Origin of the sequence: Shimia sp. R10_1 (assembly GCF_017744095.1) — a bacterium.
Lineage (GTDB): Bacteria > Pseudomonadota > Alphaproteobacteria > Rhodobacterales > Rhodobacteraceae > Shimia.
Map to the genome: position 1 here is coordinate 113,460 of NZ_JAGHQX010000008.1, position 54,616 is coordinate 168,075.

A 54,616-nucleotide genomic window follows, 5' to 3' on the forward strand; every position below is an offset into this window, starting at 1 on the left:
GTGTACAGATTATGCGTGTCCATGACGTAGAAGAGACAAGTCAGGCCCTTAAGTTGTGGCAGGCCGTGACGACAGGAGACGCAAATGGCGCGTAAGTTTTTTGGAACCGACGGTGTGCGCGGTACAGCCAACACCTATCCGATGACCGCTGAAATGGCATTGCGCATTGGAGCAGCGGTTGGGCGCTATTTCCGCAACGATGGTGGAACAGAGCACCGGGTGGTGATCGGAAAAGACACACGTCTCTCTGGCTATATGTTTGAACACGCCCTGACCGCGGGTCTCACGTCGACGGGTATGAATGTGTTGTTGCTTGGTCCGGTGCCAACGCCTGCTGTGGGATTGTTGACCACGTCAATGCGGGCTGATCTAGGTGTGATGATTTCAGCCAGTCACAATCCTGCAGTGGACAATGGCATCAAGTTTTTTGGCCCTGATGGCTTTAAGTTGTCTGATCAGGCGGAAGCAGAAATCGAACACCTGATTGAAACCGGTGTTGAGCCTGCGCAGGCGCAAAACATTGGCCGAGCCAAGCGGATCGACGATGGTCGTTTCCGCTATATCGAGCGGGTTAAGAGCTCTTTGCCGAGCGCTTTGCCACTGCGAGGCGTGAAGGTTGTGATCGATTGTGCCAATGGCGCTGCATATCGTGCCGCCCCTGAAGCGCTCTGGGAGCTGGGCGCAGAGGTGATCTCGATTGGCGTGTCGCCCAATGGGCACAACATCAACCAGAACTGTGGTTCTACCAGCACCCGAACAGCACAGGAAACGGTCGTGGCGCATGGTGCGGATGTTGGCATCTGTCTGGATGGCGACGCCGACCGCGTGATGATCATTGATGAAAACGGCAAGGTGGCTGATGGCGATCAGATCATGGGGCTTCTGGCGTCCCGCTGGGCGCAGGCTGGTCGTCTGAAGGGCGGGGCTTTGGTCGCCACAGTGATGTCCAACCTCGGCTTGGAGCGCTTCATGGAGGGCGAAGGTTTGCGCCTGGAACGCACCGCCGTTGGGGATCGCTATGTGGTCGAGGCCATGCGTAAGGGGGGCTACAATCTTGGCGGTGAGCAATCGGGCCATATTGTCATGACTGATTACGCAACCACCGGGGATGGTTTGATGGCGGGTTTGCAATTCCTCGCTGCGATGGTTGAAAGTAACGCGCCTGCAAGTGAACTGTCTCAAGTCTTTGAAACTGTGCCGCAACTTCTGAAGAACGTGCGATATGGTGAGGGCCAGACACCGCTTGAAGCGGCATCTGTGCAAACTGCAATTTCTGCAGCAGAGCATGCGCTGACAGGGCAGGGGCGTCTATTGATCCGTAAATCCGGCACAGAACCTTTGGTGCGGGTGATGGCGGAATGCGAAGATGCGCAATTGCTGGAGCGCACCGTAGACAGCGTTGTGGATGCGGTGCAGTCGGCGGTGGCTTGATCGCTACACGCGGTTTGGGAAAAACAAGCGTTGCAGTGCTCCATATTGGCTCAATGCGACGCCCGATAAGATCAGTAAGGCTGCCCAGATCAGAGAGCCGGGCAGCGGCTCTCCCATAATGGTCGCGCCAAAAACCACCGACCACAGCGGCACTTGATAGTTGGTCAAGCTCATGAAAACCGGTCCTGCCGTGCGGATCACCAGAATGCGGAGAAGGCCCGCCGCAGCCGTCGGCACCAATCCCAGCACCGCGACAATTGCCAGCCCCTCTGCAGACGGCATAGCGGGCGCACCATGCTGGAGGGCTGCGAGAGGGATCACCAAAGCGGCTCCAAACAGCAATGTCGTGGCCGAGAGCCCAATAGGGTCCAGTGGTGGCAGGCGTCGCATCAGGATCGAGGAAACCGCATAGCAGGCGGCAGCGGACAGGCACGCCAGCTGCCCCAAGCTTTCCAGTGGGCTGCCGCTTGAGGCAAAGGCGGCTGGGCCAATCAGTATCAGAACCCCGGCGAAGCCGATCAGAAAACCGAGTGTTCGCCTTAGCGTCATGCGCTCCCCCGGCACCAGAAAATGCGCCAGCGGCAAAACGATGAGGGCGACAGCGGCCATGGAGACGCCGGTAAAGGCGGACGTGACATATTGCTGTGCCCAGGCGAGCAGCATAAACGGCACCGCTGCGCTCAGCATCGACACCCAGATCAGCCGGGGCCAATCGCGTTCGTCTGAGCGGAACATCCGCCCGCCGCGCATTTGCCATATGACTGTTGTGATCAAGGCGGCAAAACCAAGGCGCCCGGCCGCAACCCAAAGCGGAGGCAAGTGTTCCAGCGCCAGTTTCTGCACCATGAACGTGCCACCCCAGACAAGGCCAAGCGTGGCGACCATAAGCCAGCTTGTCGCGGTGATCTGTGGGCTGGTCTGATCTGACATGTGGGTGCTTTCAGCGGGAGAATAAAAAAGGGCGCCTCAACGGCGCCCTTTCAAGTCTTTGAAAAGAAATTAGTTCTTTTCTTTGTCGACCATTTTGCCAGCAGAGATCCAAGGCATCATGCCGCGCAGTTTTGCGCCGGTTTCTTCGATCATGTGCTCGTCGTTTGCACGACGGGACGCTTTGATGGTTGGCTGACCAACAGCATTTTCCAGCATGAAGTCGCGCACGAATTTGCCCTGCTGGATGTCTTCCAGAACAGCTTTCATGCGGGCTTTGGTTTCGTCGTACTTCAGAATGCGTGGGCCGGTGACATACTGGCCGTATTCTGCGGTGTTGGAGATGGAGTAGTCCATGTTCGCGATGCCGCCTTCGTAGATCAGGTCCACGATCAGCTTCACTTCGTGCAGACACTCAAAGTAGGCCATCTCAGGCGCGTAGCCCGCTTCCACCAGAGTTTCAAAACCACAGCGGATCAGCTCTACCAGACCGCCGCACAGAACAGCTTGCTCGCCGAACAGGTCGGTTTCGCACTCTTCGCGGAAGTTGGTTTCGATGATGCCGGAGCGGCCGCCACCGATGGCGGAGCAGTAGGACAGGCCGATTTCCAGCGCGCGGCCGGTTGCGTCGGTGTCAACGGCCACAAGGCAAGGCACGCCGCCGCCTTTGGTGTATTCGCCACGCACGGTGTGACCTGGGCCTTTAGGCGCCATCATGATCACGTCCACGCCTTCTTTTGGCTCGATCAGACCAAAGTGCACGTTCAGGCCGTGGGCAAACGCAATCGCGGCACCTGGCTTGATGTTGTCGTGTACGTATTTCTTGTAGGTTTCTGCCTGAAGCTCATCGGGCATGGTGAACATGATCACGTCACACCATGCTGCGGCTTCGGCAATGCCCATCACCTGCAGGCCTTCGCCTTCGGCTTTCTTCGCAGAAGGGGAGCCTTCGCGCAGCGCTACAACAACGTTTTTGGCGCCGGAGTCACGCAGGTTCAGCGCGTGTGCGTGGCCTTGGGAACCGTAGCCCAGGATGGCCACTTTCATGTCTTTGATCAGGTTGATGTCGCAATCGCGATCGTAATAAACGCGCATGATGAACGCTCCTCTGTTTGATGTTGCGGCCACAATAGGCATTCTGTTGAAGAAAAAGAGCGTTTTGATTGGCAAAATTGGCGATATTTTCGAGGTTTTTATTCTTCTATTTGTGATTTATCGTGCCATTCATGCTTGATGATCTCGATAGACGCATACTGCGCCACCTTCAGGGCGATCCGAGCCAATCGGTGCCAGAGCTTGCTGACCGCCTGGGTCTCACCACCTCCCGTCTGTCGCGCAAAATCGACAAATTGCGTGACGCAGGCATTCTGCGCGGTCAGCGCGCGGTAATCGACTGGCAGGCGTTGGGCTATGCGGTGGAGGTCAGTTTGCGGGTGACGCTTGATAAGACCCAATCCCGCGCCTTTGATGATTTTCTGGAAGCAGCACGTGATATTCCCGAGGTCATAGAGATACAGACCTTTCTGGGGCAAGTGGATGTGCGCCTGTCGGTGATCGCCAAAGACATGGCCCACTATCAGGAAATTTACCGCCGTCGTATCCTGACGTTGCCCCATATCGCAGACATTGAAGCGCTTATGCATGTGGCGCGGATCAAGTCTGATGAGAGCCTGCCGATATGATTGATCTGGATGAGATTGACCGCGCGCTGCTGAAAGCGCTGGCAGAGGATGCCACCCAAAATGCTGGGGCGCTTGGGCGTCGGTTTGGCCTTTCGCAGCCTGCAACTTGGCGTCGAATCAAGAGGTTACAGGAGAGCGGAGCGATTTCGGGCCGCAAACTGGATCTGGATCGCGAGCGGCTTGGCTTTGGGGTGACGGTCTTTCTGGGCATCAAGCTGGCCACCAAGGGGCGCGTCAGTCTTGAGGACTTTGAACGGGCAGTGACGGCTATTCCTGAGGTGCAGACGGTGGAGCATGTGCTGGGTATGTATGACTATCGGTTGCGGGTCACGGCGCGGGATATTTCGGATTTTGAACGGGTGCTGCGGCGGCGTGTTATGACCTTGCCGGGTGTGGGCAACGTGGAGGCCAATGTTTTGCTGAGTGAGGAGCGTCGGCCTGGGCCGCTGTAGGCCTTGCTTTTTGCGGTATGCGCGCTAAACGCGAAGGGACACAAAGAGGAGAGTGCAGATGGCACATGACATTGATCCCGGTGGTCTGAGCGAGTTTTCCGTGGTCTTTACTGACCGCTCACTCAACCATATGTCCCAAAACTTTCAACAGGTTATGCGAGATATCTCTGACCTATTGAAAGAGGTCTACAACGCGGATGGTGTGGCGCTTGTGCCTGGGGGCGGAACCTACGGCATGGAAGCGGTGGCGCGTCAGTTTGCGGCGGGTCAAAAGACTCTGGTGGTGCGCAATGGCTGGTTCTCTTATCGTTGGAGCCAGATTTTTGAAGCCGGTGGTTTTGCCGCTGAGAGCACTGTGATGAAGGCGCGGCAGGCTGGAAATGATGCCACAGCGCCTTTTGCACCAGCCCCAATCGAAGACGTTGTTGCCAAAATTATTGAGGAAAAACCGCAGGTTGTCTTTGCGCCGCATGTGGAGACAAGCGCGGGTGTGATCCTACCAGATGACTATATTGCTGCCATGGCCACTGCTGCGCATGAGGTTGGCGCGCTGATGGTGCTGGATTGCATCGCCTCTGGCTGTGTCTGGGTGGACATGAAGGCGTTGGGCGTGGATGTGCTGTGCTCGGCACCGCAGAAGGGATGGAGTGCATCGCCCTCTGCAGGCTTGGTGATGATGTCAGATAAGGCACTGGAAAGATTGCAAAATACGCAGTCTGACAGCTTTGCGCTGGACCTGAAAAAATGGCGGGACATTGTGGTGGCCTATGAAAACGGCGGCCATGCCTATCACGCGACCATGCCGACAGATGCGCTGCGCGCGTTCCGGGATACTATGGTGGAAACCCGCGATTATGGCTTTGACAAGCTGCGCGATGCGCAGTGGGCGCTTGGCAATGCAGTTCGTAACCTGCTGAAAGAAAAAGGTATTCAGTCGGTCGCAGCAGAAGGGTTTGGTGCGCCGGGCGTGGTTGTGAGCTATACAGCTGACAGCGCGATCCAGAACGGCAGCAAGTTCGCGGCAGAAGGCATGCAGATTGCAGCGGGTGTGCCGCTGGCCTGTGATGAACCGGAGGGGTTCAAGACCTTCCGCCTTGGGTTGTTCGGGCTCGACAAGCTTTACGATGTAGACGGCACTGTTGCGCGGCTCAAAACCGTTTTGGACAAAGTGTTAACCTGAAAATTTACGTCGGTTTTGCGTCGGTATCGCGTCTGTAACACGGAGGTGCGATTTGCGGGGCGCAAAACCCGTTAACTTTGGTTGCCAGACCCTGATTTCTGCGCGCGCAGCGCGTTGCGCATCGGCGGGTCAAAAATATGCAAAAGCCGGGGCGTGACCCCGGCTTTTTCAGTTTAACGGCGGTTTTGATGGGCGGCGCGTTATCTGGCGCCAAGGCCCATTTGCATGAGCGTTTTGCGCACCGGTCCCATCGCGTAGAGCGCATTCAGCCCCATGGCGCGGGCGTCGCGCAGCGGCTGTGCTTCTGCCATGGAAGCGCGATTGAGCAGGTCGATGCCCTGCACCCGCAGTTTGATCTCTGTGTGACGTTTGCGATGGTACTGCGACAGCATCGCCGCATTGCCGAGATTTGCCGGATCGGCCTTTGCCAGATCCAGCAGCACGCGCATGTCCCCCAGGCTCATATTCAGCCCCTGCGCGCCAATGGGTGGCACCACATGGGCGGCCTCGGCCACAAGCGCCAGACGCTCGCCATCCAGACGTTCGGCGGCTTGCGAGATGATGGGCCAGATCGTGCGGTTGGAGGCCAGCGTGAGCGGCCCGTAAAGGCTGCAACTGCGCTCAGTCATCTCCGCTTCGAACGCCGCTTTGTCCATTTTCAGCAGCTCTTCGGCACGCGGGCCACGCTCCATCCAGACCAGCGCTGAGGAGGGCATACCGTTATAGTCGGGCAGCGGCACCAGCGTGAAGGGGCCGCCGGAGCGGTGGATTTCGGTGGAGACATTGCCATGTGGGATCGGGTGGGTGACCGCCAGCGCCAGCGCCTTTTGGCCGTAGCGCGTGGTTTTCACGTCAATCCCAGCAGCCTTGCGCATGGGGGAGTTGCGCCCGTCCGCGGCGATCACCAGTTTGGCCCGAGTCTGGCTGCCATCGGTTAGCCCAACGCGGGCTTGATTGGTGCGCGTGAACAGGCTTTTGGTGCCGCATCCAAGACGCAGATCAACGGTGTCCAGCTCTTTCAGGCGGGCCAGCATTTCGCGGCGCAGCAGCCAGTTTGGCAGGTTCCAGCCAAAGGGCAGATCAGAAAGATCAGCAGCGTCAAAATTCTTGACAATGCGAGGCTCGGCCACTTCGCCACCGGCATCAACAATGCGCATGACCTGCAGCGGTGCGGCATGTGCATCCAGCCGGTCCCAGAGGCCGGCCTCTTCCAGAAGGCTGCGCGCCGGCTGCAAAAACGCGGTGCTGCGCATGTCTGCGCCTGCTGCGTCGCGTTCTGTGATGGGTGGTGTCGGATCCACACATTGCACAGTGAACCCGGCGGTGCCAAAAGCGGCGGCGGCTGTCAGCCCGGCGATGCCGCCACCAGAAATCAGAATGTCCACTTGGGTGTTGTCAGTCATGCTGGCCTCCTAATCGTGAATCATAGACCTGCGCAAGACGGGTTCCAAGGGGACGGGATGTCACCCTCGGGAGATCAGCACAAGCGTCAGAAAGATCACAGGCACGGCGGCAACTGCTGGAATGTAGAGGCCCGGAATGCCGAACATGACAACAGATGTGGCCCAGAGTGCGGCAACCAGTGCAATGCCAGCATAGATCCAGCCTGCGCCGGTGATTTCTGTGCCGTGATCAGCTGTGTGGGAGGAGGTGTTCAGATCGGAAGCGTCTGCAAGGCTCATGAAAGTGTCCTGTTCGCGGGTGCCGTGATGGCATCAGATTGGAGGAGGAAGGCTGCCGAGACAGCCTTGGTCGTTGCGCGCAAACAAAACGGTGTAGCGCGAAGCATGCGGTGTCTTCGGCTCTGTCCTGTTGCGCAGTGCTGAGATAGGCATCCGGCCAGCGGGGGAAAGCAGTCAGAGTGTCGCAGGGGCTCGCCTAGAGCAGTTTGCCCAGAAAGGCTGTCAGGTCATCTGTGTGGAAGTGGATGTGGGTTTCATCCAGCGCCTCGGGGGCGACATGCACGGTGCGCATGCCCATGTCGTGCGGGGCTTGCAGGTTGCGGGGGTCATCCTCAAACATGGCGGCGGTCACTGTTGTCAGCCCATCTTTGTCAAAAATGGTTTCAAAGGCCGCGCGTTCTGGTTTTGGCAGGAAGTCCGCATGCTCCACGCCGTAGATCGCATCAAACGCGCCGTCGAGCCCTCGGGCGGCCAGCACGCGCTCTGCATAAGGTGCCGTGCCGTTGGTGTAGACGATGCGGCGGCCGGGCAGGGCGTTGATATGGTTTGCCAGGGCGGTGTCTTTTTCCAGGTGGTCCAGCGAAATATCGTGCACATCCACAAGATAGGGCGCGGGATCCAGATCATGCTCGCGCATCAGTCCGGTGAGGGTGGTGCCATAGCGCGCCCAATAGTCCTTGCGCATCTGATCGGCGGTGGGCCGATCCACGCCCAGCGTGGTCATGACGTAGTTTGTCATGCGCACTTCGATTTGATCGAAGAGGCGCGCGCGGGGCGGATAGAGGGTGTTGTCGAGGTCAAACACCCAGGTGCGGACATGAGAGAAAGAGGTCTTTGGCATGGCACTGTGATACGCGGCGGTGCAGGTGGGTGCAATGGGGCGCATTGTTCGCTTTCGCGGGGTTGCATCACCTTTGGGGGTGCGCGATGCTGGCGCGCAACGCTCAGAAAAGGATACGGCTGGATATGTCGCAAAGCGCTCGCCCGAATAAGGATGCCTACACACTTATTCTGGAGGCCATTGATGTGGGGGGCTATAAGCCGGGTGACCGTCTGGTGGAGAGTGATCTGGCAGAGAAATTCGGCATGTCACGGACCCCGATCCGGGAGGCGCTGCAGCGGTTGGAGACCCAGTCTTTGCTGGCGCGTGATGGCCGCAGCCTGATTGTGAATTCGCTCGACCACAATCAGATGGCTGAGCTGTATGTGGTGCGCAGTGAGCTTGAGGGGCTGGCGGCCCGATTGGCGGCGCGCCATGCCACCGCCGAAGAGGTGCGTGTGCTGCAGGATATGGTGATTGAGGATCAGGCACGGGTTGATGACCCGGCGGCGCTGGCGCGCTCCAACCGGCGCTTTCACAAACAGATCCATCTGGCCAGTCACAACCGGTATCTGGTGCAGCAGCTCGATCTTGTGCATCGGTCCATGGCGCTCATGGCGACCACCTCGATTGCGGTGGAAGGGCGTGGCGAGGACACGCTGGTGGAGCATCAGGCGATTGTGGATGCGATTGCGGCCCATGATGGAGATGGCGCAGACGAAGCGTTGCGGGCGCATATTTCCACGGCATTTGTGACGCGGCTGAAGCAGGAAAACTGATCTGGCGCTACGCTGGCGGTGCTATGGCGGCAGGGTTATGACGGCGGGACGATGCCGTGCGAGATGCCCTCGTCGGTTTTCCCGTGGCTGGTTTTGTCCCAATAAAATGGGGCGATGGTGATTTCCACCATGGCTTTGAAAGCGGCGAGGGTTGCCAGCGGAAAGTAGATCAGCATGGCAAAGACCCATTTGTAGAGCTGGGGCCTTTGGGTTTTGGCAACCGCGCAGAGCCACACCGCGCCATTGGTGACAGCGGCCAGCAGCAACAGCGCGACAATGGCGTTCTGGCTGCTTTGGGGCAGGTGATCGATCAGAGGTGCGGGCAGCCCGAAGGCGGCGCCCCAGAGTGCCCAAAGCACCGGCGCCAGCAGGAACTGGCTGAGGCTGCAGAGAAACAGCACCTGAAAGCCGAGAAACTGTCGCAGACCGAGACTGCGCAGGAGCGCAGCAGGGTTGCGCATGTGGACGATATAGGTGGCGGCATACCCCTTTAGCCAACGCGAGCGTTGACGGATCCAGGCGATGGGCGCGCAATTGGCCTCCTCTTGCGTGATGCTGTCAAGCAACTCAGTGCGGTAGCCATGACGGGCCAGACGGATGCCGAGATCTGCATCTTCGGTGACATTGTGGCTGTCCCACCCGCCCAGTGCCTCAAGCACGGAGCGGCGAAAGAACAGGGTCGTGCCACCAAGAGGGATGGCGAACCCCAGGCGGTTGAGACCCGGAAGTATCAGGCGAAACCAAGCGGCATATTCTATGGTGAAACAGCGCGAGAGCCAATTGGTGAAAGGGTTGTAGTAGTCCAGTATGCCTTGAAGGCAGGCGACATCAGGTGCGGCACGGGCAAAATGCGCTGCGACCTTTTCCAGTTGGTCGCTGGCGGGGGCATCTTCGGCATCCCAGACACCGATGATGTCGCCGCGGCAGAAGGGCAGTGCATAATTGAGCGCACGCGGTTTGGTGGTGATGGTTGAACCTGCGGGCACCTCCACCACACGCATCCAGCGGGGCAGGCGGGTGCGTGCGATGGCGGTGCGGGTGGCGGTGTCATATTCTTCCAGCACAAGGACGATTTCGAGCAAAGCGCGGGGGTAGGTCAGGCGGGTGAGCCGATGAATCAGAGCGGTTGCGATTTCTGGTTCGCGAAACAAGGGCACCAGCACAGAGATACGTGGCAGACGCTGCGGGGCTGGCTGGGGCGACACGCGCGCGACGCTGCGCAAACCCGGTAGGTTTGTGGGCGGGGTTGGCGCAGGTTGCAAGGCGCGGCTGGCTTTGGGTTTGGCGGCAAAAAACTCTGTCAGTGCATGATAAAGACCGGCCAAGCGCAGTGAGATCGCTCCGAGCAGCGTAAGCAGCGTCCAAAACAGAACCGTGTCCCAAATGAGCAAAGGCACGTGAAAGCTCAGACCGGTGATGAGCGCAATCGACAGCAACAAGAGTGTGGCCTTGGCCGCGCTGCGGGCGCCCAGTGGTCGACAGCTTTCGGCCTCGGCGATGCTGGTCTCGGCGCTGAGCGTCAGAGTTTTTCGATGGTTGAGGGCGATGTGGTGTTCTATGTCATGGCGCTTTGCCAGTGCGAAAAGCGCAGATTTGAGGTTTGGAGGCAGCGCGGCGCGCAGTTTTTCAAGCGCTTGCGGGCGCCCCGTCACCAGAATGACCACATCCCCAAGGCGCGCCCAGGGCAAGACGCAGTGTTGCAGGCAGAATTCAGGCGCGAGCAGCGAGGTCAGGGCACCTGCTGGCGGTGTTCTGTTCAGATCAATCTGGCGCAGGTCATGCCGCTCTGCCAGCAAGGCGCGCATATCCGGCTCTGAAATCCAGCCGCGGGCCGTGAGAATTTCGGGCAAAGTGGCGTTCCATTGTGCCTCGCACCTCAAAGCATAAAACACCTGCCACGGGGTTATGATGTCTTTCTCAAGGAGGGTTCTTGCAAGCGGCAGGCGCGCGCTGTGACGCGTGAGTGGTGGTGCCGGGAGTTTGTGCAGTCTCGCGCCTGCCATCTTGCCCACTTAACCTTCGGTTGTCTTGGTTAGGGTGCGCCGGTATGGTTAACGCTTCGTTAATTTTGCTGCGATAGGCTCTGAAAATAAGGAAAACCCGACCTGTGAGGCAGGCCGGGTTTTGGTGTTTTCAGCTTGTTGCCCTAGGCGTTTAGGCGCGGGCGGCCATAGCGGCGGCGAAGTTCTCAAACAAGTAAAAGCTGTCTTGAGGGCCGGGGCTGGCTTCTGGGTGGTGCTGCACGGAGAAGACCGGGCGATCGGCCAAACGGATTCCACAGTTGGAGCCATCAAACAGCGATACATGGCTTTCCACCACACCCTCTGGCAGGGTTTGCGCATCCACTGCAAAGCCGTGGTTCATGGAGGTGATTTCCACCTTGCCGGTGTCATGGTCTTTCACAGGGTGGTTTGCCCCGTGGTGGCCGTGGTTCATTTTTACGGTCTTTGCGCCAAGCGCCAAGGCGAGCATCTGGTGGCCCAAGCAAATGCCAAAGACAGGGATGTCGGCTTTCAGCACCTCTTGGATCATTGGCACAGCATATGCGCCTGTGGCCGCCGGATCGCCGGGGCCGTTGGACAGAAAGACGCCGTCTGGGTTGTGTGCGAGCACCTCTTCGGCGGTTGCGGTGGCGGGCAGGACGGTGACATCACAGCCCACAGACGCGAGGCAGCGCAGGATGTTGCGTTTTGCGCCAAAGTCCACAGCAACCACTTTGTGTTTGGGTGCGGTCTGGGTCGGGTAGCCATCGGGCCATGCCCAGCGCATTTCGTCCCAGCGGTAGCTTTGTGCGCAGGTCACTTCTTTGGCCAGGTCCAGACCTTCCAGACCGGAGAAGGCGCGGGCTTTGGCGACCAGGGCTTCGGTGTCGAAGTTGCCGTCTGGATCATGTGCCAGTGCGACGTGTGGGGCGCCTTGCTGGCGGATGGCGCGGGTCAGGCGACGGGTGTCGATGCCGCCGATGGCGATGCGCCCACGTGCTGCCAGCCAGTTGGACAGCGTGTCCACCGAACGCCAGTTTGAAGGCGCGGTGGGGTCCCATTTCACCACCATGCCTTCGGCCACCGGATCGCCGGTTTCATCATCTTCGGGGGTCACACCGGTGTTGCCGATGTGCGGGAAGGTGAAGGTCACGATTTGGCCCGCATAAGACGGATCTGTCATGATTTCCTGATAGCCGGTCATTGCGGTGTTGAAGCACAGCTCGGCGACGGTTTCGCCGGTGGCCCCAAAGCCACGTCCGTAAAACAGGGTGCCATCCGCAAGAGCGAGGCAGGCGGTCGGGTGATCTGGGGTTGGTGCGGTCTGTGAGGCGGTCATGGGCGAGTCTCCGGCTGGCAAATTGGCCGATGCATATGTCGGCGCAGGGCGGGCGTCAAGCCATTCTGTGGTGAGGTGGAGCCCTTGTTTTTAGGGGGTTTGCGCAGGCGACACCGGCTGTTGCGAGTCAGTTTACGTTTCTGTAAGGTCGCAGGCTTGTGTTTGACAGCAATTGGCAAGATGAATGGCACTCAGAGACGACATCAATAGCGCATTGAAACAAGCAATGCGTGACCGAGCCGCTGACCGGCTTTCGACATTGCGCCTGATTATGGCCGCGATCAAAGATCGTGACATCGCAGCGCGGGGCGAAGGCGAAGACAGCGCCGGTGTGGGCGACGGAGAAATCCTGTCGATCCTGGCCAAAATGGTCAAGCAACGCCAAGAAAGCGCGCGCACCTATGAAGAGGGTGGGCGTCTGGACTTGGCAGAGCGGGAACTGGGCGAAATCCCGGTGATCGAAGAATTTTTGCCCAAGCAGTTGAGTGAGGATGAAATCACCGCTGCAATCACGGCTGCCATGGGCGAGGTTGGCGCTGAGTCGATCCGCGACATGGGCAAAGTGATGGGCGCGCTCAAGGCAAAATACACGGGCCAGATGGACTTTGGCAAAGTGGGCCCAATGGTAAAGGACCAGCTGAGCAACAGCTGATCCCTGTAATGTGTTTCGCTAAGTCAGGTTGGCTTAGCTGCGAGGCCAGAGCATCGGGAACCAGTCTTCCCGGAGTTTCTGGCCTTCTTGCATGTCGTGGCCCGGGAACGGCGGGGACGTGCGGCCCGGACGCTCTACATAGCGGGCGTCATCTCCCAGCAGACGCAGAGAGAAGGCACGGCGGCGTGAGGTCGCGGTGTTGCCGCGTGCGCCATGCAGAATGTGGTAGTTAAACGCCACAGCGTCGCCCGGCGCCATTTCCCATTCCAGCACACGCATGCCTTCGGCATCCGGGTCCGGGATCGGCATATAGTCGTCCTCATTTGGGAAGAAGCTTTCCTCAGAGACCCAGCGGGTGGGCAGAACAGGCTTTTCCCATTTGTGGCTGCCTGCCACCATGCGCAGGGTGGCGTCTTTCACCGGATCGAGCGGGGACCAGAAGCTGATGGTCTGGCTGCCTTCGACAAAATAGTAAGGGCCGTCGGTGTGCCATGGGGTGGCCATGGACGTGCCGGGCTCTTTCACAAGCACGTGGTCATGAAACATCTGCACCGTTTGCGATTTCATCAGTTTCGCGGCCACTTCGGCGGCCTCTGAGGTTTCAATAACCTCCTGAAACTCAGGGATGTTCTGCCAGTTGCAATAGTCATCAAAGAAGCGGCCGGATTCGCCTGCCTTTTCATTGTTGGAGGCATAGGGGCCGGGTGTTTCCATGTTGCGGGCCACGCCTGCGCGCAGGGTGTCCACGTGATCGGCAAAAAGCCCCCGGATCAGCACGACTCCGTCGCTTTGATATGTGTCGATGTCGGATTGCGTGATCTGCACCATAGTGTGCCTCCTCATAGTTCAGCGCGCACGGTGGGGCAGCTGCCGGGGAGGGTCAAGAGGCATTAGACCTGTATGGCGTGTAGGCGCAGAGCATTTGCAACTTCCAGAAGTTTTGGGGCCAGGTCATTTTCCATGCGCTCACGGGTGAGGAAAGGGGCAGGCCCGCCGAGATTAAGTGCGAGATCTGGGTTGGCGTCACCGGGGGTGGGGAAGGGCACGGCAATGGAGTGCACGCCTTCGTGCCAGTCGCCGTAGTTGCCATAAAACCCTTTCTCTGCGATCTGGCGTTCGGCATCCTTGATGCCCTCCAGAATGCCGGGCCAGCGTTCTGGGCCATGGTGCAGGGCGAGCGTTTCAAGGATTTCGGCGCGCTCTTCTGGCGGACAGCCTGCGATATAGGCGCGCCCCATGGCGGAGCGGGCCAGAGAGATGCGCGAGCCGACGCCAAGTTGCAGCGACATCATACCCTGTTCAGAGCGGGCGCAGGCGAGGTAGGTGACGGTGTGGTCATCGCGCGCGCCAAGGGCGACCTGCACCCCATCACCCGCGTAGTCAGCGAGGCGCTGCATGTGCTCTTTGGCAGCTTCGCGGATTGGCATGCTGCCGAGGCAGGCAAAGCCGAGGCTGAGCGCGGGCACGCCGATGCGGTAGCGGCCGGTTTGCTCATCATAGAGCAAATAGCCGGTTTGCAGCAATGTGTAGGTCAGCCGCGAGACGGTGGAATTGGGCAGGCCGGTGCGTTCGGCCAACTCGCGGTTTGACAGCCCCATGCGGTCACGGGGGCGGAAACAGCGCAGCACTTCGAGGCCGCGCGACAGCGCTGTCACAAACTGACGGTCTGCTTCTGGTGCTGGGCTGCTGTCGCTGTTTGCGAGGGAACGTTTTCTCATGCAAATGACTCTATTTCCGCATCGTGGAATTTTCTATGCGTCATGTGAGATTTTTCCACAAGACTTTCCCAACGCCGGATTTTGGCAGAGCATCGACAAATTCCACTATGGTGGGGCATTTGTAAGCGCTCATCTGGGTTTTGCACCACGCGATTATGCTGTCCTCAGTCAGCGTGTCTGCGGCTTCGGGCTTTGGCACCACCACGGCTTTCACGCATTCGCCGCGCCGCGCATCTTTGGCGCCAATCACACAGGCTTCTGCAATGTCGGGATGGTGCAGCATGAGCATTTCGACCTCTGCGGGCCAGACTTTGAAACCGGCTGCGTTGACCATGCGTTTCACGCGATCCACCATGAAGAAATAGCCATCCTCATCACGATAGCCGATGTCGCCGGAGCGGAAGAAGGGCACGCCGTCGATCTCCACAAAGGCGGCTTTGGTGTCTTCTGGGCGTTGCCAGTAGCCGATGAAATTCTGTGGGGCGTGCATGACAATTTCGCCCACTTCGCCATGGGGCAACTCTGCGGTGCCGCCAATCTCCAGCACGCGGCTGTCGACTTCATAGATCGGCTGACCAAGGCATTGGCGTTTGGGGGCGTCCGTCGGGTTCACATGGGTGGCAGCCATGGTTTCCGAGAGGCCGTAGCCTTCGATATAGTCGAGCCCCGTCATATCCTTGAGCCTTTTGGCGATGGCATCGGGCATCGCAGCGCCGCCGCCGCCAATCATTTTCAGCGTGGACAGATCATAAGTGTCAAAATCAGGGTCATTCACCAGATCAATGGCCATCGTGGCAATGGAGCGCCAGCGTGAAATACCATAGCGCGCGATCAGCCCGGCCGCGAGCCTGCTCGACCAGCGCGGCAGGATCACATTGCGCCCGCCGGTGAGCACGGGGCTGGTCATGCCACCGACCATGCCGGTGACATGAAAGAATGGAAGAGCGGCCAGATGCACGGTGGTTTCGTCGGGTGGATTCCATTGCACGCTGGCATGGAGGGACGCCAGAAAACTGCGGTGGGTGTGCACACAGCCTTTCGGTTGGCCGGTGGTGCCAGAGCTGTAGGGGATGACAGCAAGGTCATCGGATGTTGTGGCGCGCGGCAAAGGCGTGTGGCCCGCATCCAGCGCAGTTTGAAAGCCGATGATGCCGAGGCGCTCGGCCTCCTGTTCAGACATGGCTTGCACGAGATTGTCTGGGATCAGGTCAAAATCGGGATCCCCCATGTCGGTCATCCGGGTGCCGATCAGGGTGCTGAGTGCGCCGCGGTTCAGTGCGGGCAGAATATGTTCAGAAAGCTCCAGCGCGCAGATGGCAATTTCGGCCCCTGTGTCTGCGACCAGATAGTCGATTTCTGCCTGTTTGTTCATGGGGTTCACGGGCACCACGGCACCGCCCGCGCGCAGGATGGCATAGAAGCTGATGATGTATTGCGGGCAATTCTGCGTATAAAGCAGAACACGCCCCCCTTTGCGGAGACCTGCGTTCTGCAAATAGCCCGCCAGCGCCGAAACGCGCGCTGCGATGTCCTGATAGGTGTAGTCGGACCCATTGTAGGTGACGCCGATCCTATCGCCCCATTTGGCAACGGTTTCCTCCAGATGCACATCAATCGGCTGCTCCGGGCGATCAAATGTCCAGCGTTTGTCGGTGGGCCAGAAATCTGGGATGCGGGCATTTGGATGGGGCATGTGCGTGTCCGGTTGGCTCCTCTGGGATGGCACTCTTGCACGGCAGCGTAGCGGCACCTTGGCATCTGTCATGAAGATTTTGGCCAAAGTCACGTCGCGTCGCAAATCCGGTGGTTTGGGCGAAACTGATTTTCACGGGCGCAATCGCGGCTCTACATTGGTTGCGAGGCAGCACGGGCAGTGCGCGTTTGATGCGCAGGTGTGCCTTGCTGTGGCGGCGTGTCGCCTGTTGGTTTGGCGGATCGAGGGAGGGTCCTGATGAGCGAGAAAAAAGTCAGCGTAGAATTTGTGGATGATGTGGCTTTGATCTGCATTGACAACCCACCGGTGAATGCCAGCGGCATTGCGGTGCGCCAGGGTCTTGTGGATGCGTTGAAAGAGATTGATGCAGCAGGAAGCGTAAAGGCAATCGGGCTGTATTGTGCGGGGCGCACCTTTGTGGCTGGGGCGGACATCACCGAATTTGGCAAACCGCCGATGGCGCCGGGTCTGCCTGAGGTCTGCGATATTCTGGAAGCCAACGAGACACCGATTGTGGCGGCCATTCACGGCACCGCGTTGGGCGGAGGTCTGGAAACCGCGATGGGCTGTCACGCACGGGTGGCGGTGCCAAGCGCGAAGGTGGGTCTGCCCGAGGTGCTGCTGGGCATTCTGCCGGGCGCGGGCGGCACGCAACGTGCGCCGCGACTGGCGGGCATTCCCAATGCGCTGGATCTGATCCTGTCTGGCCGCCATGTGCCTGCGGCGGAAGCGCATCAGATGGGTTTGATTGACCGGATTGATGACGGGGCGCCACGCGACGTTGCGCTGGCGGCAGCACGCGATGTGGTGCGCGGAACGCTGGCGACCCGGCGGACCTGTGATCTGACCACAACGCCGGATGAGGCCGCGATTGAAGCCACCGCGGCGATGGTTGCAAAGAAACATCCGCATCTGATGTCTCCGCAGAAATGTGTGGAAGCGGTGGCTGCCTCGACCGGGGACTTCAAGGAAGGTCTGGCGTTGGAACGGGCGGCCTTCATGACATGTGTGACCTCGCCGCAGTCTAAAGGGCTGATCCACGCCTTCTTTGGGGAACGTGCCGTGGCGAACATTCCCGAAAAGAAAGCGCAGGCGCGGGATGTGGCCGCAATTGGCGTGATTGGCGGCGGCACCATGGGGTCGGGTATTTCAACCTCTGCATTGATGGCGGGGCTGCCGGTCACATTGGTGGAGGTCACGCAGGAAGCACTCGACAAAGGCGTGGCGACGATCACGGCCAATCTGGATGGTGCGGTGAAACGCGGTAAGATGAGCGGCGAGAAACGCGATGCGGCGCTGGCGATGCTGACCGCCTCCACCACGCTTGAGAGCCTTGGCGAGGTCGATCTGGTGATTGAGGCCGTGTTTGAAAACATGGACGTCAAGAAAGAGATCTTTGGCAAGCTTGATGGCATCTGCAAGGAGGGGGCGATTTTGGCATCGAACACCTCCTACCTTGATATCAATGAGATTGCGGCGCAGACCCGCCGGCCAAGCGATGTACTGGGCCTGCATTTCTTCTCACCCGCGCACATCATGAAGCTGCTTGAGGTGGTGGTGGGTGAGCACACCGCGCCTGAGGTTGTCGCAACAGGTTTCGCGCTGGCCAAGAAAATGCGCAAAGTGGGCGTGCGCGCGGGCGTGTGCGATGGTTTCATCGGCAACCGGATTTTGGGGCATTATCTGAAGGCGGCGAGCTATCTGGTGCTGGATGGCGCACATCCCGATCAGGTGGACAAGGCGCTGGAGGGCTTTGGCTTTGCCATGGGGCCGCATCGCGTGGGCGATCTGGCGGGGCTGGACATCGGCTATATGACCCGCAAGCGGCTGGCGGCGACGCGGCCCGCCGAGGAGCGGTATGGTGGCGCGATTGCCGACCGGCTGAGCGAAAACGGCTGGAACGGGCGCAAGACGGGCAAGGGCTATTTTGTCTATGAGGGCCGCGAGACACTGGAGAACCCGGATCTGAACGGCATCATTGAGGAAGAGCGCGCCAAGGCGGGGATCACGCCGCGCAGCTTTAGCGACGACGAGATCGTGGAACGTTATATGACTGCGATGATTTCTGAGGCGGTGCGGGTGGTGGCCGATGGCATCGCGCTGCGGCCTGTGGATGTCGATGTGGTGTTTTTGATGGGCTATGGCTTCCCAAGGTTCCGCGGTGGGCCGCTGCATTATGCCGACACCATTGGCGCGGCGGAGCTGGTGAAACGCATCGAAGCCTATGCGGCAGAGGATGCGCATTACTGGCAGGTGCCTGCGTTGCTGAAGCAAATGGCGACGGATGGCACGACCTTTGCGGATCTGAACAAGGGGAAGTGACGCGATGGATCTGAGCTATTCCAAAGAGGAACTGGCGTTTCGCGATGAGGTGCGGGCGTTCCTTGCTGAGAAGCTGCCGAAAGAGATTTCGGATGCTGTGCGCGCGGGCGGAGAGCTGACCAAGGCGATGATGGAGGAGTGGCACGCCCTTCTGAATGCGCGGGGCTGGCTGGCGACAATCTGGCCCAAAGACTTTGGTGGGCCGGGATGGAGTCCTGTGCAGAAGCACATTTTTGAAGAAGAATGCTGTCGTGCCTATGCGCCGCGCATTGTGCCGTTTGGGCTGAATATGCTGGGGCCTGTGCTGATCGAATTTGGCTCCAAAGCGCAGCAGGATCACTATTTGCCGCGGATTTTGGATGGCACCGACTGGTGGTGTCAGGGGTACTCGGAACCGGGCGCGGGGTCAGACCTTGCGAGCCTGAAAACCCGTGCGGAGCGGGATGGGGATCACTGGGTGATCAATGGGCAGAAAACCTGGACCACACTAGGTCAGCACGCCGATTGGATTTTCTGTCTGTGTCGCACGGATCCTGAGGCCAAGCCGCAGGCGGGGATCAGCTTCATCCTTGTGGACATGGCGACACCCGGTATTGAGCTGCGCCCGATCAAGTTGATTGAGGGCGGTCACGAGGTGAATGAGATTTTCTTCACCGACGTGCGGGTGCCGATTGGCAATCTGGTGGGCGAAGAGAACAAAGGCTGGACCATTGCCAAGTTCCTGCTGACCCATGAGCGGACCGGGATTGCGGGGGTTGGTTTTTCCATACAGGCTCTTGAGGAGGTGAAGGCGATTGCCCGCAAGACCATGCGGGGTGGGCGACCCTTGATCGAAGACCCGCTGTTTGCGGCGCGGATCGCGCAGGCGGAGATTGATCTGGAGGCGATGAAAATCACCAATTTGCGCATGTTGTTCAAAGCACAGGCGCAGGGTGCGCCAGGGCCGGAAACCTCGCTTTTGAAAATCAAAGGCACGGTGATCAATCAGGAGCTCAGAGACCTCGCCCGCCGCGCGCTGGGCCCGGCGGCGGCCCCGTTCCCCGGCCATGTGGGTGAGGGCAATCTGATGTTTGGCCCGCCCGATACCGAGCACAATGCGGCGCGGTATTTCAACAATCGCAAGACTTCGATCTTTGGCGGATCCAACGAGATCCAGCGCAATATTGTGACCAAAACCATGCTGGAGCTCTGAGAGATGGATTTTAATCTGACGGAAGATCGCCAGATGCTGGCGGATACGCTGAGCCGGTTTCTGGCGGATCAATACCCTGTCGAGCACCGCATAAAGGTGGCGTATGAAGCGCCTTACCATGATCCCGCCCTTTGGGAGCAGATGGTGGAGTTGGGCGCGCTTTATGCGCTGGCACCTGAAAGCGCAGGTGGCATGGGTGGCACGGGATTTGATATCGCTGTTGTGTTTGAGGCGCTTGGCAAAGCGCTGTGTCCGGAGCCGGTTCTGGGCGCGTTGATGGCATCACGGCTTTTGACAGCGGCAGATGCGGATCAAGAAGCGTTGCTGACCGGGGCCACCAAATATGCGGTTGCGATCACAGAGATCGACGCGCCTTATGCACTGGAGCAGATTTCCACAGAGGCCCGTGAAACGGAGACAGGCTTTGTGCTCTCTGGGCGGAAGTCGACCGTGTATGGCGGGCAGGTGGCTGACGAAATCCTTGTGGCGGCACGTCATGGGGGCCGGCTTGGGGTTTTTGCCGTCACATCGGCGGATGCCAATATCACCGGCTATGGGATGATGGATGGCGGCGGGGCTGCCGAAGTGCTGTTGGATGAAACGCCGGCGCGGCTGGTTCTGGCAGAGGCGGAGGCAGCTTTGCAGGATGCGGTCAACGCAGGCATTGTGGCGCTTTGTGCTGAAGCTGTGGGGGCGATGGATGTGACCCATGCCACCACGGTCGACTACCTGAAGCAGCGCAAGCAGTTTGGTGTGCCAATTGGCAAGTTTCAAGTGTTGCAACATCGTGCCGTGGACATGTTGACCGAAATTGAGCAGGCGCGGTCAATTACCATCAAAGCGGCGGCGGAGCTTGGCGGAGAGGATGCCGCCAAATATGCGTCCATGGCCAAAAACATGATTGGTCGGGCTGCGCGGCTGGTGGCGGAAGAAAGCATTCAGATGCATGGCGGCATTGCGATGACCTGGGAATATGCGGTGAGCCATTATGCCAAACGTCTGGTGATGCTGGACGCGCAGCTTGGGGATACGGACTACCACCTGAGCCAAGTCATGAAAGGCTATGCCGCCTGAAAGGGGTGAGAGTGTCAGAAAGGCGCGCCACATATGCGGTGCGCCTTTCGTTTCTCTGGGTGTCTGTTTACCCCAGAATGCCCGGCCAGTTTGCCAGCCCGGCCTTGATGTTGCCGGGGATATCCTGACGCCAGAGCTCTTGTGCGCGCAGGTTTGCGTTCAGGTACAGTTTTCCGTCGTGCACTGTCCAAGCCTCTGGAATGGTTGGGGCCAGATAGCCTTTGGAGGCGGCATAAGCGCAGTAGCCGCCAAAAACAGGCGCATAGGCTGCGGGGTTGGCCTCAAATTTTGCCGCGTTTTGGGCGGTTGCGAAATGCCAGGTTGCCCCATTCCAATCGACCCGATTGGCACTGTCGCCTTTCACCGGTTTTTTCATTGTGAAATAGGCCACGGGGTCAATGCCGTTGATGGCGCGTGGGTTTTGAAACACCTGTGGTTTGGCGGCAAGTGCTGCGTTTGGTGCGAGGGTCAGAGCCAAGGGGGTGGCGGTGAAGAGGCCAAGAGCGGCGCGGCGTGTCAGCATGATCTGTCTCCTTTTCAGAATCAATATACGCATGTTGCGGCCCGAAAAGAGGTGGGGTCACCGGGCTGTGACCGCTCGTGAAACGGTGTTGGCTGATGGGTGTCGTGTCCTTGAGGTTGATTGGCGCGTTCGAAATGCGCTCAGTCGCTCAAATTCTAGAGGTTTCGAGCTGAAGTTCAGGGGGCAGGAAACCTTTCATTTACGGGTTTGGCGCAGCGTTTCGGTATGAACGTCCAACGCTATTTCTGGAGAAAATCGCAATGATCAATCGCCTGTTTTGCGCCGCTGCCGTGGCTTGTGCCTCTTTGGCGACAACAGCTTCCGCTGAAACAATTCGTCTTGTGCAAGATGAGGCTTATGCGCCGTACATGGGGGCCGAAAACGGGGCGCCGACGGGCATCTGGGTGGATGTCATCAACGAAGCGCTGACGCGGATCGACGCAGAGTATGATGTTGTGATCGAAGCTGTGCCATGGTCGCGTGCTGTGAACCTTGTCGAAAGTGGTCAGGCGCATGGTCTGATCGGCACCTACGTGCGCCGTGACTCCCGCCCATGGATCGGCACTTATTCCACCTCGCCGATGACGGAGAAAGTATCGGTCTATTGCCGCGAAGGTGTGGCCCAAGAAGGCTGGACCTATCCGGATGACTTTGGCGGGCTGACCTTTGGCAATAACGCCGGGTTTGGCACGCCGGGCGATGCCTTCTTTGATATGGTCGCGGGTGGCCTGATCACGCTGCAAGAGGCGCAGACCACCAAGCAGAACCTGATGAAACTCGATCGCGGTCGCATCGATTGCTACGTGCAGGAGCAGCTGGCCGCGGAGATGGTCATCAACGAGAATGATCTGAAAAACGTGGTGCGCGTTCTGGACACCTCTGCGGAGACGGCGCATGTGGGCTTCCGCGGTGACTGGCAGAGCGCGGAAGCGTCTGAGTTCATCGAGGCGTTTGATGCGGCAGTGCAATCCATGTTGGATGATGGCACCATGGATGCGTTGGTGGCTGCCACTATAGGCAGCTGATCTCGGTGACAGACAAAGCGCGGCTTTCCGGTTGTGAGGCCGCGCTTTTTCTTTGGGTGCTTGGGTTAAAGCACCTCAAAAAGACCCGCAGCGCCCATGCCGCCGCCGACACACATGGTGCAGACAACATATCTGGCACCCCGGCGTTTGCCTTCGATCAGGGCGTGGCCGACCATGCGGGCCCCGGACATGCCATAGGGGTGACCAATCGAAATTGCGCCGCCGTTCACATTGAGGATCTCGTTTGGGATGCCCAGAACGCGTGCGGAGTGCAGCACCTGACAGGCAAAGGCTTCGTTTAATTCCCAAAGCCCGATGTCATCGATCTTGAGCCCGTGCGCTTTCAGCAGTTTGGGCACAGCGTGGATCGGGCCGATGCCCATCTCATCAGGTTCCAGTCCGGCGGCCATTACACCCACATAGCGGCCAAGGGGCTCAAGCCCCTGTTTCTCCGCCATCTTTGCTTCCATGATCACGGAGGCTGAGGCCCCATCAGACAGTTGGGAGGCGTTGCCTGCGGTGATGTGTGCGCCCTGCTGCACTTGCTGGCCGTCTTTGAATACTGGGTTCAGGCCTTGCAGGTTTTCAAGCGTGGTGGTCGGGCGGTTGCCTTCGTCTTTCTCCAAGGTCACGTCGTGGAAAGAGATCTCTTTGGTGTCTTTGTCCATGAGCCCTTTGGTGGAGGGCAGCGGCACGATCTCCTCGTCAAACTTGCCTGCGGCCTGTGCGGCGGCGGTGCGTTGTTGCGATTGCAGTGCGTAGGCATCCTGATCTTCGCGGCTGACGCCATAGCGGGCGGCCACGATCTCAGCGGTTTCCAGCATAGACATGTAAAGCGCGGGTTTGTGTTCTTTGATCCACGGATCGACCAGCCGATCGCGGCGGATGTTTTCGTTTTGCACAAGCGAAATGCTTTCGACACCCCCGCCGATGGCAACCTCCATGCCGTCGTGGATCACCTGTTTGGCCGCTGTGGCAATCGCCATCATGCCAGAGGCACACTGGCGATCCAGCGACATGCCGGCAACACTGACAGGCAGCCCGGCGCGCACCACAGCCTGACGGCCAATATTGGTGCCGGTTGAGCCCTGTTGCAGCGCGGCGCCGATGATGCAGTCTTCGATCTCATGACCTTCAAGTCTGGCGCGCGACACCGCGTGGGAAACCGCATGGCCGATGAGTTCCTGAGCCTGCGTGTTGTTGAATGCGCCGCGATAGGCCTTGCCGATTGGGGTGCGGGCGGTGGAGACGATGAGTGCGTCGCGCATGGGAAAGTCCTGATGTTGTGTTCTGACTGCGGCTGATGCGTGAGGGCAGCTGTGTTAGCCGGCTTTCTTGAGGGCGGTGGCCTCTTTTTCAAAGCGCAGGTTTTTCCATTGGGCCACGAGCGCAGGTTTTTCCTCGCCTTTGATTTCAACGGTCACATTCCACTGGGTTTCGATCACACCGGGCTGGGGTTCTGCATATTTGGCCAGTGTGAAGCGGCCCCGGATTTCGGCACCAGCTTTCACCGGGGCGACAAAGCGGACACGGTCAAAGCCGTAGTTGATGCCGGTGCTTTCGGATTCCGTGCGTGGCACCGCATCGGCGATCATCTGAGACAGCAGAGACAGGGTCAGGAAACCGGGGGCAACTGTGCTGCCATAAGGCGTGTCTCGTGCCGCATCAGGATCGGTGTGAATGGATTGTGTGTCGCCGGTGGCCTTTGCAAAGGCGTCGATCATCGCCTGATCGACGCAGACCCATTTGGACAGGCCATATTCGCAGCCTACGCCATCTTCGAGTTTTAGAATGCGAGAAATCATGTGACCGGCCTCCCAACCGTTGCGCTGTGGTCTGCTAAATTTCGCAATGCGGAAATTTATTTCGCTTATTAATTAGAAAACGGGATTCGCCACGATCTGTCAATATGCAGAATGTTATTCTGCATAGCGGAATAATGAGCGAAGACACCAAGGGCGTGACCCCAATACGACCTTGGTGCGCTTGCGGAGGGCGCTGGCTCTGCATAGGTTGGCGGCGACATGGGCCACTGCGCCAAAGCCAAAGGGAAACGCCACCATGCATATGAGTGACCAGAGAGAGATTGCTGCGCCAGTGGCAGAAGTTTGGGCCGCGCTGTTGAGTGCAGACACGCTTTTGGCCTGCGTGCCTGGTGCCAAAGAGGTGACAGGCAATGCCGATGAAGGGTTTGAGGCCACTGTTGTGCAGAAGGTTGGCCCGGTGAAAGCCACCTTCAAAGGTAAAGTAGACTTGTCCAATCTGGTGGAAGGCCAGAGCCTGACATTGACGGGAGAGGGCAAAGGCGGCGCGGCAGGGTTTGCCAAAGGCGGGGCGGATGTGACGCTGGCAGCAACAGAAAGCGGCACGCTGCTGACGTATGATGTGGAGGCCAAAGTGGGCGGCAAGCTGGCCCAGCTCGGCAGCCGCCTGATTGATGGGTTTGCCAAAAAGATGGCCGATCAGTTTTTTACGAACTTTCAAACCGCGCTTGAGGGCCCTGCTGAGACTGAGGACGCCACAGAAGAGGCCCCGTCTGAGGGCGGTGGCGAGAAGAAGGGGTTGCTGAAGCGGTTGACCGGCGGATAGGCGCGCGTTGTGCGCATTTCAACCGCACCTGCGCAGAATGTCTGTGCGCAGGTGCACAACACGGTCTCGTGAAATTGTCCTTGGCGTTATGGCTGCGCCTGATAGGTTGCTGCTCTCACAGGAAGGGGAGCCGCAGCTGTGATTGTAGAGATTGAAAATCTGCGCAAGACCTATGCGGGTGGCTTTGAGGCGCTCAAAGGCATCACGCTGACCATAGAAAAAGGTGAAATTCTCGCGCTGCTGGGGCCAAATGGTGCTGGCAAGACCACGTTGATTTCCACGATCTGTGGCATCACCAAGCCGGGCTCTGGCCATGTGCGCGTTGGTGGACATGATGTGGTGACCGGCTATCGCCAAGCACGCTCGATGATTGGATTGGTGCCGCAGGAAATCAATCTGGAACCTTTCAACAAGGTGATTGATACGGTGACCTACACGCGCGGCCTGTTTGGCAAACCGCGTGATCCGGCCAAGATCGAGGCGATCCTGAAGCAGCTGTCGCTGTGGGACAAACGCAATTCCCGCGTGGTTGAACTGTCTGGTGGTATGAAGCGCCGGGTGCTGATTGCCAAGGCGCTGAGCCATGAACCTGATGTGTTGTTTCTGGATGAACCCACAGCGGGTGTCGATGTGGAGCTGCGCAAAGATATGTGGGACATCGTTGCCGGGCTGAAGGCGCAGGGCGTGACCATCATTCTGACCACCCACTACATTGAAGAGGCTGAAGCGATTGCCGATCGGGTGGGCGTGATCAATGGCGGTGAGTTGTTGTTGGTTGAAGAGAAAGACGCGCTGATGGCGCGGCTCGGGCAGAAAACCCTGCAGATCGACCTGCAGGAGCCTGTGTCTGAGATCCCAGAGGCGCTCGCAGCCTATGCTCTGGAACTGGTCGAAGGCGGCGTCGCATTGCGTTACAGCTACGACACACGCGGCGAGAGCACCGGCATCACCCGATTGCTGCGCGATCTGGCAGCGGCTGGGTTGTCGCTGAAGGACTTGCAGACCCAGCAATCCAGTCTGGAAGATATTTTTGTGGGTCTGGTTTCGGAGGGCGCGGCATGAACTGGTCTGCGGTTTGGGCAATCTATCAGACAGAAATGGCGCGTTTTTTTCGCACCATTGCGCAAAGCTTCATTTCACCTGTGATTTCGACCTCGCTATATTTCGTGGTGTTTGGTGCGGCCATCGGCAGCCGCATTGATGAGGTCGAAGGCGTGAGCTATGGCGCCTTTATCGTGCCCGGTCTGATCATGCTATCGGTGATGACACAATCGCTCTCCAACGCCTCATTCGGCATCTATTTTCCCAAGTTCATCGGCACCATGTATGAGCTGCTGAGCGCGCCGATCAACTTTCTGGAGATCGTGCTGGGATTTGTGGGGGCAGCGGCCACCAAGGCGCTGTTTATTGGCGTGGTGATCCTTGTGACGGCGATGATGTTTGTGGATGTGCCAATCCAGCATCCCGGCGCGATGGTGCTGTTTCTGGTGCTGACCTGCCTGAGTTTCTCGCTGTTTGGCTTTATCATAGGCATCTGGGCGGGCAACTTTGAACAGTTGCAGCTGATCCCGCTGCTGGTTGTGACACCTTTGGTGTTTTTGGGCGGGTCTTTCTATTCGATCTCCATGTTGCCGCCGATCTGGCAAAACATCACGCTGTTTAACCCCGTCGTCTATCTGATCTCTGGTTTCCGGTGGTCGTTCTTTGGCACAGCGGATGTGCCGATTGGGCTGAGTTTGTTGGCGATTGGCGGGTTTACGGCGATCTGTCTCGCCGCGATCTGGTGGATCTTTAAAACCGGTTGGCGGATCCGAAGCTGACGTAACGGCGTTTTGCGCAAGGCAAGTTTTTTGGCACCAATTGGTGCTTTCCTTCTGGCCTTGCCTTGTGAAAGGCATGTGCGCGTTCTACATCCGATCAAATGAAACGCTTGAATCCTTTCGCCAAGAAACCGCCCACCGTGGCGATTGTGCGCCTTCAAGGTGCGATCGCAGCCGGTTCGCGGGGGCAGCTGAACGATGCCACTTTGGCGCCTGTGATTGAAAAAGCCTTTAGCAAAGGCAAGCCTGCCGCTGTGGCGCTGGAGATCAACTCGCCAGGCGGGAGCCCCGTGCAAAGTGCGCTGATCGGGAGCCGCATTCGTCGTCTGGCCGACGAGAAGAGCATCCCCGTAATTGCCTTTGTTGAGGATGTTGCGGCCTCTGGTGGCTATTGGCTGGCCGCGGCGGCGGATGAGATCTATGCAGATGACAGCTCTGTTGTGGGCTCCATCGGGGTGATCTCTGCCGGGTTTGGTGCCAATGTTTTCCTGTCGCGGCAGGGGTTTGAGCGCCGGGTGCATACGGCGGGCAAAAGCAAGTCGATGATGGATCCGTTCCGTCCCGAAAAGCCTGAAGATGTGGCACGTCTGAAACAGATGCTGGAGCAGATCCACGACAATTTCATCGATCATGTGAAGGCACGGCGCGGCAGCAAGCTGGCCGAAGACCCTGCGCTGTTCACCGGTGAGATCTGGATTGGCCGCAAGGCCAAGGAGGTCGGGTTGATTGATGAAATCGGTCACCTTGCGCCCGTGCTGAAGGCGCGGTTTGGCGAAAAAGTCCGGTTCCGCCGCTATGGCGTGAAGCGATCGGTGCTGCAGCGCTTTGGGGCGACGCTGGCGCAGGATGCGCTGGCCGGGATTGAAGAACGCGCGGAGTTTGCGCGCTTCGGATTATAGCATGTTGGTTAAAGTCGTTACCTTTTTCCTGATTGGCATGGCGGTTCTGGCCATGTTTGGCAAACTGCGCCTGCCGGGGCAGAAGCTCCTTGGAAAGACACGGCTGAACTCAAAAAAATGCCCAAAATGCGGGCGCTTTCAAATTGGCAAAGGGCCGTGCCCCTGCCGCAAAAACATGGGGTAACACATGGAATGGCTGCTGGTTGGGCTTGGGCTGGTGATCCTGCTGTTGGCGGGCGATGCGCTGGTGCGTGGCGCCGTAAACGTGTCGCTGCGGATCGGTATCCCTGCGCTGATCGTTTCGCTGACGATTGTGGCGTTTGGCACGTCGGCGCCAGAGTTGTTGATCTCCATTGAAGCGGCGTTGAAAAACGCGCCCGGCATTGCACTTGGCAATGTGGTGGGCTCCAACATCGCCAATGTGTTGCTGGTGCTGGGCGTGCCCGCGTTGCTGGCGCCTATTCAGACGAGCCATTGCAATTCTCGTCGCAACTACGTGCTGATGATTGCCGCCAGTGTGCTGTTCATCGGTGTTGCGACGGCGGGTTTCTTCACCTTTGTCAGCGGTTTGATCCTGCTGGCGGGGCTGATGGTTGCACTGGGCAGTGCCTTTTATCAGGCGCGCTGTCATCGCAAGGCTGAGGCTGCCTGTGCGATGGAGGAAGAAGAAGAGGTCGAAGGCGCGGACCCGGATATGCCATGGTGGCGCATCGGGGTGTTTTTGGTGCTGGGCCTGATTGGCCTGCCGCTGGGGGCAGATCTGATGGTGGACAATGCCGAGGTGATCGCGCGCCGCTATGGGGTGAGCGACACGGTGATTGGTCTGACGCTGATCGCGCTGGGCACATCGCTGCCCGAGCTGGCCACCACGGTGATGGCGGCCCTGCGCCGTCAGGCGGATGTGGCTTTGGGCAATGTCATTGGCTCTAATTTGTTCAACCTGCTGGCCATTATTGGTGTGACCTCGCTGATCCATCCGATCCGTGTGGACCCGGACTTCTTTGAGTTTGATTTCTGGGTGATGTTGGGTGCGTCGCTGATGTTGATCCCGTTTGTATTTCTGCGACAGGACCTTACCCGTATTTGGGGTGTTGTCTTTACCGCGCTCTATCTGCTCTACATTGCGGTGACTTTGACGTAAGGCAGGAGAGCGCAATGCGGGCTTTGGTGACGGGCGCAGGGGCGCGGCTTGGGCAGGCAATGGCGGTCTATCTCGCAACGCGCGGCTATGACGTGGCCGTGCACTATGCCAGCTCCCACACCGGGGCCTTGGAGACCGTCGAAGGCATTGTGAAAGCCGGGCGTCGGGGCGTGACCTTGCAGGCCGATCTGCTGGATGAGAGGCAGACGCAGGCGTTGGTGCCACAAGCCGCAGAGGCTTTGGGAGGTCCGATCACCTGTCTGATCAACAATGCCTCGATTTTTGAGCACGACAGCCTGGAGACCGCGACGCGTGAAAGCTGGGATCGCCATATTGAAAGCAATCTGAGGGCGCCGTTTGTGCTGTCTCAGGCGATGGCGAAGCAAGGGCTGCGTGCCACGCCAGATACGGCGGGCGAGCCAGTGGCCGCAGGGCTGATTGTGAACATGCTTGATCAGCGGGTGCGAAAGCTTACGCCGGAATTTGCGTCCTACACGATTGCCAAGATGGGGCTCTGGGCGCTGACTCAGACCGCCGCGCAGAACGCGGCACCCCATTTACGGGTGAATGCCATTGGGCCGGGGCCAACTTTGCAGGGCAGTCGACAGTCCGAAGAGGACTTTGCCCAGCAACGCGCTCGGACTGTGCTGGAGCGTGGCGCGAATGTGGGGGATATTTGTGCCGCTCTCGGCTATCTGCTGGATGCAAAGGCTGTCACAGGACAGCTGATCTGTGTCGACGGCGGGCAGCATCTTGCGTGGCAGACACCGGATAATGCGGTTTCAGAGTAGGGCGCTGAGCCGCCTGATTTGCAATATCTGACATGCGGGTTTGGGTCTCTGTTTTGGAGCCATTCTAAAATGGGGGCGGCTGAGTTGTGCACGGATCACGGCGCTGTCATCTAAATGTTACTTTTTGTTAATGTTTTCAATAATTTGAGCTTTATACAAAAAAATATCGTTTAATTACATGTGCTTACAATATTGCCTAAAAAATAGGCGGATTAACATTCTGCGTTTAAAATAAGGAGTTTCGCTAAGGTTGAGGAAGATATCTCCAGACTTATCCACAGTTTCCGTGGATGTAATTCACCTTGCACGGGGGCGCTTAAGATTGCAGACCAACCAAAAGAATCATATTTGTCGGTCATGACTTCTGACATTGATACTTCGCCCGCGGGCCCGACCGGACACGCCTGTATTCAAGCCTATCTGAAAACGCTTGATGGCTCGCCCGGTGTGTACCGCATGCTCGATGCGCAGGCGCGGGTGCTGTATGTCGGCAAGGCCCGGAATTTGCGGGCAAGGGTGTCAAACTATGCGCGGCCCAGTGGGCACTCCGGGCGGATTGCGCGGATGATTTCTGAAACTGCGTCGATGATGTTTCTGACCACCAAGACGGAAACGGAAGCGCTGCTGCTGGAGCAGAATCTGATCAAGCAGTTGAAGCCAAAGTACAATGTGCTGCTGCGTGATGACAAAAGCTTCCCCTACATCTTCATTTCCTCAGAACATGACTTTCCGCGTATTGAAAAACATCGGGGGGCGAAAACACGTAAGGGGCGCTATTACGGACCCTTTGCGAGTGCGGGTGCGGTCAACCGGACGCTCAACACGCTGCAAAAGGTATTTCTGCTGCGCAGCTGCAGCGATCGTGAGGTTGAGGCGGGGGATCGGCCGTGCCTGAATTATCATATGAAGCGCTGTGCTGGCCCCTGTGGCAGCAAGATCAGCAAAGAGGATTATGCCAAGCTTGTGGCCGCGGCAGATGACTTTCTGCGTGGCCGCTCGACCAAGGTGCAATCCGATCTGGCAGAAGAAATGCAGCTGGCTTCAGAGAACTTGGAGTTTGAAAAAGCCGCAGCCTTGCGGGATCGCATTCGGGCGTTGACCCATGTGCAGAGCGCGCAAGGCATCAACCCGCAGGGCGTGAAAGAGGCTGACGTCATCGCGCTGCATCTGGAAAACGGGCAAGCCTGTGTGCAGGTGTTTTTCATCCGTGCCAATCAGAACTGGGGCAACCGCGATTTCTATCCACGTGTTGGCAGTGAGATTGAGGCGGCAGAAGTTTTGGAAGCTTTCATTGGCCAGTTTTATGACAGCAAAGAGCCGCCAAGGCAGCTGATCCTGTCGCATCCGATTGAAAACATAGAACTTATGGCGGAGGCGCTGAGTTCTAAGGCCGGGCGTAAGGTCGAGGTGATCGTGCCCAAACGTGGCGAAAAGGCGGAGCTTGTGGAAGGGGCCGCCCGCAATGCTCGCGAAAGCCTGGCGCGCAAGATGAGCGAAACCGCTACACAGGCAAAGCTGTTGGCCGGTATGGCAGAGGCGTTCAATCTGCCGGCGCCACCGCAACGGATCGAAGTCTATGACAACAGCCACATTCAGGGCGCCCATGCCGTGGGCGGTATGATTGTGGCTGGGCCAGAAGGTTTCATGAAAAACAGCTATCGCAAGTTCAACATCAAGGGGGATGAGATCACGCCGGGCGATGACTTTGGCATGATGAAAGAGGTGCTACACCGCCGTTTCTCTCGCTTGCAAAAAGAAGACCCGGATCGCGAAAAGGGCATGTGGCCGGATTTGTTACTGATTGATGGCGGGGCTGGGCAGGTGAGCGCGGTCCATGAAATCATGGTGCAGCATGGGGTGCATGAAATCCCAATGGTGGGCGTTGCCAAGGGGGTGGATCGGGATCACGGCAAGGAAGAGTTCCACCGTGTGGGGCAGCGCGCGTTTGCCTTGCGGCGCAATGATCCGGTGCTCTACTTCATCCAACGTCTGCGCGATGAGGCGCACCGATTTGCGATTGGCACCCATCGGGCCAAACGCGCCAAGACTGTGAGCGCAACGCCATTGGATGACGTGCCGGGTGTGGGCGCGACCCGAAAACGCGCATTGCTGGCGCATTTTGGCAGCGCCAAGGCCGTCACGCGCGCCAATTTGGCGGATTTGAAAGCGGTGGATGGCGTCTCTGACAAACTCGCAGAAACAATCTATGACTTTTTCCATGAGGGGGGATGAACCCTGCGTACGGTGGCCTTGTGGCGACAGGCAACACTTGTGGTGCGGAGAGGGCTTTTGATTGCACGGAAAAGCGCTTAGGAAGTGGCTATGACTTGGAACATACCCAATATTCTTTCTGTGCTTCGCCTGATTGCCGCGCCCATGATTGCGGTGATGTTTCTGTATTTCGAACGGCCTTATGCGGATTGGTTTGCGCTGATGCTGTTTATGACGGCCTCCGTTACGGACTGGTTTGATGGCTATCTGGCGCGGCTCTGGCGGCAGGAGACGCGGTTGGGGGCGATGATCGACCCGATTGCCGACAAAGCCATGGTGGTGATCGCGCTGATGGTGATTGTGGGGTATTCCTCGATGTCGCCGTGGCTGGTGCTGCCTGCGACGGTTATTCTGTTCCGTGAAGTGTTCGTGTCGGGCCTGCGCGAGTTCCTTGGGGATGTGGCTGGGACGCTCAAAGTCACCAAGCTGGCCAAGTGGAAGACCGCCACGCAAATGGTTGCGATTGCTTTCCTTTTTGGCCAAGGCGTGTTTGAGCATTACCTTGGCATGTCGGCCTGGGGCATGGATCAGGCGCTGGTCGATCAGATCATGCTGGGCGAGGTCGAAGACCTGCAGGGGCTGCGCTGGAAACACACCGGTATGGTCTGGGCTGGCTGGGTAGGACTTTTGTTGCTCTGGATTGCGGCCGCGCTGACCGCTATCACTGGGATTGACTACTTCAACAAGGCCAAGCCACATCTAAAGGATTGATCGCTATGGATGTTCTCTATTTCGCATGGGTGCGTGAGCGCATCGGGATCCCCAAGGAAAAGGTGGAGACCGAGGCAAAAAGCGTTGCGGAATTGGTGGAAGAGCTCAAGGCGCGGGAAGAGCGCTATGCGGTTGCCTTCTCTGATTTGAGCGCGCTTCGCGTGGCGGTGGATCAGGAGCTGACGGAGTTTGACGCGTCACTGGACGGAGTGCGTGAAGTGGCGTTTTTTCCACCAATGACAGGCGGTTAAGAGGAGCGGGCCATGCGGGTTGTTGTGCAGGAAGCGCCGTTTGACTTTGGCAAAGAAGCGCAGGAATTTGCGTCGGGCCACAGCAATATGGGCGCGATAGTCACCTTCACCGGTGTGGTGCGCGATGCCGATAAGGGCGGCATGGATCGCATGGTGATTGAACACTATCCCGGCATGACCCAGAAGGCGCTGGAGGCGATCGCCGAAGAGGCGGTAAGCCGTTGGACTCTCGGCGATGTTCTGGTCATCCACCGTCATGGCGAGCTGCGTCAGGGCGACATGATCATGATGGTGGCCACCGCGGCGCGCCATCGTGTGGATGCCTTTGAGGCGGCAGAGTTTCTGATGGATTATCTGAAGTCCCGCGCGCCATTCTGGAAGAAAGAATACACCGCAGACGGGGCCGAATGGGTGGCTGCGAAAGACGAGGATGAGGACGCGCTGAGCCGCTGGTGATCCTCATGGGACGCAGCGAGATGTCGGCTCGTTAACCAAAAAGTTTTCCCAAAACCGCACGTCGGTATCGCGTCGGTATCCCTACGGTATTGCGTCGGTGGAAATTTCTGTGGCCTATCGGTGGCCAAGTCTTACAGAAAAGAGCGGCGCAACAGAGGAAAGCGCAACGCCAAGAGTGGGTATGCGCGCTCCCGGCGGCACTCTCGGTTGCCGCCAGAAGCGTAAGGGTTCACAAGTTACCGCCCCAGCTGGCCGCGCAGTTCTTCAGCTTCCTGACGGGCGTCGCGCAGGCCGTCCATGGCGGCCGAAAGTTCGGCTTCGGTCTGGGTGAGCTGGTTGGTCAGCTCTGCCTCGCGCTGTTGCAGGTAGGTGATCGCCTGATCGCGGGTTTCTTCGGCCTCGTGCAGCTCTTGGCTCATGCGCTCCAGCTGGTCCACATCGGATTGGGCCACGCGGGTGAAACGGTGTACCAGCCAATTGGCAAACCAGCCCATACAGAAGGCCACAAACAGGATCACGGCTGTGGTCAGGATGAACTCAATACGGGTCATTGTTCTTCTGTCTCCTCGCCGTCGTTCTCTGCGGCGTTTTCGGTGGATGGGGCCTCTGCTGCTGCCTCTGGCTGGCCCTCTGCTTCGGTTTGTTCTGTGGTCGCTTCCGGCGCGGTGTCTGAAGGTGTTTCAGAGCCTGTGTCTGCGCTATCGGTTTCTGCCGGTGTGTCTGCTGTGTCTGCGTTTGCTGGTGCGGCCTCTTCTTCAGAGGGCGTATCCGCAGGTGTGGAGGCGTCTGTTGTTTGCGCTTCCGTGCCGTCGGTGGCTTGTTCAGCGGCTTCGGCGCCTGCCTCGGTTTCGGTGTCTGCTTGGGCTTCCGTTTCCGCGTCGCCCGTCTCTGTTTCTGGTGCTTCTGTGCCCTCTGGCAGGATGCGGACAAATTCGATGCGGCGGTTGGCCTCGCGGCCAGCCTCGGTGCCGTTGTCGGCAATCGGCTGGCTCTCGCCATATCCGACAGCGGTGTAGCCGGAGGTCAGCACGCGACGGTCCTGCAATGCGGTCAGAACGGCCTGCGCCCGGGTCTGGCTGAGCGCTTCGTTCATGGCCTCGCGGCCCTGACTGTCGGTGTGGCCCTGAATTTCGATGCGCAGGTCAGGGCAGGCTTCGAGTTGTTCGGCGAGTTGCGCGATGATGGGGCCAGCGCTTTCATCCAGCGTGGCTTTGCCCGGTTCAAAGGCAATTTTGGTGCTGTCCTGCAGCGCCTGAATGTTGGCCATGCATTCCTCGGCGGTGGGAATGCCTGCGAGGGGATCAAGCGCCTCGACATAGGTCACATTGATGGCGAAGTGGTCTGTCTGGCTGAGTTTGTCCGCGAGCAGTTGTGCAATGCGGGCGTTGGCCTCGGTGCTGCCGGTGTTGCCGGAAATGGACACGGCGTCAGGGGTGACTTGCAGCACGCCATTGTTCAGCAGTGAGAGCGCATCAAGCCCGGCCATGACGCGGAAGGGCCAGGAGGGGGGCAGCGTGTCATCAAGGCGGGTGGCCATATAGACCGTGTCGCTGCTGAAACGGGCGCGGGCGTAGCTGTCTGTGGTGTCGCGTGCGATCTCATTTGGCAAACGGCCACGCAGTTGCAACAGGCCCTCTGGGCTGAGTGTCGCGGTGAAGTCCTGTGCGAATGCGCTGTCATCATCGGTTTCTGGCGCAGGTGGCAGGATTGCGAGCAGGGCAAAGGCGTCGGGCAGGGCGGCTTCGGTTTCGGCGGCGACTTTATCAAACAGGCCCTGCTCCGTGCCCTGTTGCGCCGTGAGGGTGACATCGGCATCCGAGATGGTCAGCGTGCCGCCGCCAAGTTCAGACAGGCCCTTGAGGGAAGCGACCACCGCATCCGCCCAGCGGGTGGAGGGCACGCCGAGGCCAATCACACAGTCTGCGGTGCCGGTGAGGCCCGCGTCGCGTGCGGCGCTGAGAATGCGGCTGCGTGCGGCCTCTGTATCGGCAGAGCAGGCATCAAAGCGGGCGCTGTCTTCGGTCAGAACAAATCGCAGGGTGAACGGTGTGATCACCGGGCGCGGGGCTGAAATGGCGAGGTTGACCTCGACCGTTTTGGGCGCGCGGCGCATCAGATCGGTTTCCAGCGCGGTGCGGGCTTCGGCGCTGTCGGCCATGGCGGTGACGTCGACGCGCCCGGCCTGAACCGAGATTTTGGCACGGGGGAGCTCTTCGAGCGCGCCAAGCGCATAGCGCACAGCTGGGCGCCAGCCGGTGGGCGCGGTGTAATCGGCGGTCTCCAGAAAATCGGCGACGTCCTGCGCGCCGGAGGCGTCTTTCAGGTCGCGGATGATGGCGGCGCGGTCTGCGCTTTTGGGAATCAAGCCGATAAGAGAGATGCCCGCGTCGTTGCGCAGGATTTCCACCGAGAAACGCGGTGGCGCGATGGCGGCGGTGGCGGGCACCTGCATGTTGTCGATCACGCGGGAGGCATCAACAATGCGGCTGGCAGCAGAGACGGCGCGGAACCGGTCTGCCTCGGTTGGGGCGACCCCGGCGAGGAAGATCTGCAGACCTTCGGCATGGACTTCGGCCCAGTCCATATTGCTGCTGGTCAGCTCACGCTCCACGGCGGTGCTGGAGGTTTCCTCAATCAGGTCGGCAGACAGGCTGGCGGCAACGAGGCTGAGCAGGGCCGCAGTGGCAAAAGTGACAAAGAGGATCAGTAGGGAAGATAGTCGCATTCAAGAGTGCCGTTGGCCAGAGGTTGGCAAGGTGATACGACGCGACGCGCGCGCTTGCAATCACAGGAAAAAGGCGGTGGCGAAAAACAGCAGAGGGAGGAGCCCTGCATCGCGGTTGGAGCGGAACAGCATGACGAGGCGTTCGGCATCATCGGTTTGCAGCATCCGCAACTGCCACTGCATGTGCCAGCCCATGGCGACAGGCCCCATCAGCGCCACGACAAGGGCGACAGGGGAGAGCGGCAGGGCGGTCATGAGCGTTGCCAACCCCATCAGGGCCACCGTGGCGATCAGGAAGCCTTGTAACCACTGCGGGCTGTTTTCGCCAAACAGACGTGCGGTGGATTTGATGCCGATGAGGGCGTCATCCTCGGTGTCTTGGTGGGCGTATATAGTGTCATAAAACAAGGTCCAGGCGATGCCTGCCACATAGAGCACCACCGCGGGGGCATTGAGCGTGCCGTTGTGGGCTGTCCACGCCAAAAGGGCGCCCCAGTTGAAGGCGAGGCCCAGAAACACCTGTGGCCACCATGTGAAGCGTTTGGCAAAAGGATAGATGGCGACGGGGATCAGGGAGGCGATGCCCAAGAGGATGGCATTCACATTGAAACTGAATAGGATCAGCGCGGCGATCACGGCCTGTGCCACCATCCAGACAGCCGCCTGTTTGACGCTGACCTGACCGGAGGGGATCGGGCGGGAACGGGTGCGGGCGACTTGGGCGTCAAACTCGCGGTCGGTGATGTCATTCCATGTGCAGCCTGCGCCGCGCATGAGAAAAGCGCCAAGCGCGCAGCCAAGCGCGATCCAGAGATCGTGCCAGGAGGCCTGCCCATCCCAGAGCATGGCGAGCAGAAGCGACATCCAGCAGGGCAGCAGCAAGAGCCATGTGCCAATCGGGCGGTCGGCGCGCGACAGGCGCAGGTAGGGGCGCGTCCACGCCGGCGCGAGATGGTCCACCCAATTGCCGCGCACGGCGTCAGAGACCTGACCTTTTGGTTCTTCCTTCGCGGGCGTGTCGGCCATATGTAGGTTCCTATGAAACAGGCAAAAGTCAGATTGTATGTAGAGCAGGGGCTGGGGGAAGGGCAAACCATTCCTCTGTCCAAAGAGCAGGCGCATTATCTTTTTGGGGTGATGCGGATGGCGGTGGATGATCCGGTGCTGCTGTTTAACGGGCGGGACGGCGAATGGCGCTGTGTTGTTACCGTGGCCAACAAGCGCAATGGCGAGCTGGTGTGTGAGGCGCAGACCAAGCCGTTGCAGATGCCGCCGGACCTGTGGCTGTGTTTTGCCCCGATCAAAAAGGCGCGCACGGATTTCATCGTCGAAAAAGCCGCCGAGATGGGGGCGGCACGGATTGTGCCGGTGAACACGGATTTCACCAACAGCGAGCGCATCCGGCAGGATCGGCTTCAGGCCCATGCGGTAGAAGCGGCCGAGCAATGTGGTGGCACCTATGTGCCAGAGGTGGCCGAGCTGACCAAGCTGGAGCGGCTGTTGGCGGATTGGCCCGAGGGGCGGCAACTGATGTTTTGTGACGAGACAGAGGTGGGCAGCGCCAAGCGGCTTGCAGCCTCTGAAGGTGGCGCTTGGGCGATTCTGATTGGCCCAGAAGGCGGGTTTAGCGCGGCGGAACGGGCAAAGCTGCGGGCCTTGCCGTTTGCCCATGTGGTGAGCCTTGGGCCTCGGATTTTGCGTGCGGATACAGCGGCGGTGGCGGCGATGACGCTTTGGCAGCAGGCCTTGGGGGACTGGGGATGAGCTGGCGGGAGATTGACCAGAGTGATCTTGCATGGGTGGAGGCTTTCCTGAGAGAGCACATCCAGAGCTCGATGTTTTTTCTGAGCAATCTTGTGGAACATGGGCTGAACAGCCAAGCGGAACGCGCCATGCGCATTTGGGCGCTGCGTGATGGGCGCAAAGGGCTTTTTGCGCTCTCCAATGGCGGGATGATCCTGATGCAAGCGCCCGATGCCGCCGAGGATGATTGGCGGGCGGCAGCAGAGCTTTGCAAAGGCCGTGCGTTGATCGGTTGTCTTGGCGAAGGCGATCAGGTGGCTGCGTTTTTTGCGGCGACGGGCTTGGGCGAGCGCCCGATGTCTCTGAATGAAAGAGAACCGGGCTACAGGCTCGATTTGGCGCTGATGGTGATGCCGGAGTGCGACGGCTTTGCCTTGGTACCGCTTGATGAGACGCACCGCGCCTTGGCCATTGCGTGGCGAGCCGTCTATCACGGCGAGGTTTTGGGCACGCCAGAACACAAATGTGTTGAGATCGCCGCGCGCGATATTGCCGGATGCATCGAACGGGACAGCCACCGGATTTTGCTCAAGGACGGCGTGCCGGTGGCGATGACCGGGTTCAACGCTACCTTGCCAGATACGGTGCAGATTGGCGGGGTGTTCACGCCTTCTGAGGCGCGCGGGCAGGGGCTGGCACGGCGGGCGGTGGCTTTGCATCTGGAGGAAGCCAAGGCGCGGGGCGTGACACAGGCGATCCTGTTTGCCGCCAGTGCGGCTGCGGCGCGGGCCTATGAGGCTATTGGGTTTCAGCGGGATGGAACGTTTTCATTGATGCTGTTTGCGGATGAAGAGGAGATGGCGTGACATGAGATTTCATCCACACGTCAAAGAGTTGAAAGAGCCGCGCCTGACCCTGGGAGGAAGCGAATGCGCCCTCCCGTGGGGAGGCCCCCTCTCGGGAGCTTTTCTGCGAAAAGCCCCTGACGGGCAATGGGGCGCTGCCCGACGGTTCCGTCGGGCGAAGGCTATGAGGAGAACATGATGAGTTTCTTTCGACCGGAAGCGCGGGAGGCTTTGGTGCAGTGGCGCGAGACCTTGGTGGGCGCGGCGGTTTTGCTGCTTGGGCTGTGGTGGGCCAGCGGCTTTGGCCTCTTGAAATGGCTGGGTATCGGGCTTGTGGCCGTCGGGGCTGTGCTGATCGTCAGCGGCATTCAGCGGGCGCGGTTTCGCAACGGTCAGGGTGGCCCCGGCGTGGTGCAGGTGGATGAGGGCGAGGTGGCTTACTTTGGCCCGCTCAATGGCGGCAGCGTGGCGATGCGCAGCCTCAGCCGTGTGGTGCTGGATGGGCGCAGCCATCCGCCGGTCTGGGCGCTGTATCAGCCGGGGCAGGCGCCTTTGCAGATCCCTGTGAACGCCGCGGGGAGCGATGCGCTGTTTGACGCCTTTGCCAGCCTTGAGGGCATCAAGACCGAACATATGCTGGCGCAGTTGAAGGCCGCGCCTGATCACCCGGTTGTGATCTGGGCAAAAGAGGATCGCAGGCTGCATTGACACGGCCTGCAAAAAACCCCACCACAGACGCCTGAAACCAGTCTCAGGAGCAGAGCATACGCCATGTCCATTCCACAGTCCGGCGGCGGCCCGATCGAGCATCATGACCAGTTGGCTGAATACCTCAGCTCCGGCTGTAAGCCGCGTGAAGACTGGCGGATTGGCACCGAGCATGAGAAATTTGGCTATTGCAAAGACAGCCTGAAACCCCTGCCATATGAGGGCGAACGCTCTATTCTGGCGGTGCTGGAAGGGCTGCGCGATGGCCATGGCTGGACCCCTCTGGAAGAGGGCGGCAAGCTGATTGGTCTGGAAAAAGACGGGGCCAATGTGAGCCTGGAGCCCGGGGGGCAGCTGGAGCTGTCTGGTGCGCCGCTGGAGAACATTCACCAGACCTGTGATGAGGTGAATCAGCACCTCAAGGATGTGAAAGACATCGCCGACAAGATTGGCGTGGGCTTCATCGGGCTGGGCTCTGCCCCGATCTGGAGCCATGACGAGATGCCGGTGATGCCCAAGGGGCGTTACAAGCTGATGACCGACTACATGGACCGCGTGGGCACCATGGGGAAGGTCATGATGTATCGCACTTGCACGGTGCAGGTGAACCTCGACTTCTCAAGCGAAGCGGACATGGTGCAGAAGCTGCGCGTGGCGCTGGCGCTGCAGCCGGTGGCTAATGCGCTGTTTGCCAATTCGCCGTTTCTGGACGGCAAGCCCAATGGGGTGAAATCCACCCGGGGTCTGGTCTGGCGCAATCTGGATAACGCGCGCACGGGCATGTTGCCCTTTGTGTTTGAAGAGGGTTTTGGCTTTGAGCGCTGGGTGCAATATGCGCTGGATGTGCCGATGTATTTTGTCTACCGCGATGGCAAATACATCAATGCGCTGGGCATGAGCTTCCGTGACTTTCTCAAAGGCGAGCTGCCTGCATTGCCCGGTGAAACCCCAACCCTGAGCGACTGGGCGGACCATCTGACCACCGCTTTCCCTGAGGCGCGGATCAAGAAATTCATGGAGATGCGCGGGGCCGATGGTGGCCCATGGCGACGTCTGTGCGCCTTGCCGGCTTTCTGGGTTGGCCTGATGTATGATCAATCCGCGCTGGATGCGGCCTGGGATCTGGTCAAAGGCTGGGATGCGGAGACCCGTGAGGCGCTGCGTGTGGCGGCGAGCGAACAGGCGCTGCAGGCGCAGGTTGGCAAGATCAACATGCACGATCTGGCGCGCGAAGTGCTGGCGATTTCAGAAGCGGGGCTGAAAGCGCGCGGTCAGGCTGGGGCCGGAGGGCTGGTGCCGGATGAGACCCATTTCCTCAACGCGCTGAAAGAAAGCGTCGAGAGCGGTCAGGTGCCTGCGGATGAATTGCTGGCGCAGTACCATGGCGAATGGGATGGCGATCTGAGCAAGATATACGCCGCACACAGCTACTGAGTATTGAAAGAGGTCCCCTTGGGGGCCTTTTTTCTTGGCTGATCTAGCCCAGATGCGCGTCGTCTTGGCGATCCTTGGGGAACAGCGTGATCATGTCTTCGGGCAGATCAAGAACCGCGAGCAGTTCGTGAAAGCCACTGACAACTTCCACCGTGACCATGCCGGGATCCATTTCGGCGAGCGCAATGAACATGTCGGACAGCCAGCGGCCCGGATCAGAGTCATAGATCGCAAACATGCAGAACGCAGCACCGCGTGCGCCGTGGCGTTCGCGGGTGAGCCGAGAGAAGGCCTGCATCTGATCAAAACCGATGTCAAAACTCTCCATATCCAGCATGTCGATCACAGAATGCGTTCCGGGCACAAAGGCGGGGTTCTGATGGATTTCAGCGGTGGAGCGGCCGAGCTCTTCCATTGTGACGTGCCCTGAGAAACGACGATACACAAGCGACGCGTCGGGCAGAAAGGTGTCTTGAATTGGCATGGGCTGAGACGTTTTCAATAAGCGTTTGCGCTGTCGCTAATAGTGTATCGCGACAGTGTAAAGAGTGTGAACTCACGATAGTGAGACAGGATTATTTTTTAACGATTTTAGTATGTTATGACTGAATAAAGGTGTCGCGAATGGAGCCGCAAGTGCCGCTTAGGTGCCGCGCTAGAGCAGGTGCGATTCTGTGTGGCAGGACGCGGGAAACAGCGCGATGTCTTCCGGGGACAGATCCAACAGCGCAAACGCTTCCGGATAGCCCTGAACAATCACCAGATCATTGCCATGATCCACGGCCGCGGCGAGATCTGTGAACATGTCGGCAACTTTGCTGGACATGTTGCTGGGGGCGATGATGATGAGTGTGATTTTGGTTTGGCGCGCTGCATGAATGGCTTGGGAATCTTTTGCGAAGGCCAACATTTCATCAAATCCGATGTCAAACGCGGTGGTGGCGCTGCAATCGACGATTTCATTCATGCCCACTTCGAAGTCGGGATCTTCGTAGACGGTTTTCCAGGCGTCGCGCAGCTCTGGCATCGTGAGCGCGCCTGAGTGCGTGACATGGGTGACCGAGATCTCTTTGAAAATGTTGATAGTTGTTGGCATATTGCTTGTTCCGAAACACATGACCCTACCGGTGCAATAGGCGTGATAGGTTAAGTTCCTGCGACCTTTTGGCGGCGCCCTTCGGTGCGGTGCTGCGGGCGTGCCACATCCCATGTGATGTCGTCAACTCATACTGTCGGAAAACGACGCGCAAACGCTCAGCCGCGCGTATTGGAACACAGGTCTGGTTTGGTGTGGGGCAGTCGGCAGATTTTTAGGAAATTGTGGTAAATTCGAAGCGAATTTCCTGCAAACCGAACCGGACGCATTAGCGGATCATCAATCAATATGTGCGTTTTTAGGGGGAGCCAGTGTGCGCGTGATTGGGTTGTGAAATGCAATCTGCCGCTCCGGGCGATGCGGCAGATGCCCTGCCGACTAGCAGAGAGACAAAGTTTGATGAATGATCCAGTGATCCAATTGCCGATTCACAATGTGCCGACCCTGAACCTGTCTGAGGCAGCGCTGGACATCTATGAAGGAGTGCGCAGTCTCCCGATTGTCTCTCCGCATGGGCACTGCAAACCGCAGTGGTTTTCCGAAAATCGCCCGTTTGCGGACCCGGCGGAGCTGCTGATCATTCCCGACAGTTTTGTGGTGCGTATGCTTTACAGCCATGGTGTATCCCCTGAGGATATGGGCATTGGAGTGCCGCCAGAGCAGCGTGATGCCCGCGCGATATTTCGGGTTTTTGCAAGCCACTGGCACAAGTTCCGCGGCACCCCCAGCCACATGTGGATTTCCAGCGCGCTGGCCCATGTTTTCGGCGTGGTGATGCCGTTGAATGAGGAAACAGCAGATCAGGTCTATGACCGGATTGATGCGGAGCTGAAATCCGCACGGATGTATCCGCAGTCGCTTTTGCAGGCGTTCAATATCGAGGTGCTGGCGACCACAGACAGCGCATTGGATGATTTGGCGCATCACAAAGCGGCGCGGCGCCAGAAGCTGCGTGGCAAGATCATACCGACTTTCCGACCAGATTCAGTGCTGGATCCCAAACATCCAGACTTTGCAGCCGATGTCGCCGCGTTGGGTGACATCACGGGCGAAGACACGCAGAGCTTCACAGGCTATTTGGAGGCGCTGCGGGAACGCCGCGCTTACTTCATGGCCAATGGCGCGACCGCAACGGACCATGTGGTGGATGCGCTGATGACGTGTCATTTGACAGAAAAGCGCGCAGCCACTCTGTTTGCCAAGGCGCTGGCGGGCACGATCACGCCCAAAGAAACACAGGTGTTTTACGGGCATATGCTGACGGAAATGGCGCAGATGTCTGTGGAGGATGGCCTGGTGATGCAGATTCACGCGGGCAATTTGCGCAACACCAATAAATCGCTTTATGCGACCTATGGCGCAAACATGGGCGCGGATATGCCAGTGCCGGTCGATTGGGTGCGTGGTATGGATGCGTTGCTCAACCGTGTGGGCAATGTGCGCGACATGAACATTCTTTTGTTCACTCTGGATGAAAGCACCTATGCCCGAGAGTTGGCGCCCATGGTGGGGCACTGGCCGGCATTGCGTCTGGGGGCGCCGTGGCGGTTCCACGACAGCGCCAATGGCATCGCGCGCTATTTGGATCAGGTGGTGGAGACCGCCGGATATTGGAACCTTGCGGGCTTCAATGATGACACACGTGCGTTGATGTCGATCCCGGCGCGTCATGACATGTGGCGGCGAGGCGTGAGCCTGCATCTGTCGCAACAGCGCTCGCGCGGGGTGCTTGGGCGCAGTGATGCGGATGAAATTGCGCGGCTGCTGTGCCGCGATCTGGCGATTGATGCCTACAAGCTTGGCAAAGTTGTGTGATGTGAAAGCCGCCTCATGAGGCGGCTTTCTTTTTGCCCGTGTGTGTCGCGCGGTGTGGCGTGATTCTGCACACCAACCCGCGTGTCTGCCCCGATTCCGGGGCGGCTGGCGTGAGGCGCACAAAAACCATGTCGCCCCCGCCGCGTTTTTCCTTCAAATTGATAGCTTTTCGGTTACCGGCAGTTAGGAAATTGGCGCGGTTCCGGGGCAGGCAGGCTGGGATATTTCTGCGCCTGACCGTGGTGCGCATGAGGCATGGGTATGCGTGGTTTTTTGGGCAAAACCCCATAAAAATAAGAAGAAAATTGCCGTGAATGCGCCGAAGTCGATCCAGGAAGACGCGCGCGCAGGGCTGTTTGTGGTGGGGCCGAAGCCTGCGTCACCTTAAGCGCTTTCTGTTTGGGGCGCACAGAGGAGAGCGGCGGCCGCAGTGCTGTGCCCCATAAAGCGCGCTGGCGTTATCAGTTCGGTAACCACTTTGGCAAAAAATAGGGTCACGGAGCCAAGAAATGGCTTCGGGATCGCCACCGCACAGAAGTGCACGCGGCGGCAATGGAAAAAGTCCATTTGTACCATTGGGTTACGCCCGTTGGGCGCGATACAGAAAGTTGACGACCAAAATGGATACAGACGTTGAGAACGCTGACTTCAGGCAGACCCGGGTACAGGCACCGGGTCGCGCCCTGAAAGGTGTTTGTCCAGCCAATATGGGACCGCATGCGGATCGTGTGCAGCTCTCATTCGCCACGCAAACGTCACATGGCCATCCGTCATGAATTTGCATCCGCTCACACGCCCTCAACGCACGCCCCAGGTGTCCTTTCTGTTGCTGTCTGGTGGTGTGGGTGCGCGGGCTGAACACCACGAACCCAAACAATTTTATAAACTCGCCGGTCACCCCATGCTGGCACATTCGCTGATCGCGGCTGTGCGGTCGCCCTATGTGGCAGAGATTTTGATCAACGCGCCGGCAGGTTATGAGGCCCGTACGCGGCAGATCATGGAGGCCTATTGCGGCAGTGTGCCATTTCAGGTGGTGCCAGCGGGGCAGACACGACAGGAGAGCTGCGCTGCCTTGGTTGAGGCGGCGCGCCACGCACAGGTTGTGCTGCATGAGGCGGCGCGCCCGTTTCTGAACCCTGAGATGCTGGAAAAGCTGATCACCTGTGAAGCGCAGAACGCGGGCTATTGCCATGCCATCGCTTTTTCCATGTGTCGCATCGACAGCGAAACGCGTCTGGTGCAGCGCGGCGTGTCACGCGAGAAGGTGTTTGACATCCAGTTGCCGCAGAAGTTTGACCGTAGCACGCTGCGTGAAGCCCATGCTGCGGCGCGTGCGGCGGGGGCTGCCTACAACGAGGACACGGTGATGGTGGTGGAGATGACCGGCCAGCCCGTGCAAGCTCTTGAAGGCTTCAGCCGCAATCGCAAGGTCACCACACCGGAGGACTTTGTTATCGCCCAAGAGATGATGAAGGGCTTTCATAGCAACAGAAAGGCCTTTGCGCATGGCTAAATCCGTTTTGATCACTGGCGCATCCAAGGGCATTGGGCTGGCCACCGCACGGCGGTTTGCCCGCGGCATGGATGATGTGGATTGCATCGTGATGGTGGCGCGCGCCTCAGAGTATTTTGACAGTGCCCTGGCTGAAGTGCGGGCGCTGGCGGGCAACCGGCAGGTGGTGTCCATTGAGGTGGATCTGGCCGACCCGGATGCCGTTTCAGCGGTGTTTGATCGGCTTGAGACGGAAAACATCGCCGTGTCCACCATTGTGAACAACGCGGGCTTCACCAAGCCTGCGTCGATCAATGAAACTCGGATGGCAGATTTTGAACGCACGATGCAGATCAATCTGTATGCACCCTTCCGCTTTGTGCAGGAGGCGCTGCTGCGCAGCCATCCGCTGGAGAAAGTGATCAATATCGCCTCGACCGCCGGGATTGGCGGGCGCTCTGGCTGGATGAGCTATTCCACCTCTAAGGCGGCGGTGATCAATATGTCGGAAGTGATGCGCGAAGAGCTGGCGCCTTATGGGATTGATGTGGTCTGCCTGTCGCCGGGGCGCTGCGCGACCGATCTGCGCAAGACGCTGGCGCCGGATGAAGATCCGAGCACGATCATGCAGCCGGAACATGTGGCAGATGTGATTGCGATGATGTCTTCGCCTGCTGGCAAGATGCTGATGAGCGAAAACCTGGTGGTGCGTCTGTAGTTGGATGCTGGTGACGCGTAACTCAGAGCGACAGAAAACCGTTTCGGCAGGGGCGGCGGCGTCTGCGCAGGCTGTCCGTGCTGTGCACCGTGCGGATGACACCAGCCGATTGCCAGATCAGGCGGTGTATCTGGACAGCCCTGTGCTGTCTGCGGTGAGCCAGATCCGCCCGTTTTTTGCAAGCGGTGCGTTTGGGGTGGCGTCGACGCCTTTGCTGCTGCGCCAGAAGCCGATGAGCCAGATACAGCGTGCATTGGGCCGGTTGCCCCGAGAGCTGGACATTCGCTGGATCAAGGGGCGGGCGGCGGCGCTGCCTGTCGCCACAAATGGCGTGGTGTTTTACCCCTTCAATGCACGGTCAAACCTGCAAACGGTGACAAAACGGGATGTGCGCCACGTGCTGACGCTGCATGGGGAAAGCAACAAGGGTGCCTCCATGCGCCCGGCGGCGCGGATTTATGACTATGTGTCCATCGCAGGGCCACTGGCGCGCGATCGCTATCTGAAGGCGGGGATTTTCACCGCCGATGATGTGGACAGGGGCCGGTTGGTGATGATGGGGGACACATTTGTGCAAACCCTGCCAGAGATCCGCGCAGCCCGTGCCACAGATGCGGATCCGGCGATTTTCTATGCGCCCACCTGGGAAGGGTTTGGCGGGCAGGCGGACAATCACAGCTCCATTGAGGCGCAACGTGGGTTTGACGCGGTGGTGCAGGCGGCACAGGCGCTGCGCCTGGAGCGGGTTGTGATCAAACCGCATCCCTATCTGGGGCTTTTGCGGCCCGCGATCATCGGGCGCTTCATGGCGGGGGTGCGCCTGCTGAGGCAGGCCGGATTGCAGGTTTCGGTGATGCTGCAGGAGGCCAGCCCGCCATTGCGACTGGCCTGCGCGCTTCAGCGTGGGCAGCGGCTGACTTTGGCATGCAAGAGCTCGGTGTCCGTGCCCGTGCCGGTGGCGCTGGGCATTTGTGATGTCTCTGGCATGGAGGCGATTTTTCTGAAGCACCGCATCCGGCATCTGGTGATGGCGCGCGAAGAGACGGTGCCGCATGAGATTGCCCGGCTTTATCTGCGCAAGGCGCTGTTGCCGGGGGGCGATGTCGGGCGCGTGATGGCCCGGTATCTGGCGGACGCCGCAGAGGTGGATGCCGCCCATCGGGCCCATGTTTTTGGCTGGAGCGCGTCAGAATTGGCAGAGGGATCAGCCGCCGCTGCGCGTGGTTGGCTGGTGAACTATGTGCGCCAGGATCCGTTCTGGCGCGGACAGATGGGCTGACGTGATGGCCAGTGACAAGCGCGCTGCGGAGCTGCTGACAATTCGTAAACCCTTGCGGGCTAGACTGGGGGATGATCACGGGGGCCTTGAGGCGGGCACCGCTGCCACAGGGGGCAGAAAGGGACAGAATGGCTGAGATCAAAGTGCTGAAACCTGTGCCGGTGTCTGAGGGCCCGCTGGGCGTTGTGCGGGCGGGGCCGAAGGCTGTGCCGCGGGGCCGCCGCCGCTGGGGGCTCATGTTGTCTTTTCTGGCGCTGTTTGTTTTGCCCGTTGCCCTGGCTGGGAGCTATTTCGGTTTTGTTGCGACAGATCGTTACGCGGCCAGTGCGAGCTTTGTGATCCGATCCCTGGATGGGGGCGGCACACCTGATCTGATGGCGTCTGTCACCGGGTTTCCGGCGAGTGGTGCCAACAATTCTGACAGCTACGTGGTGCGCAACTATCTGGAAAGCCCGGATCTTCTGCGGGAAATTGATGAGGAGCTGAACCTGCGGGGGCATTATTCGCAGGACCATATTGACCTGATTGCCCGCCTTGGGGTGGAGAGCAGTTTTGAGGATATGGTGGACTATTGGCAGTGGCGCATCAGCACGAGTTTTGACAGCACCACCGGCATCGTGAGCTTTGAGGTGCAGGCCTTTGATCCGGGCACAGCGGTGCGCGTGGCGCGCAGTGCTTTGGCGGCGGCCGATCGTTTGGTGAATGAGCTGTCTGAAGCTGCGCGCCGGGATTCGGTGCAGTTTGCCGCCGATGAGGTGGCCCGCGCCGAAGAGCGGCTGCGCGCCGTCAGCTTGCAGCTGGTCGCCTTTCGCACCGAAAGCGGCACGGTTGACCCGATGGCCAATGCACAGCTGGACGCGGAGCTTTTGTCCTCGTTGGAAACGAAATTGGTCAAAGTGCAATCTCAAATTGATGAGGTGGCCGGATCGGTGGGGGAAAATTCGCCCATTCTGAAACAGCTCAACCGGCAAGCCAGAGCCTATCGCCAGCAGATTGCCGAGCGGCGCAATCTGATTGGGGCCGCGGGGCAGGCCGCCAATGCCAAAACCGCTGAGACGCTGGCGGGCTATGAGGCGTTGCAGATTGAAAAGCAATTTGCTGAGCAGACCTATGCCTCTGCCATGACATCGCTTGAGGCGGCGCGGCTGGATGCGGATCGCCAGCAGCGTTACCTTGGCGTGTTCACCCGCCCCTTTGCACCAAGTGAGCCGGCCTATCCGCTGCGCTTGCGGGACTTTTTGCTGATTGCTGCTGCGGCCTTTGCGTTTTGGGCGATTGCCGCCCTCGTCGGCTATGCCGTGCGCGATCACATGCGGTGAGGGCAGGCAATGCTGCAGGCGATCTGGCTGCAAATGCGGGTGGTGGCGTCGCTGACGCTGCGGGAAACGCGCATGACGTTTGGCACGTCGCACGTGGGGTATCTGTGGGCGATTGCGCAGCCGGTGATTTCGGTCGGTTTTATGGTCGGGCTGTTTTACCTGATCGGGCGGCAGGCCCCGTTTGGGGCGTCGCTGGCGCTGTTTTTTGCCACCGCTGTGTTGACACTGGACCTGTATAACAAGCTTTCTGTGTCGCTGATGCGGGCGTTTACCACCAACAAATCGCTGTTGAGCTACCCGATGATCAAAGAGCCGGACACGCTGTTTGCGCGGCTCACGCTGATTGCGCTGACCTTTCTGGTGATCAATGCGCTGGTCTATGGCGGGCTGATGGCGATGGGCTGGGCGGAGCTGCCAGCGCATCCTGAAAGACTGATCTATGCCTTTGGCACTACGTGCTTTTTAGGTTTTGGCGTGGGCGCGATCAATGCGCTGCTGTATCAGCGCACCCAGGCGTGGCAGCACGTCGAAAAGCTGATCGCGCGGCCCTTGTTCTTTCTGTCGGGGGTGTTCTACATTCCGTCAACCCTGCCGCCGGAGGCGGTGGCGGTGCTGAAATGGAACCCGCTGTTGCACATTGTGGAATGGACGCGGGAGGGGTTTTACACCAATTATCGCAGTGATGTGCTCAACATCGCCTATCCGCTGTCGCTGGCCGCCACTCTGGTGATCATCGCGTTGTTTGCAGAGCGGATCACCCGCAAACAAAGGGCGTGAGCGATGATCGCCTTTGAGCATGTGAGCAAGGATTATCACGTCAAAGGGGTGCACAAACGCATTCTGGAGGACGCCAGTTATCAGTTTGCCGAGGGCAAAAATATCGCGCTGATGGGTCACAACGGCGTAGGCAAATCCACCATGATGCGGATGATTGCCGGGATTGAGCCGCCCACATCCGGCACGGTGCGTTGCAGCGAAAAGGTCAGCTGGCCTATGGGGTTTTCCAAAGGCTTCAACGGCTTGATGACCGGCGTGGAGAATGTGCGATTTGTCGCGCGGGTCTATGGCTGTGATACAGAGCAGGTGCTGGCAGAGGTGCAGGAGTTTGCCGAACTCGGGCCCTCGCTGGATCTGCCCATTGAGACCTATTCCAGTGGGATGAAGGCGCGCCTTGCCTTTGGGCTTTCATTGGCGATCCGCTTTGACTGCTATCTGGTGGATGAAATCACTGCTGTGGGCGACCAGCGGTTTCGCAAGAAAAGCGAGCAGGCGCTGCGCGCGCGGATCACAGACTCGCGGGTGGTGATGATTTCCCATTCCGAACGCACGATCCGTGAGTTTTGTGATGAGGGTGTGCTCGCTTATGGCGGCAAGCTTTATCATTATGATGATCTGAACACATTGATCGCGGACTATAAGCGCTTCTGCTAAACGAAAGAAAATACGAGATTTGGCCTGGCAACATATGCGTTGTGGGCGGTTTTGGTTTCGTTTTGGTGCGAAAAACGCGCCGTTTTCGCGTTGGCGGGCGAAACCTCCTTGGCGTTTCTTTCGGTTTGAATTAGGACTCGAAAGAAATGGAGGGGAGATGATGAAGGCACGTGCCAAGACCCGCGCCCGTCAGGAAGAGATCCTGAAGCTGCTCAAACAGGCCGGGCGCGCCATGGTTGAGGAGCTGGCGGAGCGGCTCGACACCACGCCGCAAACCATCCGAAAAGACCTGACCATGCTGGCTGAGGACAACCAGATCATCCGCTTTCACGGTGGGGCGACGCTGGCGGCGGGCACGGAATATGCGGGCTTTGATGTGCGCAAGGAAATCATGCGCGATGAGAAGGATGCAATCGGGGCCACCATCGCCGCTCAAATCCCAAACCATGCCAGTGTGATCCTCAACGGGGGCACCACCACCATGGCTGTGGCCCGCCATCTGAGCCACCATGTCGGGCTGAGCGTGGTTGTGGATTCTGTGCATATTGCCAATATTTTAAGAGAGTTTCCCGGCGTTCAGGTGATGATCCCGGCCGGTGTTGTGCGGGGCGCGGATGGCGCCATTCTTGGGGCCGCAGCGGTTGATTTCATCCGCAAATTTCGCGCCGACATTGCCGTTGTCGGAGCTGCGGCCATGGGGCGGGACGGAGATCTTGTGGACTATGATCTGGAGGAAAGCGCGGTCAGCGCCGCGATTATTTCCAGTGCGCGCAACGTGATCCTGGCGCTGGACAGCTCCAAGTTTGGAAGCTTCGCACCGGTGTCTTTTGGCACGCTGGCGGATGTGAATTCGCTGGTGACCGATGCGCAGTTTGATCCGGAGATGGGAGCACTCGCTGCGGCTCATGGTGTAGGCTTTGTGGTGGCGGTGTGAGTCAAATGGGTTGACGTGTAGCTTCGTTTTGTGACCTAATCGAAAAAAACGAAATTACTTTCGATAGAAAAGTGGTTTCGGCGCGATATTTTTGGGAGGATATATCGCAATGATGTTGGTCTTGCGGCCTTTGGCGTGGGTGAATACCCACATTTTGCGCCTGTGCAGGCGGTTGGGTGCCTTGGCGCTGGCGCTGATGGTCATCGTGATTCTGACACAGGTTTTCTGCCGTTATGTGCTGAACAACGCCTTGGCCTGGCCGGATGAGGCGGCGCGATTCCTGATGTTGTGGCTGGTTGGGCTGATGGCGCCTTCGGCGATGCGCTGGGGCGGGTTTGTGGCGATTGATACGCTGCCCAATATGCTGTCGCGGGTGCCGGGGCTGGTGCTCAATCTGGTGCTTTTGTGTTTCTCATTTGCGGTGCTGATGATCGCGGTTCAGCACGGGCAGGCGCATACATTTGGGTTTGGTGGCAACTTTGACAGCTCCTCGCTGCGTGTGCCGCTGGAGTGGATTGGCGGCGAGGGTTTCAAGATCAAGCTGCGCTATATGTATGGCTCGTTGCTGTTTTGCGCGGTGATGCTGAGCGTGATCACGGTTGAGCTGATCCTGCGCACGATTATGGCGCTGATCAGCCCGGAGACTGAGCTTCCTGACACCGATGAATTTGCAATGGCCATGGGGGCGGCGGACTGATGCTGGCGTTTTTTCTACCGCTTTTCCTGATCTTTCTGATGATCGGCCTGCCGGTGTTTTTTGCACTGCTGCTGTCGCCGGGTCTGCTGCTCTGGCTCAATGGGCAGGAGCGTGACATCGCGCTGCTCTATCGCAATGTTTACAATGGGATGGACAGTTTTCCGTTGATGGCGTTGCCGTTTTTCGTGCTCGCAGGTGAGTTGATGAACCGGGGCGGGATCACCACGCGGCTGGTGGAGTTTTCCCAAGCCTTGATGGGGCATCTGCGCGGGGGGCTGGCGCATGTGAACATCCTGTCCTCGATCCTATTCGCGGGCCTGTCGGGATCGGCTGTGGCGGACACGTCGGCGCTGGGGTCCACGCTCATACCAGCGATGGAAAAGAACGGCTATTCGCGCAAATTTGCGGCGGCGATCACCGCGGCAAGTTCGGTGATCGGGCCGATCATTCCGCCCTCGGGTATCATGATCATCTACGCCTATGTGATGGGCGAGAGCGTGGCCGCGCTGTTCCTTGCGGGGATCGTGCCGGGCGTGCTGGTGGGCGTCGGCCTGATGGTGATGGTGCGCCTGATGGCGGATAAATATGATCTGCCCAAGGCGGAGCGGATCGTGACCGCCGGGCAGACCATCAGCAAGACCGAAGCGGCATTCAGCTTTGTGCTGCTACGGATCAATTTTGCCGGTGTGCTGTTTGGGATTTATGCGGCGATCAGCGCCGTTCTGGCGGCCTCCGGTACGGTGATCGCGGTAAACGGCTGGCTGGTGTTCCTTGTCTTTCTGCCGATTGCCCATGTGATCCTGCTGCGCATTCGCAGGACGGTGAGCGCGGATTTCCGTATCATCTGCAAAAAGGCGGTGGTGCCGCTGCAAACGCCGATCATCATTCTGGGCGGCATTCTGGTGGGTGTTTTCACCCCGACCGAGGCCTCCGCTGTCGCCGTGGGCTATGCGCTGGTTGTCGGGCTGTTCATTCTGCGTCTGCTGAAGGTGCGCGACCTGCCGGGCATTCTGATGCGCGCGGGGCTGGCAAGCGCGACCGTGCTGCTTTTGGTGGGGGCGGCGGTGGCTTTTAAGACTGTGGTGTCCCTGAGCCATGCGCCGGAGACCATGGCGGGCTTTATCCTTGGCCTGTCAGAAAATCCGCTGGTGCTGCTGTTCCTGATCAACGTGCTGCTGTTTGCGGTGGGCATGTTTCTGGATGCGGGTCCGGCGATCATCATTCTGGGGCCAATCTTAGGGCCGATCTTTGTCGATCTGGGTGTGCATCCGGTGCATTTCGCAATCATCATGAGCGTCAACCTGACCGTTGGTCTGGCGACGCCGCCGATGGGGCTCGTGCTGTTTGTGGCCAGTTCGGTTTCCGGGGAACGGGTGGAGACAATCGCCAAGGCGATCCTGCCGTTTCTCGCTGTGGAGGTCTTTGTGATCTTCCTCATCACCTATGTGCCTGCCATTTCCATGACAATACCAAGACTAACGGGATTTGTGCAGTGACATCAATCGCTTGAACGACATCAGGGAGGATAGACATGTTCAGCAAAACCTTTAAAGCAGTGGCGACAGCCGCGCTGGTCGCGAGCAGCGCAATCGCCGCGCAGGCGGCGGATTACACCATTCGCGCGACCGCCAACTCCAATGAAAACGACGAGGATTATGACGGCCTCGTGGTCTTCAAAAACTTCGTGGAAAGCGCGTCCAACGGGGCCATCGAGGTTGAGTTGTTCATCGGCACGCAGCTCTGCTCCAAAGGGGCGGAATGCCTTCAGGGTGTGGCTGACGGCACGATTGACGTCTACATCTCCACCTCTGGCGGCGCGTCGGGCATCTTCCCCTATGTGCAGGTGCTGGACCTGCCGTATCTGATGGCCAATGACCGCATTGCAGAGACCGTGCTGGCGGGGGATTTCACCCGCAAAATGCGCGAGATGGCGCTGGCGGATTCCGGTGACAGCATTCGTCTGATGACCATCGGCAACACCGGCGGCTGGCGCAACTTTGCCAACACCAAACGCCGCGTGGCGTCGCCATCTGATATGGAAGGCCTGAAGATCCGCACCGTGGTGGCCGACCTGCCGCAGGAGCTGGTGCGGGCGCTGGGTGCTTCCCCAACTCCGATCCCATGGCCTGAGCTGTTTACCTCTTTTCAGACTGGTGTGGTGGAAGGCTCCAAAAACGGCATCACCGACATCATGGGCATGAAATTCCCGGATGCAGGTCTGCAATATGTGACGCTCGATGGGCACGCCTACATGGGTGCGCTGTGGTGGATGAACAACCAGAAGTTCCTTGGCATGCCTGAAGACATGCGCCGCGTGGTTGTGGATGGCTTCTCCGCGCTGCAGCAGGCCACTTTTGCCTCACCAAAGCGTAAGTCGATCAAAGCTTATGAGGATTTTGTCGCCGGTGGCGGGGATCTCTATGTGCCGACACCTGCGGAAAAAGCAGCGTTCAAAGAGGCTGCTGCGCCGGTTTATGACTGGTTCAAAGGCAACGTGAAAGGTGGCGAAGAGATCTTTGACGCGCTGACAGCTGCGGTGGCCGACGCAGAGGCGGATATCGAAGCGGGTATGGCGTCTGACCTGAACTAAGACGTTGATATAGCGAAAGATTGGTGTCGGGCTGGCGATGTATGCGCATGGCCCGTCACCTCCAAAATCACCGGAATGGATAGAGCCATGTCCGGTAGTCATCCACCAGAATATGGGCTTTTTGAATTTGCTCGTCCGTCATCTTTTTCACCACTTCCTCAAGGGAAATGGCCGCATCAGGATCGCCTCCGATCGCGGAAAGTGTGTACCACATGTAGGCGCGCACGAGATCGGGCGCGGGCATGCCCCGGCCGACTTCGTAGTACCAGCCGATGCCGCTCTGAGCGCCGGCGTGGCCCTTGAGCGAGGCGCGCAGGTACCACTCAAAAGCACGGACGTCATCACGCTCCACCCCCAGCCCAAG

General features: G+C 59.0%; 57 protein-coding genes (2 of these 57 only partly in view). 38 read left to right on the forward strand and 19 right to left on the reverse strand.

Translation table 11 applies throughout. From position 1 onward, the window contains the following. Positions 1-95, forward strand: the 3' end of a protein-coding gene (gene folP / locus J7413_RS15445) for a dihydropteroate synthase (protein ID WP_209099808.1). The gene continues 925 nt to the left of window position 1, outside the view; the window shows 95 of its 1,020 coding nt (coding positions 926-1,020); the start codon falls outside the window, past its left edge; its stop codon occupies positions 93-95. Then, on the forward strand, positions 85-1,431 hold the full coding sequence (gene glmM, locus J7413_RS15450) for a phosphoglucosamine mutase (protein ID WP_209099811.1): 1,347 nt from the start codon (positions 85-87) through the stop codon (positions 1,429-1,431). Before folP ends, glmM begins: the two co-directional genes overlap by 11 nt. A 3-nt stretch (positions 1,432-1,434) precedes the next feature. On the opposite strand, the gene J7413_RS15455 is transcribed toward glmM, so the two are convergent. After that, on the reverse strand, positions 1,435-2,361 hold the full coding sequence (locus tag J7413_RS15455) for a DMT family transporter (RefSeq protein WP_247743562.1): 927 nt from the start codon (positions 2,359-2,361) through the stop codon (positions 1,435-1,437). 69 nt (positions 2,362-2,430) lie between these two features. Beyond that, positions 2,431-3,453 (reverse strand): ketol-acid reductoisomerase, encoded by a 1,023-nt coding sequence (gene ilvC / locus J7413_RS15460; protein ID WP_209065189.1) that lies wholly within the window; start codon positions 3,451-3,453, stop codon positions 2,431-2,433. 131 nt (positions 3,454-3,584) lie between these two features. Here ilvC and J7413_RS15465 point away from each other — a divergent pair, with 131 nt between their 5' ends. From J7413_RS15465 to J7413_RS15475, 3 genes are read left to right on the forward strand one after another with little or no spacing between them, the layout of a single operon-like run. Then, on the forward strand, positions 3,585-4,040 hold the full coding sequence (locus tag J7413_RS15465; RefSeq protein ID WP_209099813.1) for an Lrp/AsnC family transcriptional regulator: 456 nt from the start codon (positions 3,585-3,587) through the stop codon (positions 4,038-4,040). Further along, the gene (locus tag J7413_RS15470) at positions 4,037-4,492 is read left to right on the forward strand and encodes an Lrp/AsnC family transcriptional regulator (RefSeq protein WP_209099815.1); all 456 of its coding nucleotides are present in this window, start codon (positions 4,037-4,039) and stop codon (positions 4,490-4,492) included. The genes J7413_RS15465 and J7413_RS15470 overlap by 4 nt, the downstream gene beginning before the upstream one ends. A 58-nt stretch (positions 4,493-4,550) precedes the next feature. Next, the gene (locus J7413_RS15475) at positions 4,551-5,672 is read left to right on the forward strand and encodes an aminotransferase class V-fold PLP-dependent enzyme (protein WP_209099816.1); all 1,122 of its coding nucleotides are present in this window, start codon (positions 4,551-4,553) and stop codon (positions 5,670-5,672) included. A 200-nt stretch (positions 5,673-5,872) separates the two neighbouring features. On the opposite strand, the gene J7413_RS15480 is transcribed toward J7413_RS15475, so the two are convergent. From J7413_RS15480 to J7413_RS15490, 3 genes are all read right to left on the reverse strand, one after another. Further along, on the reverse strand, positions 5,873-7,075 hold the full coding sequence (locus J7413_RS15480; protein WP_209099817.1) for a UbiH/UbiF family hydroxylase: 1,203 nt from the start codon (positions 7,073-7,075) through the stop codon (positions 5,873-5,875). 60 nt (positions 7,076-7,135) lie between these two features. Continuing rightward, the gene (locus J7413_RS15485; protein WP_209099818.1) at positions 7,136-7,354 is read right to left on the reverse strand and encodes a hypothetical protein; all 219 of its coding nucleotides are present in this window, start codon (positions 7,352-7,354) and stop codon (positions 7,136-7,138) included. A 196-nt stretch (positions 7,355-7,550) separates the two neighbouring features. Next, positions 7,551-8,195: a pyrimidine 5'-nucleotidase gene (locus tag J7413_RS15490; RefSeq protein WP_209099819.1), complete on the reverse strand. Its 645-nt coding sequence runs from the start codon at positions 8,193-8,195 to the stop codon at positions 7,551-7,553. Positions 8,196-8,320: 125 nt separating this feature from the next. On the opposite strand from J7413_RS15490, the gene J7413_RS15495 reads away from it, so the two are divergent. Beyond that, positions 8,321-8,953: a GntR family transcriptional regulator gene (locus J7413_RS15495; RefSeq protein WP_209099820.1), complete on the forward strand. Its 633-nt coding sequence runs from the start codon at positions 8,321-8,323 to the stop codon at positions 8,951-8,953. A gap of 35 nt (positions 8,954-8,988) precedes the next feature. Here J7413_RS15495 and J7413_RS15500 read toward each other — a convergent pair whose 3' ends face one another. After that, complete coding sequence (locus J7413_RS15500; protein WP_247743563.1) at positions 8,989-10,803, reverse strand: glycosyltransferase family 2 protein; 1,815 nt, start codon at positions 10,801-10,803, stop codon at positions 8,989-8,991. A gap of 304 nt (positions 10,804-11,107) precedes the next feature. Next, the gene (gene carA, locus J7413_RS15505) at positions 11,108-12,274 is read right to left on the reverse strand and encodes a glutamine-hydrolyzing carbamoyl-phosphate synthase small subunit (protein WP_209099822.1); all 1,167 of its coding nucleotides are present in this window, start codon (positions 12,272-12,274) and stop codon (positions 11,108-11,110) included. A gap of 184 nt (positions 12,275-12,458) precedes the next feature. On the opposite strand from carA, the gene J7413_RS15510 reads away from it, so the two are divergent. After that, complete coding sequence (locus J7413_RS15510; protein WP_209099823.1) at positions 12,459-12,926, forward strand: GatB/YqeY domain-containing protein; 468 nt, start codon at positions 12,459-12,461, stop codon at positions 12,924-12,926. A 33-nt stretch (positions 12,927-12,959) separates the two neighbouring features. On the opposite strand, the gene J7413_RS15515 is transcribed toward J7413_RS15510, so the two are convergent. The 3 genes from J7413_RS15515 to J7413_RS15525 all read right to left on the reverse strand — a co-directional run bounded on the left by J7413_RS15515 (position 12,960) and on the right by J7413_RS15525 (position 16,337). Further along, positions 12,960-13,754: a phytanoyl-CoA dioxygenase family protein gene (locus J7413_RS15515; protein ID WP_209099824.1), complete on the reverse strand. Its 795-nt coding sequence runs from the start codon at positions 13,752-13,754 to the stop codon at positions 12,960-12,962. A gap of 62 nt (positions 13,755-13,816) precedes the next feature. Continuing rightward, entirely contained in the window at positions 13,817-14,644 is an 828-nt protein-coding gene (locus J7413_RS15520; protein ID WP_209099825.1) for an IclR family transcriptional regulator, read from the reverse strand. Positions 14,645-14,684: 40 nt separating this feature from the next. After that, positions 14,685-16,337: a long-chain-fatty-acid--CoA ligase gene (locus tag J7413_RS15525; protein WP_209099826.1), complete on the reverse strand. Its 1,653-nt coding sequence runs from the start codon at positions 16,335-16,337 to the stop codon at positions 14,685-14,687. 4 nt (positions 16,338-16,341) lie between these two features. On the opposite strand from J7413_RS15525, the gene J7413_RS15530 reads away from it, so the two are divergent. The 4 genes from J7413_RS15530 to J7413_RS15545 are packed head-to-tail and all read left to right on the forward strand — an operon-like array spanning position 16,342 to position 20,946. After that, a complete protein-coding gene (locus J7413_RS15530) occupies positions 16,342-16,596 on the forward strand; it encodes a hypothetical protein (RefSeq protein ID WP_209099827.1) in 255 nt (84 codons plus the stop codon). Further along, complete coding sequence (locus J7413_RS15535; protein WP_209099828.1) at positions 16,596-18,680, forward strand: 3-hydroxyacyl-CoA dehydrogenase NAD-binding domain-containing protein; 2,085 nt, start codon at positions 16,596-16,598, stop codon at positions 18,678-18,680. The genes J7413_RS15530 and J7413_RS15535 overlap by 1 nt, the downstream gene beginning before the upstream one ends. Positions 18,681-18,684: 4 nt before the next feature. Further along, positions 18,685-19,872 (forward strand): acyl-CoA dehydrogenase family protein, encoded by a 1,188-nt coding sequence (locus tag J7413_RS15540; protein WP_209099830.1) that lies wholly within the window; start codon positions 18,685-18,687, stop codon positions 19,870-19,872. A 3-nt stretch (positions 19,873-19,875) separates the two neighbouring features. Then, entirely contained in the window at positions 19,876-20,946 is a 1,071-nt protein-coding gene (locus tag J7413_RS15545) for an acyl-CoA dehydrogenase (RefSeq protein WP_209099832.1), read from the forward strand. A gap of 67 nt (positions 20,947-21,013) precedes the next feature. Here the strand turns inward: J7413_RS15545 and J7413_RS15550 are convergent, their stop codons facing one another. Then, positions 21,014-21,469, reverse strand: coding sequence for a YHS domain-containing (seleno)protein (locus J7413_RS15550; RefSeq protein WP_209099834.1), 456 nt, complete (start codon positions 21,467-21,469; stop codon positions 21,014-21,016). 260 nt (positions 21,470-21,729) lie between these two features. Between J7413_RS15550 and J7413_RS15555 the strand changes: the two genes are divergently transcribed. Further along, positions 21,730-22,494, forward strand: coding sequence for a transporter substrate-binding domain-containing protein (locus J7413_RS15555; protein WP_209099836.1), 765 nt, complete (start codon positions 21,730-21,732; stop codon positions 22,492-22,494). 65 nt (positions 22,495-22,559) lie between these two features. On the opposite strand, the gene J7413_RS15560 is transcribed toward J7413_RS15555, so the two are convergent. Both J7413_RS15560 and J7413_RS15565 read right to left on the reverse strand, forming a co-directional pair. Beyond that, entirely contained in the window at positions 22,560-23,762 is a 1,203-nt protein-coding gene (locus J7413_RS15560) for an acetyl-CoA C-acyltransferase (protein ID WP_209099838.1), read from the reverse strand. A 54-nt stretch (positions 23,763-23,816) separates the two neighbouring features. Beyond that, a complete protein-coding gene (locus J7413_RS15565; RefSeq protein WP_209099840.1) occupies positions 23,817-24,299 on the reverse strand; it encodes a MaoC family dehydratase in 483 nt (160 codons plus the stop codon). Positions 24,300-24,555: 256 nt separating this feature from the next. On the opposite strand from J7413_RS15565, the gene J7413_RS15570 reads away from it, so the two are divergent. The 11 genes from J7413_RS15570 to J7413_RS15615 all read left to right on the forward strand — a co-directional run bounded on the left by J7413_RS15570 (position 24,556) and on the right by J7413_RS15615 (position 33,423). Further along, a complete protein-coding gene (locus J7413_RS15570; RefSeq protein ID WP_209099842.1) occupies positions 24,556-25,083 on the forward strand; it encodes a carbon monoxide dehydrogenase subunit G in 528 nt (175 codons plus the stop codon). A gap of 138 nt (positions 25,084-25,221) precedes the next feature. Beyond that, complete coding sequence (locus tag J7413_RS15575; protein WP_209099844.1) at positions 25,222-26,145, forward strand: ABC transporter ATP-binding protein; 924 nt, start codon at positions 25,222-25,224, stop codon at positions 26,143-26,145. Then, positions 26,142-26,903 (forward strand): ABC transporter permease, encoded by a 762-nt coding sequence (locus J7413_RS15580; protein ID WP_209099846.1) that lies wholly within the window; start codon positions 26,142-26,144, stop codon positions 26,901-26,903. Before J7413_RS15575 ends, J7413_RS15580 begins: the two co-directional genes overlap by 4 nt. A gap of 101 nt (positions 26,904-27,004) precedes the next feature. Continuing rightward, the gene (locus J7413_RS15585; RefSeq protein WP_209099848.1) at positions 27,005-27,802 is read left to right on the forward strand and encodes a S49 family peptidase; all 798 of its coding nucleotides are present in this window, start codon (positions 27,005-27,007) and stop codon (positions 27,800-27,802) included. 1 nt (position 27,803) lies between these two features. Next, on the forward strand, positions 27,804-27,986 hold the full coding sequence (locus J7413_RS20550; protein WP_247743564.1) for a hypothetical protein: 183 nt from the start codon (positions 27,804-27,806) through the stop codon (positions 27,984-27,986). 3 nt (positions 27,987-27,989) lie between these two features. Continuing rightward, positions 27,990-28,943, forward strand: coding sequence for a calcium/sodium antiporter (locus tag J7413_RS15590; RefSeq protein ID WP_209099850.1), 954 nt, complete (start codon positions 27,990-27,992; stop codon positions 28,941-28,943). Between the two features lie 14 nt (positions 28,944-28,957). Further along, positions 28,958-29,734 carry an SDR family oxidoreductase gene (locus J7413_RS15595; protein WP_209099853.1) on the forward strand — a complete coding sequence of 259 codons (777 nt, stop codon included), beginning with the start codon at positions 28,958-28,960 and terminating at the stop codon, positions 29,732-29,734. 357 nt (positions 29,735-30,091) lie between these two features. Then, positions 30,092-31,966, forward strand: a complete 1,875-nt coding sequence (gene uvrC, locus J7413_RS15600; protein WP_209099855.1) for an excinuclease ABC subunit UvrC — start codon at positions 30,092-30,094, stop codon at positions 31,964-31,966. A gap of 90 nt (positions 31,967-32,056) precedes the next feature. Beyond that, a complete protein-coding gene (pgsA, locus tag J7413_RS15605) occupies positions 32,057-32,716 on the forward strand; it encodes a CDP-diacylglycerol--glycerol-3-phosphate 3-phosphatidyltransferase (RefSeq protein WP_209099857.1) in 660 nt (219 codons plus the stop codon). A gap of 5 nt (positions 32,717-32,721) precedes the next feature. Continuing rightward, positions 32,722-32,967, forward strand: a complete 246-nt coding sequence (gene moaD, locus J7413_RS15610; RefSeq protein ID WP_209099859.1) for a molybdopterin converting factor subunit 1 — start codon at positions 32,722-32,724, stop codon at positions 32,965-32,967. A 12-nt stretch (positions 32,968-32,979) separates the two neighbouring features. Then, on the forward strand, positions 32,980-33,423 hold the full coding sequence (locus J7413_RS15615) for a molybdenum cofactor biosynthesis protein MoaE (RefSeq protein WP_209099861.1): 444 nt from the start codon (positions 32,980-32,982) through the stop codon (positions 33,421-33,423). Between the two features lie 236 nt (positions 33,424-33,659). Here J7413_RS15615 and J7413_RS15620 read toward each other — a convergent pair whose 3' ends face one another. The 3 genes from J7413_RS15620 to ubiA are packed head-to-tail and all read right to left on the reverse strand — an operon-like array spanning position 33,660 to position 37,174. Then, a complete protein-coding gene (locus tag J7413_RS15620; RefSeq protein WP_209065848.1) occupies positions 33,660-33,974 on the reverse strand; it encodes a hypothetical protein in 315 nt (104 codons plus the stop codon). After that, entirely contained in the window at positions 33,971-36,148 is a 2,178-nt protein-coding gene (locus J7413_RS15625; protein ID WP_209099863.1) for an OmpA family protein, read from the reverse strand. The genes J7413_RS15620 and J7413_RS15625 overlap by 4 nt, the downstream gene beginning before the upstream one ends. A 60-nt stretch (positions 36,149-36,208) precedes the next feature. Continuing rightward, on the reverse strand, positions 36,209-37,174 hold the full coding sequence (gene ubiA / locus J7413_RS15630) for a 4-hydroxybenzoate octaprenyltransferase (RefSeq protein ID WP_247743565.1): 966 nt from the start codon (positions 37,172-37,174) through the stop codon (positions 36,209-36,211). Between the two features lie 12 nt (positions 37,175-37,186). Between ubiA and J7413_RS15635 the strand changes: the two genes are divergently transcribed. The 4 genes from J7413_RS15635 (at position 37,187) to J7413_RS15650 (ending at position 40,878) form a co-directional block, all read left to right on the forward strand. Continuing rightward, complete coding sequence (locus J7413_RS15635; protein ID WP_209099867.1) at positions 37,187-37,912, forward strand: 16S rRNA (uracil(1498)-N(3))-methyltransferase; 726 nt, start codon at positions 37,187-37,189, stop codon at positions 37,910-37,912. Next, entirely contained in the window at positions 37,909-38,757 is an 849-nt protein-coding gene (locus tag J7413_RS15640) for a GNAT family N-acetyltransferase (RefSeq protein WP_209099869.1), read from the forward strand. Before J7413_RS15635 ends, J7413_RS15640 begins: the two co-directional genes overlap by 4 nt. Positions 38,758-38,934: 177 nt before the next feature. Next, on the forward strand, positions 38,935-39,444 hold the full coding sequence (locus J7413_RS15645) for a hypothetical protein (RefSeq protein ID WP_209099871.1): 510 nt from the start codon (positions 38,935-38,937) through the stop codon (positions 39,442-39,444). A 63-nt stretch (positions 39,445-39,507) separates the two neighbouring features. Continuing rightward, the gene (locus J7413_RS15650) at positions 39,508-40,878 is read left to right on the forward strand and encodes a glutamate--cysteine ligase (RefSeq protein ID WP_209099874.1); all 1,371 of its coding nucleotides are present in this window, start codon (positions 39,508-39,510) and stop codon (positions 40,876-40,878) included. Positions 40,879-40,921: 43 nt separating this feature from the next. Here J7413_RS15650 and J7413_RS15655 read toward each other — a convergent pair whose 3' ends face one another. Together J7413_RS15655 and J7413_RS15660 are read right to left on the reverse strand one after the other, a co-directional pair. Next, positions 40,922-41,362: a hypothetical protein gene (locus tag J7413_RS15655; protein WP_209099875.1), complete on the reverse strand. Its 441-nt coding sequence runs from the start codon at positions 41,360-41,362 to the stop codon at positions 40,922-40,924. A gap of 171 nt (positions 41,363-41,533) precedes the next feature. Then, positions 41,534-41,974, reverse strand: a complete 441-nt coding sequence (locus J7413_RS15660; RefSeq protein WP_209099877.1) for a hypothetical protein — start codon at positions 41,972-41,974, stop codon at positions 41,534-41,536. Between the two features lie 399 nt (positions 41,975-42,373). Here J7413_RS15660 and uxaC point away from each other — a divergent pair, with 399 nt between their 5' ends. From uxaC to dctP, 11 genes are all read left to right on the forward strand, one after another. After that, a complete protein-coding gene (gene uxaC, locus J7413_RS15665) occupies positions 42,374-43,789 on the forward strand; it encodes a glucuronate isomerase (RefSeq protein WP_209099879.1) in 1,416 nt (471 codons plus the stop codon). Positions 43,790-44,561: 772 nt separating this feature from the next. Next, positions 44,562-45,305, forward strand: a complete 744-nt coding sequence (locus J7413_RS15670) for a 2-C-methyl-D-erythritol 4-phosphate cytidylyltransferase (RefSeq protein WP_209099881.1) — start codon at positions 44,562-44,564, stop codon at positions 45,303-45,305. Continuing rightward, positions 45,298-46,002, forward strand: a complete 705-nt coding sequence (locus tag J7413_RS15675; protein ID WP_209099883.1) for an SDR family oxidoreductase — start codon at positions 45,298-45,300, stop codon at positions 46,000-46,002. Before J7413_RS15670 ends, J7413_RS15675 begins: the two co-directional genes overlap by 8 nt. 10 nt (positions 46,003-46,012) lie before the next feature. Continuing rightward, positions 46,013-47,281: a hypothetical protein gene (locus J7413_RS15680; RefSeq protein WP_209099885.1), complete on the forward strand. Its 1,269-nt coding sequence runs from the start codon at positions 46,013-46,015 to the stop codon at positions 47,279-47,281. A 128-nt stretch (positions 47,282-47,409) separates the two neighbouring features. Then, on the forward strand, positions 47,410-48,600 hold the full coding sequence (locus J7413_RS15685; RefSeq protein ID WP_209099893.1) for a hypothetical protein: 1,191 nt from the start codon (positions 47,410-47,412) through the stop codon (positions 48,598-48,600). A gap of 9 nt (positions 48,601-48,609) precedes the next feature. Beyond that, positions 48,610-49,377 carry an ABC transporter permease gene (locus J7413_RS15690; protein ID WP_209099895.1) on the forward strand — a complete coding sequence of 256 codons (768 nt, stop codon included), beginning with the start codon at positions 48,610-48,612 and terminating at the stop codon, positions 49,375-49,377. A gap of 3 nt (positions 49,378-49,380) precedes the next feature. Further along, positions 49,381-50,031, forward strand: a complete 651-nt coding sequence (locus J7413_RS15695) for an ABC transporter ATP-binding protein (protein ID WP_209099897.1) — start codon at positions 49,381-49,383, stop codon at positions 50,029-50,031. A gap of 157 nt (positions 50,032-50,188) precedes the next feature. Next, positions 50,189-50,965 carry a DeoR/GlpR family DNA-binding transcription regulator gene (locus J7413_RS15700; RefSeq protein ID WP_209099899.1) on the forward strand — a complete coding sequence of 259 codons (777 nt, stop codon included), beginning with the start codon at positions 50,189-50,191 and terminating at the stop codon, positions 50,963-50,965. A 109-nt stretch (positions 50,966-51,074) separates the two neighbouring features. Then, on the forward strand, positions 51,075-51,662 hold the full coding sequence (locus J7413_RS15705) for a TRAP transporter small permease subunit (protein WP_209099901.1): 588 nt from the start codon (positions 51,075-51,077) through the stop codon (positions 51,660-51,662). Next, complete coding sequence (locus J7413_RS15710) at positions 51,662-53,158, forward strand: TRAP transporter large permease (RefSeq protein WP_209099903.1); 1,497 nt, start codon at positions 51,662-51,664, stop codon at positions 53,156-53,158. The genes J7413_RS15705 and J7413_RS15710 overlap by 1 nt, the downstream gene beginning before the upstream one ends. 35 nt (positions 53,159-53,193) lie before the next feature. Then, a complete protein-coding gene (dctP, locus tag J7413_RS15715; protein ID WP_209099905.1) occupies positions 53,194-54,252 on the forward strand; it encodes a TRAP transporter substrate-binding protein DctP in 1,059 nt (352 codons plus the stop codon). 67 nt (positions 54,253-54,319) lie between these two features. Here dctP and J7413_RS15720 read toward each other — a convergent pair whose 3' ends face one another. Then, positions 54,320-54,616, reverse strand: the 3' portion of a protein-coding gene (locus J7413_RS15720; RefSeq protein WP_209099907.1) for a tetratricopeptide repeat protein. 177 nt of this gene lie beyond the right edge of the window; the window shows 297 of its 474 coding nt (coding positions 178-474); its start codon lies off the right edge, out of view; the stop codon is at positions 54,320-54,322.

Excerpts from the sequence above, each read along its gene's own strand:
- glmM (WP_209099811.1), top strand. The coding sequence starts at position 85 with ATGGCGCGTAAGTTTTTTGGAACCGACGGTGTGCGCGGTACAGCCAAC.
- J7413_RS15455 (WP_247743562.1), bottom strand. The coding sequence starts at position 2,361 with ATGTCAGATCAGACCAGCCCACAGATCACCGCGACAAGCTGGCTTATG.
- ilvC (WP_209065189.1), bottom strand. The coding sequence starts at position 3,453 with ATGCGCGTTTATTACGATCGCGATTGCGACATCAACCTGATCAAAGAC.
- J7413_RS15465 (WP_209099813.1), top strand. The coding sequence starts at position 3,585 with ATGCTTGATGATCTCGATAGACGCATACTGCGCCACCTTCAGGGCGAT.
- J7413_RS15470 (WP_209099815.1), top strand. The coding sequence starts at position 4,037 with ATGATTGATCTGGATGAGATTGACCGCGCGCTGCTGAAAGCGCTGGCA.
- J7413_RS15475 (WP_209099816.1), top strand. The coding sequence starts at position 4,551 with ATGGCACATGACATTGATCCCGGTGGTCTGAGCGAGTTTTCCGTGGTC.
- J7413_RS15480 (WP_209099817.1), bottom strand. The coding sequence starts at position 7,075 with ATGACTGACAACACCCAAGTGGACATTCTGATTTCTGGTGGCGGCATC.
- J7413_RS15485 (WP_209099818.1), bottom strand. The coding sequence starts at position 7,354 with ATGAGCCTTGCAGACGCTTCCGATCTGAACACCTCCTCCCACACAGCT.
- J7413_RS15490 (WP_209099819.1), bottom strand. The coding sequence starts at position 8,195 with ATGCCAAAGACCTCTTTCTCTCATGTCCGCACCTGGGTGTTTGACCTC.
- J7413_RS15495 (WP_209099820.1), top strand. The coding sequence starts at position 8,321 with ATGTCGCAAAGCGCTCGCCCGAATAAGGATGCCTACACACTTATTCTG.
- carA (WP_209099822.1), bottom strand. The coding sequence starts at position 12,274 with ATGACCGCCTCACAGACCGCACCAACCCCAGATCACCCGACCGCCTGC.
- J7413_RS15510 (WP_209099823.1), top strand. The coding sequence starts at position 12,459 with ATGGCACTCAGAGACGACATCAATAGCGCATTGAAACAAGCAATGCGT.
- J7413_RS15515 (WP_209099824.1), bottom strand. The coding sequence starts at position 13,754 with ATGGTGCAGATCACGCAATCCGACATCGACACATATCAAAGCGACGGA.
- J7413_RS15520 (WP_209099825.1), bottom strand. The coding sequence starts at position 14,644 with ATGAGAAAACGTTCCCTCGCAAACAGCGACAGCAGCCCAGCACCAGAA.
- J7413_RS15525 (WP_209099826.1), bottom strand. The coding sequence starts at position 16,337 with ATGCCCCATCCAAATGCCCGCATCCCAGATTTCTGGCCCACCGACAAA.
- J7413_RS15535 (WP_209099828.1), top strand. The coding sequence starts at position 16,596 with ATGAGCGAGAAAAAAGTCAGCGTAGAATTTGTGGATGATGTGGCTTTG.
- J7413_RS15540 (WP_209099830.1), top strand. The coding sequence starts at position 18,685 with ATGGATCTGAGCTATTCCAAAGAGGAACTGGCGTTTCGCGATGAGGTG.
- J7413_RS15545 (WP_209099832.1), top strand. The coding sequence starts at position 19,876 with ATGGATTTTAATCTGACGGAAGATCGCCAGATGCTGGCGGATACGCTG.
- J7413_RS15550 (WP_209099834.1), bottom strand. The coding sequence starts at position 21,469 with ATGCTGACACGCCGCGCCGCTCTTGGCCTCTTCACCGCCACCCCCTTG.
- J7413_RS15555 (WP_209099836.1), top strand. The coding sequence starts at position 21,730 with ATGATCAATCGCCTGTTTTGCGCCGCTGCCGTGGCTTGTGCCTCTTTG.
- J7413_RS15560 (WP_209099838.1), bottom strand. The coding sequence starts at position 23,762 with ATGCGCGACGCACTCATCGTCTCCACCGCCCGCACCCCAATCGGCAAG.
- J7413_RS15565 (WP_209099840.1), bottom strand. The coding sequence starts at position 24,299 with ATGATTTCTCGCATTCTAAAACTCGAAGATGGCGTAGGCTGCGAATAT.
- J7413_RS15570 (WP_209099842.1), top strand. The coding sequence starts at position 24,556 with ATGCATATGAGTGACCAGAGAGAGATTGCTGCGCCAGTGGCAGAAGTT.
- J7413_RS15580 (WP_209099846.1), top strand. The coding sequence starts at position 26,142 with ATGAACTGGTCTGCGGTTTGGGCAATCTATCAGACAGAAATGGCGCGT.
- J7413_RS15585 (WP_209099848.1), top strand. The coding sequence starts at position 27,005 with ATGAAACGCTTGAATCCTTTCGCCAAGAAACCGCCCACCGTGGCGATT.
- J7413_RS20550 (WP_247743564.1), top strand. The coding sequence starts at position 27,804 with ATGTTGGTTAAAGTCGTTACCTTTTTCCTGATTGGCATGGCGGTTCTG.
- J7413_RS15590 (WP_209099850.1), top strand. The coding sequence starts at position 27,990 with ATGGAATGGCTGCTGGTTGGGCTTGGGCTGGTGATCCTGCTGTTGGCG.
- J7413_RS15595 (WP_209099853.1), top strand. The coding sequence starts at position 28,958 with ATGCGGGCTTTGGTGACGGGCGCAGGGGCGCGGCTTGGGCAGGCAATG.
- uvrC (WP_209099855.1), top strand. The coding sequence starts at position 30,092 with ATGACTTCTGACATTGATACTTCGCCCGCGGGCCCGACCGGACACGCC.
- pgsA (WP_209099857.1), top strand. The coding sequence starts at position 32,057 with ATGACTTGGAACATACCCAATATTCTTTCTGTGCTTCGCCTGATTGCC.
- moaD (WP_209099859.1), top strand. The coding sequence starts at position 32,722 with ATGGATGTTCTCTATTTCGCATGGGTGCGTGAGCGCATCGGGATCCCC.
- J7413_RS15615 (WP_209099861.1), top strand. The coding sequence starts at position 32,980 with ATGCGGGTTGTTGTGCAGGAAGCGCCGTTTGACTTTGGCAAAGAAGCG.
- J7413_RS15620 (WP_209065848.1), bottom strand. The coding sequence starts at position 33,974 with ATGACCCGTATTGAGTTCATCCTGACCACAGCCGTGATCCTGTTTGTG.
- J7413_RS15625 (WP_209099863.1), bottom strand. The coding sequence starts at position 36,148 with ATGCGACTATCTTCCCTACTGATCCTCTTTGTCACTTTTGCCACTGCG.
- ubiA (WP_247743565.1), bottom strand. The coding sequence starts at position 37,174 with ATGGCCGACACGCCCGCGAAGGAAGAACCAAAAGGTCAGGTCTCTGAC.
- J7413_RS15635 (WP_209099867.1), top strand. The coding sequence starts at position 37,187 with ATGAAACAGGCAAAAGTCAGATTGTATGTAGAGCAGGGGCTGGGGGAA.
- J7413_RS15640 (WP_209099869.1), top strand. The coding sequence starts at position 37,909 with ATGAGCTGGCGGGAGATTGACCAGAGTGATCTTGCATGGGTGGAGGCT.
- J7413_RS15645 (WP_209099871.1), top strand. The coding sequence starts at position 38,935 with ATGAGTTTCTTTCGACCGGAAGCGCGGGAGGCTTTGGTGCAGTGGCGC.
- J7413_RS15650 (WP_209099874.1), top strand. The coding sequence starts at position 39,508 with ATGTCCATTCCACAGTCCGGCGGCGGCCCGATCGAGCATCATGACCAG.
- J7413_RS15655 (WP_209099875.1), bottom strand. The coding sequence starts at position 41,362 with ATGCCAATTCAAGACACCTTTCTGCCCGACGCGTCGCTTGTGTATCGT.
- J7413_RS15660 (WP_209099877.1), bottom strand. The coding sequence starts at position 41,974 with ATGCCAACAACTATCAACATTTTCAAAGAGATCTCGGTCACCCATGTC.
- uxaC (WP_209099879.1), top strand. The coding sequence starts at position 42,374 with ATGAATGATCCAGTGATCCAATTGCCGATTCACAATGTGCCGACCCTG.
- J7413_RS15670 (WP_209099881.1), top strand. The coding sequence starts at position 44,562 with ATGAATTTGCATCCGCTCACACGCCCTCAACGCACGCCCCAGGTGTCC.
- J7413_RS15675 (WP_209099883.1), top strand. The coding sequence starts at position 45,298 with ATGGCTAAATCCGTTTTGATCACTGGCGCATCCAAGGGCATTGGGCTG.
- J7413_RS15685 (WP_209099893.1), top strand. The coding sequence starts at position 47,410 with ATGGCTGAGATCAAAGTGCTGAAACCTGTGCCGGTGTCTGAGGGCCCG.
- J7413_RS15690 (WP_209099895.1), top strand. The coding sequence starts at position 48,610 with ATGCTGCAGGCGATCTGGCTGCAAATGCGGGTGGTGGCGTCGCTGACG.
- J7413_RS15695 (WP_209099897.1), top strand. The coding sequence starts at position 49,381 with ATGATCGCCTTTGAGCATGTGAGCAAGGATTATCACGTCAAAGGGGTG.
- J7413_RS15700 (WP_209099899.1), top strand. The coding sequence starts at position 50,189 with ATGATGAAGGCACGTGCCAAGACCCGCGCCCGTCAGGAAGAGATCCTG.
- J7413_RS15705 (WP_209099901.1), top strand. The coding sequence starts at position 51,075 with ATGATGTTGGTCTTGCGGCCTTTGGCGTGGGTGAATACCCACATTTTG.
- J7413_RS15710 (WP_209099903.1), top strand. The coding sequence starts at position 51,662 with ATGCTGGCGTTTTTTCTACCGCTTTTCCTGATCTTTCTGATGATCGGC.
- dctP (WP_209099905.1), top strand. The coding sequence starts at position 53,194 with ATGTTCAGCAAAACCTTTAAAGCAGTGGCGACAGCCGCGCTGGTCGCG.